Source organism: Proteiniborus sp., from assembly GCF_040308045.1.
Lineage (GTDB): Bacteria > Bacillota > Clostridia > Tissierellales > Proteiniboraceae > Proteiniborus.
This window is the reverse complement of record NZ_JAWRHZ010000057.1, coordinates 1-57,671: the sequence shown is the minus strand read 5'-3', so window position 1 is coordinate 57,671 and position 57,671 is coordinate 1. Positions and strand designations below refer to the sequence as shown.

The window sequence follows — 57,671 nt, the reverse complement described above, 5'->3', positions numbered from 1 at the left end:
AAGGAGATTCAGTAAAGTATTTACTCCCAGAATCTGTTGAGTCATATATAATAAAGCATAAGCTTTATCTAGAGAATGTTGCAAAGGGATGTTTATAATATGACAAAAAACAGTACTAAGATTGTAAATCAATCAGAAACAAAGCTAATTCATTATATTGGATATAAAAGATATCTTCATTCATTAAGAGTAATGGAAGAAGCTATTAAATTAGCAACAAAGTTTAATTGTGATGGAGAAAAGGCTGCTATAGCAGGCTTTCTTCATGACTGTGGCAAGCTTCAAGATGAACATGAATTATTGAAAAAATCCTATGATTTTGGTATAATTCAAAGAGATGTGCATATAGATAATTTTGCATTGCTCCATGGTGCTTTGGGCGCTGAAATAGCTAGACGAGAATTCCAAATTGAGGATATTGAAATTATTAATGCTATTAGGTATCACACAACAGGAAGACCTAATATGTCATTATTAGAAAAAATAATATATATATCAGACTATATCGAACCAGAAAGAAAATTCCCAGGCGTAGATGCGATTAGAACACTAGCCTATAAGGATTTAGATGAAGCATTACTTAAAGCTATGGACAAAACTATTAAATATATAATAGATAAAGGGCAGTATATTCATCCTGAAACATTAAATGCAAGAAACTATCTAATTAAAGAAAACAAATAGGCTTGGAGTGGTATGAAAATGAAAAAATTCTTTAGAACTTTTGTAACAGCATTTCTAATATTTGCTATTATTTCTGGAGGTATAGTTACATGGATTTTAAAAAATGAAGGCGATGAAAATTCTTTTGCTTCGAATATAAGTGAACTAATTAAAGGTGATGATAAAAAAGAAATTACTTTTCTTCTTTTGGGAGTTGACTCAAAAGATGTGACTAAAGCTAAAGGTCAGAGAACAGATACAATGATGTTATGTAGGTATGATGATACTACTGGTAAAATTTCAATATTGTCAATTCCTCGAGATACTAAAGCTGTAATAAGAGGAAGAAAAAACAAGGAAAAAATTAATCACGCTCATGCGTATGGGGGACCAGAATTATCTGTTAAAGCAGTTAGAGATTTATTGGGCATAGATATTGAGTATTATGTACGAGTTGACTATAAAATTGTGAAGGATGTAGTTGATTTAATTGGAGGAGTAGAAGTAGATGTTCCTATGGATATGAAATATAAAGATCCAACAGCAGATCCTCCTCTTAATATTGACATAAAAAAAGGAAAACAGATTTTAAAAGGAGAAAAATCATTAGAGTTTCTAAGGTATAGAAAAGGCTATAGCAATCAAGATTTAGGAAGAATAGAAGCTCAGCAACAATTTATGAATAGTGCAATTAAAAAGGCCTTAAATCCAATAAACATCATTAAACTACCTAAATTCATTGATACTTATATTGAAAATGTTGATACAAATATACCTTTAGAAGTTATAGCAAAATTTGCACTTAAAGCAAAAAATATTGATACTGAAAACATTGAAATGGCAACTTTACCAGGTCAACCAAAACTTATGAGTGGAGTATGGTATTTTATTCATAACGAAGGGAAAACTCAAGAAATGGTAGATAATATGTTTATTGAGCATAATTTGGTCATGAATGATGAAAAAAAGGAAGAATCTAACAATTAATATTAATCAGGAGGTAGGGTAGTGAATGAACAACTATCTATAATAATAAAATCTGCAGATGACAAAAAGGCCTTTGATATTAAGGTGCTAGAAATATCTAAACTTACTAGTATAGCAGATTTTTTTGTAATATTAAGTGGAAACTCACAAAGGCAAGTAATGGCAATTTCAGATGCTATTGAAGAAAAGATGTATCTTAATGGTCATGATTTAAGACATAAAGAAGGGTATAATTCAGGAAAGTGGATTTTGCTAGACTATGGAGATATCATTGTTCATGTGTTTCATAAAGAAGATAGAGAATTTTATAACCTTGAACGATTATGGGCAGATGCTGAAAATATTGATATTGAAATATATAACTAGAGAAGGAATGGATATATTATGGCTATTGAAATTGATACATTAGCTAAGAACCTTACTTCCTTTGCAGAAGGTTTAGGGGAATTGTTAGGACAGAATTGCGAAATAGCTTTATTTAATGTGGAAGATTCAAAGCATAAACTTGTTTATTTAGTAAATAGTCAGGTTACAGACAGAAAATATGATGAAGATATGAATCAACATGAATTAGAAGCACTAGATAGGGCTAAAGCACAAAGTGGCTATTCTATTTTTTCTTATACAGATAAAGATGGTAGAAGACTAAAAACTGCTATTTTTATTCTCAAAGATAAAGACTCTGAGAACACTAGTATTATGATAATTAGTTTTGACATAACTGACTTTTTATTAGCTAAAAAGACCCTTGAATTTCTATGCTTAATAGATGGGAAAGCGGAAAACGATATTAATGCTAATAATGACAATGACTATAAAAATGTTGGATTTTTAATGGAGAAAATCATATCGGATGTTCTGGAAAGTTACGGGAAACCTGTATCCTATCTTAGTAAAGAAGACAAAGTCAAAATTGTGAGCATGTTGAAGGATAAGGGCGTCTTTCTGATAAAAGGTTCAGTTGAATATATTGCTGATAAACTTTGTGTTTCTAGATATACAATATATAATTATCTTGAAGAGATACGTTTGGAATAATCATAATACTATATGTTAATGGTGAGATGATGAAGAAGGAAGAATAGAAAGTGTTATTATTTTCTATTATTCTTTCTTGAAATTATATTCTTTAAGGAGGTTACATAGATGGAAAAGAAAACAATATTTACTGAAAAAGCACCAAAGGCAATTGGTCCATATTCTCAGGCAATAACAGTAGGAAATATGCTTTTTACATCTGGTCAACTTGGAATTAATACTGAAACTGGAAGTATAGTAGATGGGACAATACAAGATGAGACTAGACAATCATTAAATAATCTTAAAGCCGTATTAGAAGCAGCAGGAGCTACACTTAATGATGTTGTTAAGACTACAGTTTTTATAAAAGATATGAATCAGTTTGGGTTAATAAATGAAGTATATGGAGAATTTTTCAGTGACCATAAACCAGCAAGATCATGCGTTGAAGTAGCGAGATTACCCAAGGATGGAAATGTAGAAATTGAAGCAATAGCAATATTATAAAAGGTGACATATGTCACCTTTTTTAATATGGAACATCATACTTGTGAATCCTAACACTTGAAAAGTATCTCCCGACACTGATTTTGTGTTCAATAATCTACTTAATATAAAGATAAGATTGTTTTCTTTTCCTTCTAATATTCCTTCTCTTTATTTCTATATATATTCTCCAGATTAAAAATAATATTATTAGCCAAATCCACCATTTTTTTAGAATGGATTCTTTACTGTTTAGATTAACAACATCAAAAACTGCTTTTTGATCTATTTCCATAGCAGATACTATATTACAAGTATCTATTACTTTATTATCTATTTTAAGTTCAATTTTCCCTATAACTTGTCCTTTGGAAATAGGAGCAGAAATTTTCTCTGGAATGATAATATTTCTTTTTACTTCATTTTCTCTACCCTTAGGTACAAGGCTATATAAGTCACTGCCTACTATTCCAGTAACAAATGGTTTGTCTCCATTTTCAACATCAATATTATCAATATATTCATTCTTAAATGCGATTTTAACATTTGAGAAGTTATCAAATCCATAGTTTAAGAGTTTATGTGTATCTATGTAAACATTAGTACCATTTGCTTTTAAAACTACACTTATTAAATTCTGACCATTTCTTTCAGCAGATGCCACTAGACACTGCTGAGCTGCCACTGTATATCCTGTTTTTATACCATTGACTCCCTCATATTTTATATTTACATTATTTCCATTTACATTAATCTTTTCGTTACTATATAAAAGTCTATTTGCAGATTTTAAGTATCTGGATTCTGTTTTTTTATTAGTAGGCTCAATTGTGTAGTTATAAGAAGATACTACTTTTCTAAAAAAGTCATTTTTCATTGCATATTTTGCAATCATAGCCAAATCATACGCAGTTGTAGTGTGATTGTCATCAGGAAGTCCATTTGCATTGACAAAGTTGGAATTTTTAGCCCCCATTTCTTTGGCTTTGTCATTCATTAGTTTTGCAAATTCTTCTGTAGAGCCCGAGATTTGTTTTGCTATTACTGCTGCAGCATCATTTGCGGACTCTATAAGAGTTGCATAGATTAAATCCTTCATAGTTATCACTTCATCAGGCTCTAGGGCTATGTGGCTTCCATTAATATCGTACGGTGTCTCTTTATCTACAATTACTTTTTTTTCAAGATTACCATTTTCAATGGCGATTATTCCAGTTAATATCTTAGTTGTACTGGCAGGGAACATTTTTTGGTGTATATTTTTCTCAAAAAGCACTGTTCCAGTATCTGCATCTATCAAAATAGCGGCTTCAGCAGATATATCTGGTTCATTTGCAAATACATATGTTCCAAAATTGAATGTTAAAAACAATAGTATAGAAAAAACAAAAATTTTTTTCAACATATCACCTCCGCTTATACTCACTTAATAGTATATCAAAATATGACTTTATTTTTAAGTGCAAGACATATTTTTTTTAAATTAAATAATTTTATACAAATTAAATGGAATGATATGAAGGATATACATGTATCTTATAGAATTATATGGTAAGAATATGTATATATTGGGGTGATTTTTATGAGTAACTTTACAAAAAGAGAACAAATAGTTATACTAATATTTGTTATTGTAGTAATAATATCTTTGGGGTATCAAATATATATGAAAAAAGATTTAGAACTTGCAAGGGAAGATACTAAGAGTGAAGACATGGAAATGATGAGTTCAAAAGTCGAAGATGATGGTAAAGAAAATTCTTTTCTAGAGGACAAAACAGATTCACTTGAGAAAATAATGGTACATATAGATGGTGAAGTTATGAATCCAGGAGTAGTTGAATTACATGAAGGTGCTAGGGTTATAGATGTGATCAATATAGTAGGTGGGTTAACTCAATATGCAGATGATAAGAGAATAAATCTAGCAAAAAAGGTATACGATGAGGAAAAGATATATATACCTAAGATAGGTGAAGATACTTCTGAATTAGATACTCTATTTATTAACCAGAACGATAATAAAAATAGTACTCAAGGAAAAATCAATATTAATACAGCGACTAAAGAGGAACTCCAAAAACTTTCTGGCATAGGTTCTGTTCTAGCTGAGAGAATAATAGAGCATAGACAAAGTAACAAATTTTCCAGCATTGATGACATAAAGAAAGTATCTGGAATAGGAGATAAAAAGTTTGAAGCAATTAAAGACTTTATAGAAGCTAAATAAGGGGTGAAAAGTATGACGGAAAAAGAAAAAAGACTTACTGAAATGACAAAAAGCTCAGGATGAGCAGCTAAAATAGGTCCTGATACCTTGGCACAGGTACTGTGTCAATTACCAAAAACATATGATGAAAATTTAATCGTAGGTATAGAAACCTCTGATGATGCAGCAGTTTATAGGATAAATGAAAATACTGCACTTATTCAAACAGTAGACTTTTTTACACCAGTTGTAGATGATCCATATACATTTGGACAAATTGCTGCAACAAATTCATTAAGTGATGTATATGCAATGGGTGGGGAGCCTAAGCTTGCAATGAATATTATATGTTTTCCAACATGTTTATCTCCAAATGTTATGGCTGAAATATTGAAGGGTGGATATGACAAAGTTGCAGAGGCAAATGCTATACTTATAGGTGGACACACAGTAGAAGATGACGAACCTAAATATGGACTTTGTGTAAGTGGTTTTATACACCCTAGCGAAGTAGTTACAAACTGTAATGCTAAAGTAGGAGATTTATTAATATTAACTAAACCTATAGGAATTGGAATATTAAATACTGCTATAAAAGCACAGTTAACAGATGAAAAAACATATGAGAAAGCAGTTAAAACTATGACAACATTGAATAAGTTTGCAAGAGATGCAATGATAAAGGTAGGAGCTAATAGTTGTACTGATATTACCGGATTTGGCCTACTTGGACATACACTAGAGATGGCAGAAGGAAGTGGGGTTACAATAAAGCTATACTCTGACAAGATTCCTGTTTTACCGCAGGCCATAGAATATGCAAAGATGGGCCTAGTACCTGCAGGAGCTTATTCAAATATGAGTTTCATAGGAGACAAGGTTAGTTTTAATGATAAAGTACCTCAAGAAACACAGGATATTTTATTTGATCCCCAAACTTCAGGAGGGCTATTAATATCTGTAGAGGCAAATAAAGCAAATGATCTGTTAAGATTACTAGAAAACAGCCCTACTGAGTATGGAATAATTGGAGAAGTAATTGAAAAACAGAATAAGCATATTTTAGTAGAGTGAGATATTTAAAACATAAGAATAGGAAGGGTTGTATATGAATAATAGTATAAATCTATATAGTAGATTGCCCAAAGTCGATCAGATTTTAACTGATATAAGAATTGAACAACTATTTGAAATATCTCCTAGAGAAATGGTAACTGAGTTTACAAGGGAGGTAATTGCAGAGATAAGAGAGTTAATATCTAACAAAGAATTAACCTTAGAAGAGTTAGATAATCATATTCATAAAATCCCTGAAATAATAGAGAAAAGAGTAGAATCTTCTATAAGACCAAAGCTAAGAAAAGTAATTAATGGAACAGGAGTTGTCATCCATACTAATTTAGGAAGATCTCTAATTAATAGAGAAATAATGGAACATGTAACTGAAATAGCTTCTAGCTATAATAATTTAGAGTTCGATCTTGATAATGGAGTTAGAGGATCAAGATATAGCCATCTAGAAAATATTATACAAAAAATTACAGGCGCTGAAGCAGCATTGGTAGTAAATAACAATGCTGCGGCAGTAGTTTTAGTGCTAAGTAGTTTAGCTAAAAATAAGGAAGTTATAACATCTAGAGGAGAACTTGTGGAGATTGGAGGATCCTTTAGGATTCCAGATGTGATGGAGCAAAGCGGTGCCACATTAGTCGATGTTGGAACTACAAATAAGACTCATTTAGAAGATTATGAAAATGCTGTAAGAGAAGATACTGCAGCTCTTTTAAAGGTGCATACTAGTAACTACAGGATACTTGGATTTACTTCAACTGTATCTTTGGAAGAACTTGTTAGCTTAGGGCAGAAACATGATATACCTGTTATAGAGGACTTAGGAAGTGGTGTATTGCTAGACTTAAGTAGGTATGGTCTTCAGCATGAACCTACAGTTCAAGAATCCATAAAAGCAGGGGTGGATGTTGTAACCTTTAGTGGTGACAAGCTACTAGGTGGACCTCAGGCTGGAATAATAATTGGTAAAAAGAAATATATAGATATGATGAAAAAGCATCCTTTAAATAGAGCATTGAGAATAGATAAATTTACTATTGCTGCTTTAGAATCAACATTAAGATTATATTTAGATGAAGAAATAGCTATAAATAAAATCCCTACTCTGAGAATGCTTACAATGACCCAAGAAGAGCTTACTAATAAAGCTGAAAAATTATTGTTTAAGATAAATCAACAGAACAAACTAGATAAATTGAAAATTGAAATTACAGATGAATTTTCTCAAGTAGGAGGAGGTTCTATGCCTCTTGAGCAAATACCTACTAAATGCATAATGATATATTCGAATGAAATAAGCATTTCTTCATTAGAAAAGGGTTTAAGGAGTTATACCATACCTATTGTTACACGTATTTTTAAGGAAAGATTATATGTTGATTTGAGAACTGTTGACGAATCAGAATTTGATACTGTAGTGGAAGGCATAAAGTTTGTTCTTGGAAGTTATTTAAGGGAGTGCTTTTAATGAAGAATGTTATAATAGGAACAGCTGGACATATTGATCATGGTAAAACTACTTTGATCAAGGCGATCACAGGGAGAGAAACTGATAGATTAAAGGAAGAAAAGGAAAGAGGCATATCTATCGAATTAGGTTTTACTTATTTTGATCTTCCTAGCGGAAGAAGAGCGGGAATAATTGATGTTCCTGGCCATGAAAAGTTTATAAGAAACATGTTAGCAGGAGTAATGGGGATAGATGTAGTTATTTTGGTAGTAGCTGCTGATGAAGGAATCATGCCACAAACAAAGGAACACCTAGATATTTTAAACTTATTGGGAATTGAAGAAGGACTTATTGCACTGACAAAGTCAGATTTAGTAGATGAGGAATGGTTGGAATTAGTAGAAGAAGATGTGAGGGATGGTGTAAAAGGAACATTCTTAGAAAATAGCCCAATAATTCCTGTTTCTTCAACTACCAAGTCAGGAATAAACAAAGTAATTGAAATAGTTGATCGACTTACTGAAGAGGTTAAGGAAAGAGATGTTACTGAAACTGCTAGATTACCTGTAGACAGGGTTTTTTCTATGTCTGGCTTTGGAACAATAGTTACAGGAACATTATCTGCAGGAAGATTCAATATTGGCGATGAGGTTCAAGTTTTCCCAGGAAATAGGATAGGAAGAATAAGATCAATTCAAGTTCATGGTACAGATAGTGATAGGGCGTATGGTGGACAGAGAGTTGCAATAAATATAGCAGGACTTAAGAAAAGTGAAATTGAAAGAGGTAATGTTATTGCCCCTATAGATTCATTGGAGTCTACAATGATGATAGATGTTAAACTTAAACTTTTAGAGGATTCGCAAAGAATTATTGATAATAGGACAAGGCTAAGACTTTATACTGGATCTAGTGAAGTATTATGTAGAGTAGTTTTTTTAGATAGAGAACAATTGACACCAGGTGAAAGCTGCTACGCACAACTTAGACTTGAAGAAGAAATAGTTGCAAAAAGGGGAGACAGATTTATAATAAGATTTTATTCACCAATGATGACAATTGGTGGAGGTGAAATATTAGAGCCAAATCCTCCAAAAAGAAAAAGATTTGATGAAGATACAATAAGAGAGTTAGAAATAAAGGAAAAGGGTAAAATAACAGACGTTGTTGAGGAGATTATAAAGGATAAAAGCAATTTATTCCCTACTATAAAAGATATTTCTATTTGGACTGTTATGACTGAGGAAAGGATAGGGAAGATTATTGAAGAGTTGAGAAAAGCCAATAAAGTTCTAACCTTTAGTTTGCTTAAGGATTTATATATAATCCATGTAGATTATGGAAAATATTTGTCAGATAAGATAGCGGATGAACTTAAAAGATTCCATCAGAATAACCCTCTAAAAGCAGGAATATCCAAGGAAGAGATAAGAAGTAAGTATTTAGGCTCAGCTAAACAAAAGTTGGGTGATAGTTTCATAAATAAGCTTGTAAATGATAAAACAATAAAGCAGATAAATGAAAGCCTTGCTTTGAGTAATTTTGAAGTCAAATTTAATCAAGTGCAAGAGGAGATAAAGCAAGAAATTGAAAAAGTTTTTATGAAAAATAAGTTTAATCCTTTAAAAAAAGAAGAGTTTTATGATATCTTGAAATATAATAAAAAAGATATTGATCAGGTTTATGATGCATTACTAGATATTGGCATACTAATAAGACTAAAAGAAGAGAATATTGTTCATAAATGTGCATTAGAAGAGTCAATTGAAATGGTAAAGGATTATATTATAAGTAATAGTTCTATTTCGGTGGCTCAGATTAGAGATTTATTGAGTACAAATAGAAAACTTGCAATAGCTCTTATGGAATATCTTGATGATAAAAAGATTACAAAACGTGTTGGTGATATAAGAATATTGTATTAAATCATTTAATTTCTATCAAAAAAGAGGATTAAATAAAGTTATATAGAACTTCTTTATTAATATGTTATTAGTTAACTATAATAGTGTTTGAGGTGATAATTTGGACACCAGAATTTTAATCGTGGATGATGAGGCTTTATTAGTAAAGGGACTTAAATATAGTCTTGAGCAGGATGGATATGAAATTGATGTAGCATATGACGGATTAGAAGCCTATGAGAAGTTTAAGAAAGGTAATTTTGATCTAATAATATTAGACCTGATGCTCCCTGGAATAGATGGGCTTGAAGTCTGCCAAAGGGTAAGAGAAAAATCACAGGTACCAATAATTATGCTAACAGCTAAAGGCGAAGATATTAATAAAATACTTGGACTAGAATACGGTGCAGATGATTATATGACCAAACCATTTAATATACTAGAGCTTAAAGCTAGAATTAAAGCAATATTGAGAAGAGTAAACAATAGGGAAACTCGAATTGGAGAGCAAATAATTCAACTGGACAATTTTACCATCAATACATTAGGGAGAAAAGTTACTGTAAGAGGTCAAGATATTAATTTAACAGCTAAAGAATTTGATTTATTATTATTATTGGCTTCAAATCCAGGAAAGGTATTTACAAGGGAAGAACTATTAGAGATTATTTGGGGATATGAATATTTTGGAGACTTGAGAACAGTTGATGTTCATATTAGAAGATTAAGAGAGAAGATTGAGAAAAATTCTAGTCAAGCAGAGTATATTTTGACAAAATGGGGAGTTGGTTATTATTTTAGGAATAAGGCCTAATAGTCAGAATAAATTCATTAGTATAAGGTGGAAACTTGTTTCCACCTATTTATTATTAGTGGTTATTTCTCTTATTATTATTAATGTTTTTATAAGTCGACTAATATTGAATATATATATTGAACAAAGGAAATCAAATATACTTATTACAGCAAATATTGTTGCAAATAATATTAAACACTTCATAACCTTAGATTCTATGAGCGAAGCTAAAATGTATGTAAATCCAATAGCAGAAAAGTATAGCAAGGATATTAATGGGAGAGTAATTGTAGTAGATAAAAGTGGAATAGTAAAAGGTGATTCTAATAAAGAATTTTTAGGAGAAACCTTTAGACATAAAGAGATTCAAAATGCTCTAAATGGACAAACTTCTACAAATACTTTCAAATTCAAAGAATATGGGCATGTTTTGTATGTTGCCGTTCCAGCAATTGTACAAAACAGGGTAGTGGGCGCTACTCTATTATCTATTTCCATAAATGATATATACAAAGATGTGAATCACATTAAGTTAAACTTGTTCTTCATTTCTATAGTATGCATACTGTTAATAGCCTTAATAAGTTTTATTTTTTCTGGATTTGCTATTATGCCTTTAGAGAGATTCACAAAGGTAATAAATAGTATGGCTAAAGGAGATTTTAAACAAAGGGTCGAAGTAAACACAAATGACGAATTTAAAAATATGGCATATGCTTTTAATGCTATGATAATGAAACTAGACCAAGTAGATAAACAAAGAAAAGAGTTTGTGGCAAATGTTTCCCATGAGTTACGTACACCTATAAGCTCAATAAAGCTTTTATCAGAATCACTTCTTCATCAAGATGAAGATGATATTAATATTTATAAAGAATTTATGATGGATATCGCTGCAGAATCAGATAGATTAAATAATATAATTGACGAATTACTATCACTTGTTGATTTAGATAAGGAAAAACTTCATTTAAACTACAAGATAACTTACATTAATTTCCTTTTGGAAAAGATAGTTAATAGGTTAAAGCCTTTAGCAGAGAAGAAAGATATTAAATTAAAGCTTTACTTAAATGAGAAGATTCAGATAAAAGTAGATTCTGATAAAATACAACAAGCCATTATAAATATTATAGAAAATGCAATTAAGTACACGCAAGAGGGTGGAGAAGTAAAAGTTAGTTTATATTCTCAGGGGAAATGGTGCATTATAGAAGTAAGGGATAATGGTATAGGGATACCCGAAAATGGTCTTACTCACATATTTGATAGGTTTTACAGAATAGATAAAGCAAGATCAAGAAAAACAGGAGGGACAGGATTAGGTCTATCCATTGCAAATCAAATAGTAGCACTACATCAAGGAAATATCGAAGTTGAGAGTAAAATAGGAAAAGGCAGTGTGTTTTATATTAAAATACCTAATGATATAAAATTATAATTATGAAATAGGTTATGATTCTATTCAAATCAAAGAATTTTAGCCATTTATCAATATTATGGAGGATTTTATTATGAGGTATAAGCCTAAAATAATATCAATCTTAATTCTGATTGTTTTTCTTTCAGGATGTCAGAGTTATACAACAATACATGAAGATGATATAAATTATCCATTTATTAATCCAATACCTAAAGGAACTCAAGCTCAAATTAATTTGTTCTTTCCACTAAAAAAAGTTGATGTCTTAGCAAAAGAAATTAGAACAGTAAATCTTGAAAATAGAAAACTAGAAACAGTAGTCATAGATGAACTTTTAAAGGGTACAGATAATGATGAGTTTAGAAATGTAATTCCTAATGGAGTAAAATTGCTGTCAATTAATATACAAGATTCAATTGCTTATGTGAATTTTAATAAAGCATTAATAAATGAAAAAGTAGAAGAAGTAGAGGAAGCTCTAATTATTTATTCTATAGTAAATAGCTTAACATCAATTGAAGATATTGATAAAGTACAAATACTTATTGAAGGAGAAAAAAGAGAAAAATTTTATATATATAAGCTAAATGAACCAATTGAATTTAGCCACTTAGTTTTAGACATGCCTTATAACAGCCCGATTATTAAGGTGAAGGAATATTATAATGCTCTTATGGAAAGAGATTATAGAAAAATGTTTGAAATGGAATCTACTCAGTATAAGAACGAAACAAGGTACAATATTTTTGAATTGTACTATGAAACCCAAAATAGGGGACTAGTTGACTATGAGATTACTAATTATGAAATAATTAAATATGATAATGAAACTATATTACGATATGAGATGAATCTATATTATTCTGATGGTAGTATTATTAAAAGTGACTGGATGGAGATAAATATGAAATATAATGAAAATCAATCTTTAATTATTAAAATTAAAAACAATAAGTAAATTAAAAGATTATATAATAATGAACACAGTCTAACTTACTATGAAAGAAACAGAAGAGAAAGGATTTTCCGATGAGAATAAATAAATATATTAGCGAAACAGGCATTTGCTCTAGAAGAGAGGCTGACAAAATCATTGAAGAAGGTAGAGTAACAATTAATGGAGTAACTGCTCATTTAGGCAGTTTAGTAGAATCTAGTGACAAAGTTTATATTGATGGGAAACCAATTGGCAAAAAGAGGAAACCGATATACATTGCTTTAAATAAACCTGTAGGAATTACATGTACAACAGAAAGACATGTTAAGGGTAACATTGTGGATTTTGTAAATCATCCTGAACGAATTTTTCCAATTGGTAGACTAGATAAGGATTCTCAAGGGCTTATTTTATTAACTAATGATGGAGATATAGTCAATAGAATTTTACGTGCAGAAAATAACCATGAGAAAGAATATATTGTAACAGTGAATAAACCTATAACACCTTATTTTGTCAATGGTATGTCGAAAGGAGTAAAAATTTTAGGAACAGTAACCAAACCATGTAAAATAAAATTAATAGATGATAGAACATTTTGCATTATTTTGACTCAAGGACTTAATAGGCAAATTAGGCGCATGTGTCAAGCTTTTGATTACCAAGTAATAAAACTAAAACGTATTAGAATAATGAATATTAAGCTTGGAAACTTGAAGATTGGGCAATGGCGGAATCTTTCTAGAAAAGAACTAGATGAACTATTGAAGGATTTATAGAAAAAATCACCCTTGAATTTTAAAAATATGTATGTTATAATCATCTGGTGTCAATAATTATAACATAATGGGAGTAGATGGGTGCTGGTGTGCCCTCTGGTCTTCAAAACCAGCGCGAGGGGTTAGGAGCCTCTTGGGTGGGTTCGATTCCCACATACTCCCGCCAGATAATATTCATAAATGCCACTTTGAAAAATTATATCAAAGTGGCATTATTTAATTAAATATATTTATCTGTTTCTATCAAGCCTATTTAGCGCCATATCAAATACCCTATCTGCATTTCCAGTAATCTTAGGTGTTTTTACATCGGGATTATCTAACATACCACCCATATCTTTAATTATTTTTTTCGCATCTTCAATATTTCCATTGCCAATTTCAACTACGATTTTACTATTAATGTCTGTGATTTCTTCCATATTTGCCATTCCACTTACCATAGGATTTGCTGCAGCTAAAGATGCCTTACTTCTATCTTCTACAATGGTTGAACCTGAGCCTAAAACTAAATCTGATAAACTAGACGAATGTTCTGTTCCTGCTAAGTTCATTTTAATATTTCTATTTTCATCATATTCATCCTTCAAATCAAGATATGAAGTTTTAAATCCAGCTTGCTGCAATTGTTTAATAGCTTCATTAGCTTTTTTAATACTAGGAAAATAACCTTCTATTTTCAATCTAATCACTCCCATTAATAATTCATCTTAAAATATGATACCTTAATACTAAATTATTTATTCATGAAAAGCCCTTTATTGTAATAATAGATACACAAATATTCTATCATCCCAATACAATAATTAGAGAGGTGATAAATGTGAGTAATTCTAAGAATTCCTCAAAAAATCCATTTTGCAACATTGAGCCTGTTCAGTTAACATTAATAGGTGCATTTTTAACTTTAGCAGGCGATTTTTTATCTTTTTTAGCAACATTTTCTGAGGCACAAAATGCATGCCAAAACAAAAACGATAATCAAAAGCAAAGTCAACTTGATGCTAACATAATTTATGCAGAAAACAAGATAAAAGAATTGGAATATGAAATTAGCAAATTAAAAAAAGAAATTAAGGATTTTAGTTAATGGAATTATATTGCAATTTAATAGCACCTTAATACTATTGACTATTAGCAACTGTCAATCCAGATTATTTTACAATATGATTATTATTGGTATATTTGTGTTTCTATTATAATACAAACACATTTTAATATATTAACAAAAGTAAACATGTCACTTCTTTTCTTTATTTTTTTTCTATTCACTGATATAATAATATAGGTTGGAATATACTGCCCTATTTTTTATTGTTCTATACTTTCTTCTGAAAGGAGCTTGATTTATGAAAGATAAGAAAAATATTATGGTTTGTGTTACCCAGCAAAAGACTTGTGAAAGACTTATTATGGGTGGCCATAATGAGATGGAAGAAGGAGACAATCTATTTGTTATACATGTTGTTAGTGAGAAAGATAACTTTTTATACAATTCAAATGATGGAGAAGCATTGGAATATTTATTTGGAGTATCCAAAAAAGTTGGGGCAGATTTAACAGTTATTAGGTCAAAGAATGTTACTAAGGCTATTTCTGATTTTGCAATGAAAAATGACATAACCCACATAATAATGGGTTCGTCACCTAGTGGTGAAGACCCAGAGAATAATAGTATAGCTTTAATACTTAAGAAAATGCTTCCAAAGGCAAAGTTTATTATAATATAGTATTCTATTTAAGAATTAATTGCACTCCTTTTGGGAAAAATATGTATATTACCGAGAGGAGTGTTTTTTTTGTCTAAAAGATTAAATTTATTAGTTTTTAGTGGCGATTATGATAAAGCATTAGCTGCACTGATTCTTGCAAATGGAGCAAGAGAATTGAATATGGAGGTTACAATATTCTGCGCTTTTTGGGGTCTATTAATGCTAAGAGAGGAAAATAAAAATGTATCGAAAAACAAGTCTTTTTTTGAGAGGATGTTTGGTATTTTTACGCCTAGGGGTGCTGAAAAATTAACATTATCAAGGATGAATATGGGTGGAGTAGGTAAAGGTATGTTGAAAAAGATGATGCAAGACAAAGAAAAGCCAATGTTAAAAGACTTTTTAGATGGTGCTAGGAAAAAAGGTGTTAAATTTTACGGGTGCAAATTATCTCAAGAAGTAATGGGCTTTAAAAAAGAAGAATTCATACCAGAATTAGAGATAATAGAGGTATATGAGTACCTTAAAGATGCATCAGAGTCAGATATTCAACTTTTCATATGAAAATTCTACAAATATTCCTTTCATCTTTACTTATTTGTCAAAAACATGTGACAAATTATGCTAAAAATGATAAAGTATACTCAAACAAGTCGAAAGGAAGATTTTATGCTAGATCCCTATTTGAATCATCTTGAAGTATTAGATTTATATTGTCAGAATGATTATCAAGAAATATATACTTGTAAGCATGAGGAAGAAAATGCATATTATCTTTTAAACATAATAGGAGATAAGGAAATATTTTATGGAACTGATTTAAAAGAGTTAAAAAAATATATTTTAGCAATAAAAGAAATAAAGGATACCGATGATGGTATAGTTATACTAACAAAGCATTATTTCTATAATACATTATCAGAACACCTAAGAAAAGAGAACATGACTTTAACTATGCAGATAAATAGCGTTACATATCTGATTGAGACTTTGTCAAAACTTAAGACAATCTCTTATGGGTTTATTGTCTCTTTGTTTAATTACAATAATTTAGTAATAGACGATAGTGGAAATATAAAGCTTACTGGTATATTAAAATTAAATTCTAAAGTAATAAATAGTAGCAGAGAGGATGCTTTATTAGTAATTGCAAATGCAATGCATATGATTTTTACAGGTGAAGAGATTAAAGATAATAGTATATCTAAAGGTATACCTCCTGATATAGAGAGAATAATAATTAATTGTATAAAGGGAGATTATTTTAGAGCCGAAGATTTAGTTACTGATTTTAAAACTTCAAATATATATGAACTAATTAATCCTGAAAAAGAAGATATTAAAAGAGTAGCTCGAATGAGGAAAGGTATGACAAGAAAAAGAATCACTTATAAATTGAAGACTAAAGGTTTATTGGCAATTCTATTATTAATTCCAGTTATTGTTTGGGGTTCATACTCCTTATTAAAAGTAAAAAACAAAAGTAATAATGTAGTATCAAATATTGAACAAATAAGTGTTTCAGATAATATTAAAGCAGATGGTTCTACATTAGATACATCAACTAAACTTGTAAATGAAGAAGCTCAAATCGAAGATATTATCAGTTATAAAGAAAACATGGACAAGTTTTTTAATGAGGACTTAATTATGTCATTAAATGAAAATAGTATAGCTAAGATTGATTATTCAAGATATCATAGAGGTGAGTATTCACTAAAGGCCTTCAATGATAAAAGTGAAAAATCTTCATTTTTAGTTGGTTATATAGACCTTCAAGATGATAATTTTGCTTTTGTGAAAGACAGAACAGTGAACTTATCACTATGGCTTAATTCAGATGTAAATACAGATTCCTCTGTTACTCTTAAACTTGGGTTTAATGATAAAATACTTACTCAAGTGACTAAAAAGGTAAATTTAGTTGCAGATAATTGGGTACTACATAATATTGAAATCACTACTAAAAGTGGTCAGTACATAAAGATTTACTTAAATACAGACCCAAATAATACAATTTGGATAGATACAATAGATATAGACATATTAAAATAGGATGACGTTAGTCATCCTATTTTGGTAATATATACATTATATCCATATATTTTTAAAAGGAAATATATAAAAAAAATAGAATAATAGAATATAGGTTTAAGATGGGGTGATATAGTGAAAATTAGATATATTTTAGGACGAGCTGGTTCTGGTAAAACCAATAGAATATTAGAAGAAATTGAGTATAGACTTAAAGAAAATAGCAAACATAGGCTTATTCTCTTAGTTCCAGAGCAATTTACTCTACAAGCAGAAGCTGATTTAATATTTAAAAAAGAGCTCGAAGGAATTATGAGAGTAGAGGTACTTAGTTTTCAAAGACTTGGCTATAAGGTACTCAACGAGGCAGGAGGAATAAAAAGAACTGCTATAAATGAGTTAGGAAAGATAATGGTGCTAAAAAAACTTTTCGAAGAAAATGCAAAAGACCTAACAGTATTCAACAAGGCATCTAAGAAGGATGGCTTTTTATCAAGCTTTTGTCAGCTTATATCTGAACTTAAAAAAGACGATATACCAGCAGAAGCTATTGAGGAAAAAGCAGATGCTATTACACAAGATGTTATGCTGAAACAGAAATTAAAAGATATATCGTTAATATATAGAAAATTTAGTGAATATATGGAAGGCAAGTATATAGATGATGAAGATAAAATGAATTTAGTTATAGAAAGACTTGATAAATCTATTTATTTTGATGATGCTGAGATATGGGTTGATGGTTTCAGTAGCTTTTCAGCACTAGAGTATAAAATACTAGAGAAACTTATGATTAAATGCAGGAAAATAAGTATATCTCTTACTCTTGATACAAATAATCCTAAAGACTATATTTTATTTAAACCAACAGCTAATACATATGAAAGACTTAGAAATATAGCGCAAAGCAACGGTGTGGAAGAAAGAAAAACTATATTAGACATTGATACAAAGTATAAGAATCAAGAAATTTGGCATCTTGAGAAACAACTCTTTTCATATCCCTATGTTAAATATGAGAAAAAGACAGAAAGAGTAAAAGTGTTTTATAGCTTAAATCAATATACAGAGGTTGAAAATGTTGCATCACAGATAGTATCACTTGTAAGAGATAATAGCTATAGGTGGCGAGACATTTCAGTAGTATGTAATATAATTGATGGCTATGCATCTACTATCAAAAGAGTTTTTGGTGAATATGGAATACCATATTTTATTGATGATAAAAGAAGTATAATGAATAACCCAATAGTTAAATTTATAATATCTGGTCTTGAAATAATTTCTAGAAATTTTAGATATGAGGATGTTTTTAAATTTATAAAAACAGGTTTTAGTGATTTAGAGAAAAGAGAATATGAAATGTTGGAAAACTATATCCTTAGGTTTGGTATTATTGGAGATGAATGGATTAATGATTTTATATATGGTGAAGAAGAACTAGAACTAAACAAAATTAATGAAATTAGAAGGAAGTTTATTCAACATATATCAGTATTTAAGAAAAAGATGAAGAATAAAAGTCGAATTGATGACCTAACAAAATACTTGTTTGAATTTTTGACAGATATGAATATTGAAGAAAAGCTTAACAGCTTAATAGATAGGCAGAAGCAAAGAGGATATCTAGAACTAGTCAATGAAAATACCCAAATTTGGAATATAGTAATGGAAGTGCTAGATCAACTAGTAGAGATACTTGGAGATAAAAAGGTAACAATAAATGAATATGTAAAAATACTTGAATCTGGCCTTTCGGAATATGAGATTGGAATAATACCCCCCACTATGGACCAGGTTTTAATAGGAAGCTTAGACAGGTCTAGAAGTCATGATATAAAAGCTTTATTTGTAGTAGGAGTAAACGATGGAATACTTCCATCTATTGTGGAAGATGGTGGTTTATTACTAGATGAAGAAAAAACAGAGCTAAAGAATATAGGGATAGATATTTCTTCTGATACTGAGACAAAAGCTTGTGAAGAAAATTTCTCTGTATATACGTCATTTACCAAGCCAAGTGAATATATATTTATTAGCTATGCACTAAGTGATAGTGAGGGGAAAACCATAAGACCTTCAATGATAATAGATAAGCTTAAAAAGATTTACGAAAATCTTACATTATATAGCGATATAATAAAAAATAATGAAACAGAGTTAAATTTAATAGCTACACCTATGTCATCTTTTAAATACTTAATAGAAAATTTAAGACTCAAACTAGATGGCAATGAAATAAACGATATGTGGTGGGACGTCTACAATTGGTATTACAATAAAGAAAAGTGGAAGGAAAAATTATATTTAGTTATAGAAGGTCTATATCATAATAATCAACAAGAAAAAATAGATGAAGTATATTCTAGACAAATTTATCAGCTACCTTTCAGGTCTAGTATTTCTAGGCTTGAGAGATATGTAAACTGTCCTTATTCACATTTTGTAAAATATGGACTAGCACCAGAGGAAAGGAAAGTTCATGAAATTAAGAGTCCTGACATTGGTCTTATTTTTCATAATTCCATAGAAGAATTTTCTAAGGAGCTTTCTTTAGAGAATTTAAGTTGGGACCAACTTGATAGGAATAAATCTGATGAAATTGTTGAAAAAGTATTAGACAAGATGATAGATGAGTTTCAGCAAGGACTATTTTTAAGTACACATAGGTATAAATACATGGTAAATAGGCTTAAAAGAATAAGTAAGAGAGCCTTATGGACAATTACTGAGCACATAAGAAAAGGAGACTTTGTGCCAATGCAGCACGAGGTTAGCTTTGGGGATGGACCAAATAGTAAGATACCTCCTATTATTATAAATCTTCCTAATGGTGAAGAAATAAGACTTGAAGGGAGAATTGACAGAGTAGATATTCTTGAAGGGGAAAATGGAAGCTTCGTAAAGATAATTGATTACAAATCAGGAAGCAAAACCTTCAGCCTATCAGAAGCATATTATGGTCTTCAAATACAGCTGCTAGTTTATGCAGATGCAATTATTTCTAATGGTGATAAGCTGATAAAAAATGATATTTATCCTGCTGGAGTTTTTTATTTTAAAATAGATGACCCGATGATCGAGTCTGACGAAGAAGATGTAGAAGTGATTGAAAAGGAAATCGCAAAAAAATTAAGACTTGATGGAATAATTATTAAAGACATAAATATTGTGAAGGCAATGGATAGAGATATAGAAGAAGCCAATAGTTCCTCTATAATCCCAGTAAGCATTAATAAGGATGGAAGCTTTTCTAAAAATTCTTCAGTTCTTGATAAAGAAGATTTAGATATATTGATTAAACATGTAAAAGGGCTGATATCTGAAATATCAGAAGAGATATTAAAAGGCAAGATAAGAATAGAACCTTGCAAGACTGATAAGTATGTATCATGTGCATACTGTGAATTTTCAACGATATGTCAATTTGAAACTAGCTTTGAAGATAACAAATACAGAAATATTAAAAAGCTAAAAGATGATGATGTAATATTAAAGTTAAGAGAAAAGCTTGGAGGTGAAGAATAATGCCAAAGTGGACAGATGCTCAAAATGAAGCGATTACTCAAAGAGGATGTAATTTGCTGGTTTCAGCAGCTGCAGGCTCAGGTAAGACCGCAGTTTTAGTTGAGAGAATAATTAGATTAGTGACTGAAGATATGATAGATATAGATAAATTACTAATAGTTACTTTTACTAATGCAGCTGCAGGTGAAATGAGAGAAAGAATACTTCTTGCACTAATGGAGGAAATAGAAAAAGGTGGAGAAAAAGAAGAAAAATTTAGAAGGCAAATAGCACTTTTAAACAAATCACATATAACCACAGTCCATTCTTTTTGTATAAACGTAGTAAGGAGGCATTTTCACCTTATAGACATTGATCCAGCATTTAAAATAGGCGATACGACTGAACTTCAAATTATGCTTCAAGATGTTTTAGAGGAGCTCTTAGAGTCAGAATATGAAATAGGAAACGAATACTTTATAAGATTAGTAGAAGGTTTTGGTGGCAATAAAAATGACATCAAGCTAGAGAATCTCATACTTAGAATATACTCATTTATTCAAAGCAAGCCTTATCCAGAAAAATGGCTTGAGGAAATGGTAGAAATGTTTAATATGACACAAGAGGAATTAGAGAAAAGTATTTGGATTGAAACTATTAAGGATAGTATAAAAATTGAGTTAAGTGGTGCTAAAGATATAGTAAATGAAGCAATTAAGGTTTGTCACAAGGAAAATGGACCAGAAAGCTATCTAGATGCACTAAGAAGTGATTTACAAAACATTGAAAATTTAGAGGAGGCTTTGAACAAACAAGAGATAGCTAGTTTCAATCAATGCTTAGAAAAAATTTCTCATGAAAGATTGAAGAGAGTCTCAAAAGATGTAGATGAAGAACTTAAAAAGGAAGTAACAAAGCTAAGAGATAGTTATAAGATTATTATTGATAAATCGTTAAAGAAAGATATTTTTAATAAGAATATAGAATTATATTTAGCGGAAATAAATAACTTATATCCTGTAATGAAATATTTGTATCACTTAGTGGTTGAGTTTTCACAAATATATGCAAGCAAAAAATTAGAAAAGGGAATAATTGACTTTAACGACTTAGAGCACTATGCTTTAAGAATTCTAGAGAATAAAGAGGTAAGAGAAGAGTATAGAAGTAAATTTGAGTATATTTTTGTTGATGAATATCAGGATAGTAATATTGTTCAAGAGACAATAATAAATAGAATGAAAAGGGATAATAACTTATTTTTTGTAGGAGATGTAAAACAAAGCATATATAGATTTAGATTAGCAGACCCTTCTCTTTTCATAGAGAAATATAACAGTTATACTAATGACGAATCTAAATTAAACAAGCGAATAGACTTGTCTAAGAACTTTAGAAGTAGAAAAGAAATTCTTGACGTAGTTAACTATTTATTTGAAAACATAATGTCAGAGAAGCTTGGTGAAGTGAAATATGATAAGGCAGCGTTTTTATATGAAGGAGCAATATATGAGAAACACAACGGCAATGATACTCCTATACAAATAGATATAATTGAAAAAAAGACAGACGGACTAGAAGATTTAGATGAAGACCTTGAAGAAATGGCTAGCATTGAAGTAGAAGCCAGAATAGTAGCTAATAGAATAAAAGAGCTAATAGAAAAGACAACTTACGATGTCAAAACTAAGGAATTTAGAAAAATTGAATATAAGGATATAGTTATTCTGCTAAGAACAATGAAGAACTGGGCATCAGTTTTTAATGAAGTATTGATTAATGAAAATATACCAGTATATACAGATGATAGTGCAGGTTATCTAGATGCGCTTGAAATCAAGATATTCTTAAATTTTCTTAGTATTATAGATAATAAAATGCAAGACATTCCATTATTAAGTGTCATGAGATCGCCTATTGGAGGATTTAATACTGAGGAGCTAATAAGCATAAGAGCTTCAAATAAGGGTAGCAGCTATTATAAAGCAATTGAAAGCTATATAAGTGAAAATAATGATGATTTAAGCAACAGGCTTTCTTATTTTTTAGATAGCTTAAATAAATGGGCAGAAGAGTCTAGATACTCAAAACTAGATGAATTCGTTTGGAAGCTTATGATAGATACTGGATACTATCATTATTTCGGTGCAATGCCTGGAGGAATGCAGAGACAGGCTAATCTTAGAATACTTGTAGACAGAGCTTATGAATTTGACAAGAGTTCCTCTAATGGATTATTTAATTTTATTAGATTTATTGAAAAGCTTAAAAATAGCAGTGGAGATATGGGTACTGCTAAAATATTAGGAGAGAATGAAAATGTAGTAAGAATTATGAGTGTTCATAAGAGCAAAGGTCTTGAATTCCCAGTTGTTATTTTTGCAGGCCTTGGAAAGCAATTTAACCTTATGGATACTAAGGACGACATATTAATACATAAGGATTTAGGACTTGGTCCTAAATATGTAGATGTATTAAAGAGAAGATATACAAGCACTCTCCCTCAGGCTGCTATTAAGAAAAAGGTAAAACTTGAGAGTTTGTCTGAAGAAATGAGAATACTTTACGTTGCTTTGACTAGGGCAAAGGATAGACTTCTTTTAATAGGTTCTGTAAAAGATGTTTCAAAAGAGGCAAAAAAATGGTGTAAAGAAACCAACCTCTATTACTTGTCTAATAGTAAATGTTATCTTGATTGGATATGTAATAGTTTAGCGAAACATTCAGATGGCAGCGTTATCAGAGAATTAGCTGGTGTAGATGATGAATACGAAAATGTTATCAGTGAAGATACAAGCTGGAGGATTCAACTATTAAACAGAAAAGACTTAAGTGTCAGTCAAGAACATAATACAATAAATAAAAAGGAATTTAGAAATAGATTAGAGAATTTTGATGATTATATTCCAACATGTGTTAAGGATGAGGTTGACAAAAGATTTGAGTGGAGCTATGAATATGATAATTCAATTAATATACCTTCTAAATTGTCTGTTTCTGATATAAAGAAGGCATCATTTAAATCAATAGAAACATTAAACTATAAGATACCATCAATAGTAAAGATGCCGAAATTTTTAGAGGGCAAAAAGCCTTTTACAAAAGCAGAAATAGGAACAATAATTCACTTTGTTATGCAGCATCTTAATGTAAATAGTTCCATAGATAAGGAATCTATAGAAAAAAAGGTAGATGAAATGGTTATTGAAGAATTGCTTACGGAGGAAGAAGCTAAAGTTGTAAATATAGATAAAATACTTAATTTTTATAAAAGTGAAATAGGGCGAAGATTATTGTCGTCAAACTGTATCAATAGAGAAACCCCCTTCGTTTTAAAGAAAAAGGCCTCAGAGATTATAAGCGGACTTAATAACTGTAACGAAAATGTATTGATACAAGGAATTATAGATTGCTATTTTGAGGAAGAGGATGTTTTAGTCCTAGTTGATTATAAGACTGATTATGTACTAGAAGAAAAGCTTAGTAACATAGTAGATAAATACAAGAGTCAGATGATGCTTTATAAAGAGGCTCTAGAAAGAATAACAAAAAGAAAGGTTAAGGAAACATATATATATTCATTTGAATTAGACAAAGAGGTGAAGGTAGAATGAGAATTCTTCATACTTCTGATTGGCATCTTGGAAAATACCTAGAAGATTTTAGCAGAATTGAAGAACAAGAAAAATTTATAGATGAATTAATAGATATTGCTAATGATGAAAAAATTGATTTGGTTTTGATAGCAGGAGACATTTATGATAATAGTAATCCACCCGCAAAGGCAGAGACACTTTTTTATAGAGGAATAAAAAGACTTTCAAATAACGGAGATAGAATAGTACTAATAATTGCAGGAAACCATGACAACCCTGATAGACTTGTTTCATCTAGACCTCTTGCTAGAGAGCATGGAGTTATACTTTTAGGTACACCGAAGAGTAAAGTAGAACCTGGTGAGATTGGACAGCATAAAATTGTAGACGCAGCGGAGGGTTATGTTGAACTAGAAATAGGTGGAGAAAGAACAATAATATTGACCCTGCCCTACCCTAGTGAACAAAGACTCAATGAGGTCTTCGAAGGTGTAGTAGATGAAGAAGGAATGCAGAAAACCTATTCTGAGAGAATTAGCCAAATATTTGCTGAACTATCTAATAAATATCGAGATGACACTATAAATTTATGCGTGAGCCACTTGTTTGTCATGGGTGGAGAGACAACAGACTCAGAAAGACCCATACAAATAGGAGGGGGTCTTACTGTAAATGCAGCATCATTGCCAGAAAAAGCTCAATATATTGCATTGGGTCATCTTCATAAAACGCAAAAGGTTAGGAATTCATCTTTAAATGCTTATTATTCAGGCTCACCTATACAATATAGTAAAAGTGAAGTTGGTCAAGAAAAAAGTATTTTTATTGTAGACTTAAAAGCTGGACAAGATCCAAAAGTAAAGAAAATAAATCTTGACATATCAAAGCCTGTAGAAGTCTGGAAAGTAAATGGTATTGAGGAGGCATATAATAAGTGCATAGACAATAGAGAAAGAGAAGTCTGGGTATACCTTGAAATAAAAACAGATAAATTAATTACTCAAGCAGAAATAAAACAGCTTAAAACAATAAAGCCAGATATACTTACTATAACTCCTATTATCGAAGCATTTGAGGAAGAAAAAGAAGAAATAGATGATTTTAGAGAAAAATCGATTCTAGAATTATTTAAAGGACATTATCTAAATGAGAGAAAAATGGAACCTAGTCAGGAGCTAATGGAAATGTTTGCAGATATAATAACGGAAGAGGGTGATGAAATTGAAGCCGAAGACGCTTAAAGTATCAGGACTCAATAGCTTTTTAGAAGAGCAATCTATTGAATTTGACAAGTTAACTGAAAGAGGCTTATTTGGAATATTTGGTCCTACTGGTAGCGGTAAATCATCTATTTTAGATGCAATAACTCTTTCGCTTTATGGACAGACAGCAAGAAAATCAGCTATGTACATAAATACGGAAACTGATAAGCTCTTTCTTTCCTTCCAATTTGAAGCGGGACATGGAGAGAGAAGAAGGAGATATAATGTAGAGAGAAGTATGAGAAGAACCAAGAATGGTGGGATTAATACATCCTTTGTGAAGTTAATTATTTATGACAAAGATGGTAATCAAGAAAGAATAATTGAAGGTAGGACATCTGTAGAAAATGAATTGCAGGATAATATTATAGGCCTTAATTTTAACGATTTTATAAGAACAGTGGTACTACCACAGGGGAAATTTAGTGAATTTCTAACTCTTACTGGAGCAGGAAGAAATGAAATGTTAGAAAGAATTTTAGGTCTTGAGGATTATGGAGAGAGATTAAATAGAAAAGCTAAGCAGAAAAGAGATAATATAAGCCAAGAATTAAACAGAATTCAAGGGGAACTTAGCAGGTATGATGGTGTATCTAAAGACGAAATAGAAGCATTAAATAAAGGGCTTACAGATTTCAAAGAGAATGAAAAACTATTAAAAATTCAAATAAAAGAGATTAATGATAAGCATGAAAAGTATAGTAAAATATGGAGCCTTCAAAAGGAATTGGCTAATTACTTAGGCATAAAAGAACAGTTAAAGGAAAAGCATGAAGAGTATGAAGTTAAGAAAAACAATTTGCGAAAGGGAAAGAATGCACTAAATGTTCTGCCTCATATGGAAAACATGCAAAAGGCATTAAAAGATATCGAAAAAAGTAGCGAGAGCTTAGGACAGTACAATATAGAAATTGATAAGCTTAATTCACTTATAGAGAAAAATAAAAAGCAATACAATATAGCATTATATAAAAAGGAAAAAGAATATCCTATTTTACTTGAAAGAAAATCTAAGGTAGAACAAGCCATTGAACTATTAATAAAAAAGGAATCATTGGATAATGAAATAAACGAACTGAAAACAAGGTATAGCAGCCTAGAAAATAGCATTAATATTGACACTAAGGAACTTGAAAAACTGTTATCTAGAGAAGAAAAGAATGATAGTGGAATAGAAGAAAAGGAAGACTTAATAAGTATTAAATCTATTTCATCAGAATATAGACAAAAATTAAATGATGCAAAGGATTTAGAGAAAAGATATTTACAGTTAAAAAGTGACAGAAAGAATTCTCTTGTTGAAAAGAACAATATACTAAAAAAAATAGATAAAAACAATAAAGACTTGGAGCAAATCATAGAAAGATTGAAGAGTGTAGATAGCTCAATAAAAGAGTTAAAGAATAAAAAAGCTAGCTTAGAATCAAAAAAACCAGAAGATATTAATGAAATATCTGATTATCAAAAAAGAGCCCTTGAGCTATCATCAAAAATTGAAAAGCATGAAGAGGCAAAAGAAAGAGCAGAAAAGCTAAAGAAAAATCAGCAAGAAATATTGAAAGAAAAAGAAGAATTTAATAAGAAAATTAGTGACTTAAGTTCTGAACTTAAGTCAAAGGTGGAAAAGTTAAATAGATTTAAAAAAGAGACAAAAGAATTAGAGTATAAAAATATGGCAGGTATCTTAAGAGAACAGTTAATAGATTCAGAGCCTTGCCCAGTTTGTGGCTCTATACATCACCCAGCTCCTATTGTGCCTATAGGCTCTGAGAAAATATTAGAGAATCAAACATTAATAATAAATTTTGAAAATGAAGTCAATATAATAGAAAAAGACTTGATAAGACTAGAGGAAGAGGTAAAAAGTAAAGTTAATGAATATAATAAGAATCAAGAAGAGCTTCATGAATTAGAGAGGTTCCTTTTACAAATAAATATAACAAGCATAAAAGAGGAAAAGAAAGATTTAGAAATAAAATTTAATTCTGCACAAGAATACAGGAACAATTGGAATAAGGAATGCAAAATTCTAGACGATAAAATTTCGGAAATAGATGAAGAAAAAAGAGCATTAGATAACAATAATATCATGTATAAAACTAATTTGGATAAAGATAAAGAGGCTTTCGACAATATTAATAACAAACTACTAATGACAGAAGAAGAAATCAGTACTGTATATAAAGAATATGATGCTCATATTAAAGCATTGAACATTACAAATGCTGCCAATAGATTAAAAGAAATAAATAAACTAGATGAAGAAGTAGAAAATATTTCAGAAGAACTGAAGCAGCAAAAAGAACAAAATAAGAAGATAAAAATAGATATACAAAAAATATCTGAGAAAATAAATAAAAATAATGAAGATATAAAACTTATTTCACAATCTATAATGGATAAAAGAAATATAGTTAATGAATTTAATACTAATATTGAACAAATTGTAGGAAAAGAAGAACCTCTAAATCTTAAAAAGCAAATTGAAAAAAACATTGTGGAAATAATTAATGGTGAAAAAGAACTGAAAACTATTTTGGATAACCAAAATATAAATTTAAATAAACTTAATGAAGAAAAAGCAGGGCTCGAAAAAGCAATAGAAGCTCTTAAAGAATCATCAATTAGTTTGAAAGAAAATTTAAATAAGGCATTAGCTGTAAATGACTTTGGCTCTATTAAAGAAGTAATCAATAGCAGACTTGAAAAGAGCGTTATAGATAGCTTAGAAAAAGAAATCGAGTTATATACTAATAAAGTTAAGGATACAGACAATAACATCACTAGAATAAACAATGAATTAGCTGGACAATCAATTACAGAAGAAGAATGGACAGCTATAATTGAAAGCAAAGAAAATGTATATAAGGAGCATAGTAAGATAATTGAAGAAATAGGGAAGATAAAGAACAAAATTGATGAAATGGCTAGAAACTTGATTGAGGTTGATAAACTAAAAAGAGAGATAAAAGTCCAACAGAAAAAGGCTGACATACTTTCTGAGATATTAGATTTGACTAAAGGGAAAAGATTTGTCGAATATGTGTCAAGGAGTCATTTGACTTATATAGCAAGGGTAGCATCACAAAGACTTAAAGAAATAACTAGAGAAAGATATGAGCTAGAATATGATTCAAATAATAATTTTTCAATAATTGATAATTATAATGGAGGAGCAAGAAGAGAATGTAATTCTTTATCAGGAGGAGAAACTTTCCTTACATCACTTTCTCTTGCATTAGCACTATCTTCGAAAATTCAACTAAAAGGGAATACATCCTTAGAATTCTTTTTCCTTGATGAAGGCTTTGGTACTCTTGATAACAATCTTTTAGATGTGGTAATGACATCTCTTGAAAGATTATATAATGAAAGCCTTAGCGTAGGTATAATTAGTCATGTAGAGGAACTTAAAAATAGAGTACCTGTAAAACTTCTAGTTAGCCCAGCAGTAGCAGGAATACATGGAACAAAGGTTAAAATAGAATATAGCTAAAGCTTAGAATTATATTGTATAGAGGGATTGAAGCTTTTAATCTCAAATAAAACATAAGATTAGGACTGATAAAATGGTTTATGTATATATGGTAAGATGCAGAAATGGCGCACTGTATACTGGATGGACTACAAATTTAGAAAGAAGAATTAAGGAACACAATAATGGGACAGGCTCTAAATATACAAGAGCAAATAAACCAGTAGAACTTGTCTATTTTGAAGAAATAAAAGACAAATATGAGGCCACTAAAAGAGAATATGCAATAAAACAATTAACTAAAGAAGAAAAGGAGTTACTAGTAAGTAAGCAACTCCAAAAATAAGACATTAATAAGCCTCTATTAAGGACAAGCCTTAATAGGGGCCTCAAAACACATTTTATTTCATAAGCTTGCATATGTTGTTTGTAAATTCTACAGGATCATTTATTGGCAATCCTTCAATAAGTAATGCTTGATTATATAGAACATTAGTATATAGTTTTAGCTTTTCTTTATCATTCTGAAAAGCTTCTTTTATTGCATTGAACATTTCATGGTTTGTGTTTATCTCTAAAATCTTTTCAGCTTTTATTTCTTGACTATTTGGAATTGCACTTAGTACTTTTTCCATTTCTATAGTTAAATCTCCATCAGATGCAAGGCATACTGGATGATTTTTAAGTCTTTTTGATGGCTTTACATCCTTTACTTTGCCAGATAAAGCTTCTTTCATAAATTCAAATATATCTTTGTTTTCTTGTGTATCAGAGGTCTTATTATCTTCTTTATCCATATCTTCTATGCCTAAATCTCCACTAGATACAGATTTAAATTCCTTATCCTTATAATTCATTAACATACGAATGGCGAATTCATCTATATCATCTGTAAAATATAAGATTTCATATCCTTGTTCAGATAAAAGATCTATCTGGGGCATTTTATCAATTCTTTCAACAGATTCTCCAGAGGCATAGTATATATACTTCTGTTCTTCCTTCATTCTACCTACATACTCATCCAATGTAACCATTTTCTTCTCTGTAGAAGAGTAGAACATTAGCAAATCTTGAAGTATTTCTTTATTTTGCCCAAAATCACTATAGACTCCATATTTTAGTTGCCTACCAAAGTTTTCATAAAAAACTTCATATTTTTCTCTTTCGTTTCTTAGTAACAATTGTAATTCGCTTTTTATTTTTTCCTTTATTCTTTTAGCGATGATTTTTAATTGTCTATCATGTTGAAGCATTTCTCTTGAAATATTTAGAGATAAATCTTCTGAATCAACCATACCTTTTACAAAGCTAAAATAGTCTGGAACCAAATCTGGGCATTTATTCATTATTAGGACACCATTAGAATATAATTCTAATCCTTTTTCATATTCTGTAGTGTAAAAATCATAAGGTGTTTTTTCAGGAACAAATAATATTGAGTTGTATCTTACTGCTCCGTCAGCACTAATATGTATGTGCTTTAGAGGCTTGTCAAAACCATACCTCTTTTCAGAATAAAAGCTTTCATAGTCTTCATCACTAAGCTCATTCTTATTCTTTCTCCATATTGGAACCATACTATTTACAACTTTTTCTTCCACTATTTCTTCATATTCATTTTCAGTGCCTTCCTTAAGTTTTCTTGTACTAATATCCATTTTAATTGGATATCTTATGAAATCTGAGTACTTCTTTATTATAGATTTAATTCTATACTCTTCTAAGAATTCATCGTAGTTTTCATCATCAGTATTTTCTTTTATTTTTAGTATAATTTCTGTTCCAACACTTTGTTTTTCATATGGTTCTATAGTATATCCATCAGCACCAGTTGATTCCCATTTATAGCCTTGATCACTACCAAATGCCTTACTTAAAACTGTAACTGAGTCTGCCACCATAAATGCAGAGTAGAAGCCCACTCCAAACTGACCTATAATATCATATCCGTCTTTTAGTTCATTTTCATTTTTAAATGCAAAAGAACCACTCTTTGCTATTGTTCCTAGATTTTCTTCTAGTTCTTCCTTTGTCATACCAATTCCTGTATCAAATACTGCTAATGTTCTATCGTCCTTGTCAGCTACTATTTTGATGTAATAATCATTTTTATTGAATGTAATGTTTTCATCTGATAAAGCTTTATAATACATTTTATCAATAGCATCACTAGCATTGGAGATAAGCTCTCTTAAAAATATTTCTTTATGAGTATAGATAGAGTTAATCATCAGGTCTAATAATCTTTTAGATTCTGCTTTAAATTCTTTTTTTACCATAAAACCTTCTCCCTTCGTAAATAATTCATCACATTAATTAGCACTCTCTTCATTAGAGTGCTAATTATAATTTACCAAATTCATATAATTTGTCAATGGGTTATACATAAAATTAAGGATACTTATGTTTTATTTCTTGATTTAATGAAATTTATACTCGTTTTCTGTTTCGCCCATGGATAATTCTTATATATATAAAAGATTTAATAAAAAGTTACTAGTTGTAGTAACTAAGTATATATTAGTCTAATAGAATATAAAATAAGGGTAAGAGACTAGTATATAAAAACTGGAGGGAGATTCATAAAATGATAGGTAAGGAAAGAAGGATGTTCCCAGGTGGCAATACATCTAAGGGTTTTTTCTCGTATTATGACTATATAATAAATAGAAAAGATGCAAATAAAATAATTATTTTAAAAGGTGGACCTGGAACAGGAAAATCTTCAATGATGCGAAATATTGGGATTTATATGCAAGAAAAGGGATATGATGTTGAGTATCATCATTGTTCCTCTGATAGAGAATCTATTGATAGTGTTATGATACCAAAATTAAAAATAGCTGTAGTTGATGGTACCGCACCTCATGTTATAGATCCAAAATATCCTGGTGCTATAGATATGATAATAAACCTAGGAGAATACTGGGATTCTAAAGGTTTAGAAAAAAATAGAGAGGAAATCATAAAGGTAATAGATAGAAACAGTAAGTTTTATAAAAGCGCATATAAATATTTAGAAGCAGCAAGACTTATTCAAGAGGATACAATTTGGAAAATGGAAGAAGTAATGGATTTTGGAAAGCTTAATGTATTAACAGATAATTTAATAAAGGAAGTGCTTAATGGCTTACCATTGGTGGAGAAAGTAGGGAAAGAAAGGCATTTATTTGGTAGTGCATATACACCAACTGGATGGGCAGAGCATACTGACACACTACTTAGGGATATAGATAAGACCTATTATATAAAAGGAGAAATAGGTACAGGGAAAACAACATTGATGAAAAAAGTATACCAAGAAGCTACTCAGAGAGGCGTTGATGTAGAAGTTTTCCATACACCATTGATACCAGAAAAGATAGAAACTATTATAATCAAGGATTTAAATATAGCTTTATCTATAATGGATGCAGCTAAAGATAACAACATTAAGGTAATAGACTTAAACGAATATATTAATAAAAAAATATACAATAACTATAAAGAAAGCATAGAAGACAACAAAAAAGTGTACGAGAATTTAATATCCATAGCCATAAAAAAGCTAGCAGGCGCAAAGAAAAATCACGACCTAATGGAAGCGCAGTATATTCCAAATATGAATTATGATGAAACTGAGAAAGTGAAAAATAGAATTATAGACATAATATTAAAATATGAAATTGACGCTACGGACAATATTTAATTAATATTGTTTACAAATATACTATAATTTGTTATTATATAAAGTATGAATAATAGAAGGAGTGATGCGTTATGAAAAATATTAAATGTAATTTTTACTTAAACAAATCTAATAATTTCATACTGCCACTTCTAGAGATATGTCAATCAATTTATAACTAGTCGTTTATAAATTTTAGTTATATAGCGTTTTTGTGCCTATACAACCCTAGGAGTGGTTCATCTAAAAAAACTACAACTAGGGTATTTCTATGCCCTAAATTAATGGGAGGATTAAGAATTGACAAACAAATATAATTTACTTGATTTAGGCTGGAACGAATGCTTTGAAAAAGGAATTGAGCAGTATGGTGATTCCTATAGCATTGGAAGAGTAGCAGTAGAATACAGAAGTTTATATAAAGTATACACTGAAGATGGTGAGATATTCGCTTCAGTCTCAGGGAAGATGATTAATTCTGCAACTGGAAGAGATGATTACCCTGCTGTTGGCGACTGGGTAATATTAGATAAAAATTCTAATCAAAATGATAGAACTATTATTCGTGGAATACTAGAAAGAAAAAGTAAGTTTTCAAGAAAGGTTGCAGGAAACTCATTTGATGAGCAGATTATAGCTGCTAATATAGATATAGCTTTTATATGTATGTCACTAAACAATAATTTTAACTTAAGAAGACTGGAAAGATATATTACTATGGCATGGGATAGTGGAGCTAGACCAGTTGTACTACTCACAAAGGCAGATTTATGTAAGGACGTAGATGAAAAGCTTGATCAAACATCTGGTATTCTGTTTGGTATTGATGTTCATTGCATTAGCTGTGTTAGTAAATCAGGAATTTCAGAAGTTGAAAATTATTTAGAAAAGGGAATTACAGTTGCTTTTATTGGCTCTTCTGGAGTGGGTAAATCCACTATTATAAACGAGCTACTAGGAGAAAGTAGACAGATAACCCAGGAGGTAAGTAACATAGGGGAAAAAGGAAGACATACTACTACTAATAGAGAGCTTGTAATACTTCCAGAAGGGGGAGTGGTTATAGACACTCCTGGAATGAGAGAATTGCATATATTAGATGTCAGTGATAGTATAGATACTGCATTTAAGGATATAGAAGGACTCTCCTTAAAGTGCAAGTTTTCAGATTGTACTCATTCATCAGAACCAAATTGTGCGGTAAAAGAAGCCATTAGCAATGGTACACTAAGTAAAAAAAGATATGAGAGCTATGTAAAGCTTAAGAAAGAAGCTGAGTACACAGAAAGAAAGTTGAATAGAAAAGCAGAAATTCAATATAAAAAATTAGCTAAAAAGTTTACTAAGTCTCTAAGGTAGGTTAAATACCAAATTAACAATGAAGGCTATTTCTTATTAACAGAGAAGTAGCTTTCTTTACTTTTGTGCTTTGATTTGATAATATCAATATCTAAGTAGAGATATTCATAGTTAATAGGAAAGGATGAAGAAAAATGTTTCATCTAAAGGAAGTAAGCTATTCAAATAAAAGTCAAGAGTTTATTAATGTTTACCCATTTAATACTACATTAATGAAATCTTTTGATCATATTGCTTTTGATTCTCCAGTAACTATATTAGTAGGAGAAAATGGTACTGGCAAATCTACTTTGTTAGAGGCAATTGCATGTGCTATAGGCTCTATCACTATAGGGGATACAGATATCAATATGGATATAGAATTTGAAAATGCAAGAAACCTTTCAAAATACCTTAAGCTATCGTGGACTTTAAAAACAAATAAAGGATTTTTTTTAAGGTCTGAGGACTTTATTAACTATATGAGAAAATTACATTATATTAAAACTGAGATGGAACAAGAGATGCGAGAATCTGATAATAGGTTTCAAGACAGATCCCAGCATGTACGAAATCTTGCTCGAATGCCCTATGCACGTTCACTTTATGAAATGAAAAATATGTATAATGGGGATTTAGTGGCTAAATCACATGGAGAAAGCTTTTTAGAATTTTTTAGCGCAAGATTTACTCATAATGGACTTTTTATATTAGACGAGCCAGAAACACCCTTATCACCTATGAATCAGTTTGCTTTTATGGCAATGCTTAAGGAAATGATAAATCAAAATTCTCAATTTATTATAGCCACTCATTCTCCAATTATAATGGCTTATCCTGGCGCAACTATATACGACCTGAATAATTTACCTATTAAGAAAATAAACTACACCGATATAGAATCTGTCAAATTCTTCAAATCATTTTTAAATAGTCCAGAAGGATTTTTAAGATACCTTTAGACATAGTATAACTTTTTCAAAAAGATTGCATAAAATTATTAAAACAGTTAAAATAGTATATCATAATATAAAGGTTAATATAAATAGAAAAAATCTTATAATTGTGTTATATTATAAGTTAACAATAAAGCAGAGAAAAGGAAGGTTGTGTTACAATGAACGACAAACCAGTATCATCAAACTTTATCAGAAATATTGTAATCAGCGACTTAGAATCAGGCAAGCATAAAGAAATAATTACAAGGTTTCCTCCAGAGCCTAATGGCTATTTACATATAGGCCATGCTAAGTCTATAACATTAAACTTTGAACTAGCTGATGAGTTTAATGGCAGGACTAATCTTAGATTCGACGACACTAATCCTACCAAGGAAGAAGTAGAATTTGTTGAATCTATAAAGGAAGATGTGAAGTGGCTTGGCTTCCAGTGGGAGGAGCTTCGTTTTGCATCGGATTATTTTGATGAAATGTACGAAAGAGCAGTATTATTAGTCAAAAAAGGTAAGGCCTATGTATGTGATTTATCTGCAGATGAAATTAGGGAATACAGAGGAACACTTACAGAGCCTGGAAAGGAAAGCCCATATAGAAATAGGACTACAGAAGAAAACCTAGAACTTTTTGAACGTATGAGAAAAGGTGAATTTAAAGATGGAGAAAAAGTATTAAGGGCTAAGATAGACATGGCTTCTCCTAACATTAACATGAGAGATCCTGTTATCTATAGAATATCTCATTCAACTCATCATAATACAGGTGATAAATGGTGTATATATCCTATGTATTCTTTTGCACATCCTCTAGAGGATGCTATAGAAGGAATAACACATTCTATATGCACATTAGAGTTTGAAGACCAAAGACCTTTATATGATTGGTTTGTAAGAGAATGTGAGATGGAAAACCAACCACAACAAATAGAGTTTGCAAGATTGAATCTTACAAATACAGTAATGAGCAAGAGAAAACTAAAACTGCTAGTTGATGAAAGTATAGTTGATGGCTGGGATGATCCAAGAATGCCTACAATATCAGGATTAAGAAGAAAAGGATATACTCCAGAGGCTATCAGAAACTTTTGTAGAGAAATAGGTGTTTCTAAGAGTAATAGTATAGTAGACGAGCAAATGTTAGAGCATTTCGTTAGGGAAGACTTGAAGCTTAAAGTTTCTAGAGTAATGGCTGTAATAAAACCACTTAAAGTTGTTATAACAAACTATCCAGAAGGTCAAATTGAGTGGCTTGATGCAGAAAATAATGCTGAAAATCCTGAACTAGGCGAAAGAAAGATACCTTTCTCAAGAGAAATATATATTGAGCAAGACGACTTTATGGAAAATCCACCTAAAAAATATTTCAGGCTTTTCCCAGGCAATGAAGTTAGATTAAAAAACGCTTATTTCATTAAATGCAATGAAGTAATTAAAGATGCAGAGGGGAATGTAGTTGAGCTGAGATGCACATATGATCCTGAAACAAAGAGTGGAACTGGATTCACTGGAAGAAAGGTAAAGGGTACAATTCACTGGGTAGAAGCAAGAAATGCAGTTCCTGCAGAAATAAGGTTATACGAGCCACTAATACTCGATGATGAGCAGGAAGAAGGAGAAACATTTTTAGATAATATAAACCCAAATTCATTAGAAATCCTACAAGGGTTTGTAGAACCAAGTATGAAAGAAGCTAAACCTCAAGATAAATTCCAGCTTTTCAGACATGGATACTTTAATGTAGACACAAAGTATACTACAGGAGAAAAACTAGTTTTCAACAGAATAGTATCATTAAAGAGTTCCTTTAAGATATAAGATAATCAACATTTGAAAATTGAAGTGGTCAATAGTTGCTATTGACCACTTTAATTTATGAGTTAATGATTTTTTCAAACTACAAGCAGTCCAATTGTATTCTAGTGTATTAAAGTAGGATTACATAGTACTTCTTATTACTTTATGCATCTTTTATATTCACTTATTTTGGAAAAGGCACAGTATTTAAAGAATTAAATAGAGATGTAACATAAAATTTTTGTGGTATAATATACACAATAGTTTTCGTAAATTCATAAGGACATTAGGAGGAGAGTAAATGCCAGTACTTATTTGTGGCGGGGCAGGATACATAGGTTCCCATTGTGTATATGAATTAATTGAAAAAGGAGAGAAGGTTGTAGTTATAGACAATCTTCAAACAGGGCATATTAATGCGGTACATAAAAGTGCTATCTTTTACCAAGGTGATATTAGAGATATTGATTTTCTAAATACAGTGTTTTCAAAGCATAATATTGAGGCAGTAATTCACTTTGCCGCAAATTCTTTAGTTGGAGAGAGTATGACTGAACCACTAAAATACTTTGATAATAATGTTTATGGAATGGAAGTTTTATTAAAAGCAATGGTTTTAAATAATGTAAGAAAGATAGTATTTTCTTCTTCTGCTGCAGTTTATGGAGAACCTAAGTCTATTCCTATTAAAGAGTTTGATTTAGCGGAACCTACAAATCCTTACGGCGAGACTAAATTAGCTATGGAAAAGATAATGAAATGGGTAGATACGGCACATGGTATAAAGTACGTTTCACTAAGGTATTTTAATGTGGCTGGCGCACATCCAAATGGACTTATTGGAGAAGACCATAATCCTGAAACACATCTGATACCTTTAGTTTTACAGGTACCTTTAAAAAAGAGAGAGAAGATTAATGTTTATGGAAACGACTATAATACAAAAGATGGTACATGTATAAGAGATTATATTCATGTTATGGACTTAATAAGTGCACACCTATTAGCTTTAGAGTATTTAAGAAAAGGCAATGATAGCAACATTTTTAATCTTGGCAATGGTCTGGGGTTTACTGTAAATGAAATAATAGAAGCTTCTGAAGAGGTTATAGAAACCAGTATTGCTAAAGAAATTATATCAAGGAGACCAGGTGATCCTGCTATTTTAATCGCTTCTTCTGAAAAGGCGAAAAATATTCTTGGTTGGGTACCTGAATATACTGAAATAAAAGATATAATTTCATCAGCATGGGAGTTTCACAGAAAGAATGTAAATGGATATGAAAAGTAATTATTTACCAGAAAAGCAGTTAATAAAACAGCAAATTATATGAGTTATAAAGGATTACTCTATAGGGTAGTCCTATTTTACTATAGACATATCATAAGAAATCTTATCATAAATGATAAGAAAACTATAATAGATTTATAAATAAAATATAAGAGCTGCACTTTATAAATCTTGGCAGCTCTATTTATAAATATCTAGAAATATCTTGGTTGTATTACTCCACATGCTAGTCTTTTGCCTGCATTGCCTGCTGGTTGAGAGCGATAATCGTCAGGATTTTGATGTATTATAATTGATTTTCCTATTACATCTCTAGGTCTAAATCTGTTAGTAAAAAAACTCATTTCCGCATAACCGTTATTAGAAAACAAAACAGGGAAATCACCAGCGTGATTGCCATGTGACTGATTATCTGGATTCCAATGTTCACCAGAAGATTTAAAAGGCTCATTTGGATCCCCTACTTCACATACTCCATTCTCATGTATATGAAAGCCATGAGGACCGATAGGTTGTTTACCATTTCTTGCTGGTTCATATTTAGGAAGTCCGGAAACTTTAACCTTAACTTCTGTACCACTGTCATCTTCCTTGAAGTACACTACACCATTAATTTGTGGAGCAAGGGGTCCACCATGAATATATGCAACAGCATCTACTTTTTCTCCGTATCCAAAATAAGAATAATAGTTAATATAAGGATTGGCATATAGATAATTCATCACTCCATCATAATACATAATATTACTTCAGTCCTTTCTTATTAAACCTCTAATATATATTTATGTTTATTCTTATTTTTAGGTGCTTCATTATTTCTTTTGAGATTATTGGAGGAAAAACAATCTATATGTTGAATAAATAAAAGAGCTAAAAATTTGCTAACTAATATATGGGTTATTTCAAGGAGTGTTCCATGTGGTATTTTTAGAAATGTTTTATTATGCTACCTTAGTATTGTGTTTTTTTCTAATACTAGATGAAATTTTGACCATAATAAATACAAAGTTCAGGTTAGAGTGGAAAATTGCTAAGGTCACTAATACTATTTTTCTTGGGCTAGTTTTTTTATCAATAAACAGACTTATAGGGAAAATACCAGAAAAAAATATTTTTGATTATTTGTTAGTTTTTTTTAATTTAGGACTTTTTGTAATTGGTTGTATTACATCTAGAAATATTATGAAAAACTAATGTAGAACTATAAAACATTATCTTCAAAAAAATATGGTATAACCTGAAAAACGTCAAAGGAGGAAAAACATGATTTTTAAGTGGAAAGACAATTTTAGTATTGGAATTGAGGAAATAGACAGACAACATAAGAGATTATTTGAGATAGGAGGGGAAATTTATAATTTAGCCACATTAAAAGATGGGCAAGATCATTATGATGAAATAATTGCACTATTAAATAGTTTAAAAGATTATACAGTATATCATTTTGGGTTTGAAGAAAGTTTAATGGAAAAGTATAATTACGATGATATTGATAAACATAAACAACAACACGATAAGTTTATTGAAAAATTAGTTGAGATTGAAGCTCAAGATATAGATGCTAGACAGAAAAAAGTTATTCTTGATATTTTAGATTTTATAGTAAACTGGATATCTAGCCATATACTTGGAACGGATTTTAAATATAAAGGGATTGTAAGATAAAAGAAGGATGAGATCATGGATTTAGAACAATATGGATTTAAGCTTTTAAGTGATTTTGATATAAGAATATTGAGAGAAGACGAAGTAGATATTGATCTGATAATTTCTTTGGACTATAGGACTTTAGAATTATATTTTGATGATATTCCAATTTATTTTGGAAACAGGATTCAATGTTCTATGATAAAAAATATTGTCATCAGATTAAGTAAGCTTAACAATAATTCTTTATGTACAGTTCACTTTTTAAGAAACATTGATTTACACTCATCTGTAATAAACTTTGAAGTTGACTATAAATGTATAAGAATGGAGATTATGGATTCCGAGCATTCTGTAGAATTTAGAATCATAAAATATAAATTAGGAAGGTGAAATAATGAATAGAGATTTTTACATCAATACTAGAAAGAGAATTATGAGTAATATAGAAGACAACTCATTATTCATTTTATTTTCTGGCATAGCTCCTCATAAATCTGCAGATGCAGAATATGATTTTATTGTAAATAAAAACTTTTATTACATGGTAGGGATTGAGCGAGAAAAATTTGTGTTATTAATTGAAAAAAGAAATAATAAACTAAAAGAAACATTATTCATTGATAAAGTGACAGCTTTAGAAGAAAAATGGACAGGCTTTAGAATGAAAGAAGAAGAGGCAAGATCAATTTCTGGAATAGAAAATATCAAACCAGTAAACAGCCTTAATGATTATATAAACTATATATTATTTGATGGTGATTTTTCAAGGATTTATTTGGATTTAGAAAGACGTGGATGGGATGGCAGTGAAACTAAAGCCTATACTTTAGCGAAAAACATCAGAGAAAAATATCCTCATATAAATATTAACAACTCTTATAATATTATAGCTAAATCTAGAATGATAAAAGCAGAATATGAAATAGATATGATTAAAAAAGCAATAGAAATCACAAACCAAGGAATAAGAAAGATGATGGAGAACTCAAAGCCTGGCATGATGGAATACCAACTTGAAGCTTATTTTGATTTTGAATTAAAAACTCTAGGAGCGAAAAGACATGCATTTAATACTATTGCTGCCTCTGGGAAAAATGCAATAGTGCTACACTATGGTGAAAATAACTGTGAAATGATGGATGGAGACCTTATTCTATTTGATTTAGGTGCTGAATATAATAATTATTGTGCAGATATATCTAGAACTTTTCCTGTTAACGGAAGATTTACTGAAAGACAGAAAGAAATATATAATATTGTACTTAAGTCACAGCTAGAAACTATTAAAGCAGTTAAACCAGGACTTCCATATAAAGAGTTAAATAATGTAACTAAAAATGTTTTAATAGAAGAGTGTAAAAAAATTGGGCTTATTAAAGAAGATGAAGAAATATCTAAATATTATTATCATGGTGTAAGCCACTATTTAGGACTAGATACTCATGATGTAGGAGATAGAGGAGCAAACCTTGAGCCAGGAATGGTACTTACTATAGAGCCAGGATTGTACATAGAAGAAGAAGGTATAGGAATTAGAATAGAAGATAATGTAGTTGTAACTAAAAATGGATGTGAGAACTTATCAAAAGACATTATAAAAACTATTGAAGAAATAGAAGCTTTAATGAATAAATAAAGAGAAGTAAAAACTTCTCTTTATTTATCTATAACTACTAAAAATTATTCAATTATTTTCTCCAACAGTTCTAAACTTTTTTCCATAAGAGAAGGGACATTAGCTGTATTTGGACCCCCTCCTTGTACGAGTTCGGGAGTTCCACCACCTTTTCCATTAATAATATTAATAACAGAGTCAAATATTTCCTTCATGTTTATATTAATATCTCTAGACCTACCCATAAATATATGGCATTTATAGTCATTTTCAATAATGCACAGAATGCATGCAGTTTTAGAATGTGAAAGTATTTGAGACATAGCATATTTAGCCATCTTAGGATCATAATCGTATAATATTTTATTTACTATTCTTATATTTTTTCTTATATTACCTTCATTGATAAAATCATTAACTTGATAATTCAATAATTTTGCCTTAGTATCTAACAAATTTTTTTCTAACAACTTATAATCTTCATAAAGCTTTCTTACAGAATCGTATGTGTCTACATCCTTTGATGATAATAGGGTAGAAATATTGTTAATATAATAGTTTTTTAATGTATAATCTTTTAGCGCTCTGTTTCCGCAGACAAATTCAATTCTAGTATTACCTTTATATTTTTCCCACTTCCTTATCTTAACCATTCCTACTTCTCCAATGTTTCTAAGGTGTGTTCCGGCGCATGGAGTAATATCTACATTCTCGATTTCAACAATTCTAATATTTTTATCTACCGTAGGAAGTTTTCTTAGTGGAATACTTGGGATATCCTTATTTTCAACTTTATAAGTTTTTATTGAAAAGTTACTATATATAATTTCGTTAGCGAATCTTTCGATTTTCTCAACATCACTTTCAGAAAGATTTGGTATTGCTACATCAATATATACATAATCACGTCCAATATGCATTCCTATAGTATTTGCGTTATATAGTTTATAGATTACAGCAGAAAGTAAGTGCTGACCTGTATGCTGCTGCATATGATCAAAACGGTTATTCCAATCAATGGCTATATTTACTGTATCAGTAATTAGATTATCTTCAAGGACATGCACAATATTATCGCCTTCTTCATACACATCAATTACCTTTGAGTCATTTATTGTAGCCTTGTCCATAGGTTGTCCACCACATAAGTGAGGATATATTATAGTTCTATTTAAGGTAATATAAAACTTACTATTAGAGTATTCCTTATTAACTATTTTTGCTGTAAGTTCCTTTAAATAGGGGTTTTCTAGATATACTTTGTCTGTCATATTATCATCCTTTCAGTTATCAATTTGATTTCAATTTATCTGCTAAGGATTTACTTTCATCCTGAAAATAGCTTGTTTTTTCATTATCCTTAAGATTATTAAGTAGAAAAATCTTTAATTATGATAATATCATTTTTATCAATAAATAATATTCTTTTATTCTCATCTATCACTTTATAGTATTTTCCTGTCAAATTCAATAGGTAATCTACAGTTTGTGCTGTATCCTCTAAGATTCCTACTTCTATATTTTTTGATATAATCTTACCTTCGGATATAATAAAAGAATTATATAGTTCGCTCCAAAAGAACTTGATATCAAAGCTATTTTGCTCTATAAGCTTATAATCATTAGGTATAGAAAAACTAGTAGAGTTTATGGCTTCAAATTTAGATAATGATTTTGATACATTAATTGTGATATGTTCTTTTTCTGTAGCTATATTATCAACAACGCTACTTTCAATTATTTTATACCATTTTGGATCAGAAGCATTTGGCTCTCCCCATTTTTCATAATAATATGCTGTGTAATCTATAGACTGGCGAAATACTTCTACAAATTCATTTTCAATTCCAGAAAATACCCTGATAAAACTATCAACAAAATATGCTCCAACCATTTCATCCAGTAATTCTTCAGTTAATATAAAAGCTTTTTTTGAAGGCTCAATTCTAAAAGCAGTTATATTTTTAATATTGCAAAGACCATCAATTTTACTAGTTAATACATATTTATCTTCAAGCAATCTATATATGCCGATTACGCCCTGATCTTGAGATAGATTCACCGATATAATAAGATCTTCTGTATTATCATGGACTACATCAAAAAAATATAAATGTATATCAATAAAATCTATGTAATTTAACCAATTTTCATATCCAAGATTCTCAAGAGCTATTTTTTTTATTGACTCCGCCGATAGTTCTTTTATTTCATCATTATCAGAAAAGAAATTATCAACTAACTTTTTGCTAAGTAAATTGTTATGCATTATTATTTGATTAAAAGTTAGACTATTAGTTTTAGATTCGTTATAAAGCCTGAATACTAGTAAAAATAGAACAAATAGTACTAATATTATTGGTAACGAAATTTTTTTTCTTTCTATCATATTTACACCGCCCTAATGAAAATACTAGTTATAATATTATATAATTACTATTTTTATATATTTCTTTTTATTCATTAATACTTGAACAATTATTTTATTTTTGTTGATTTGTTTAGTATAATAGACTGAAACAAGGTTTTACAATAGAAAATATGCAGGTGATATTATGTCGATAATAGAGTATTTAAAAAAAATACCTTTATTCGTAGGTATGAATAATGATGAATTGCATAAACTTGAAAGAATAACTAAGGAAAGGACATACAAGAAAGGTAGTGCGATAATTGTTGAAGGAGAAAATAGCGAAAACGTATTTATAATAAAATCTGGCAAGGTAAAAATCTTTAAAACTAGTAGCGACGGAAGAGAGATAATTTTAGATATTAAGGGTAAGTCCAAAATATTTGCAGAAGTAACACTATTTGAAGGAGGAACAAACCCTGCTACTGTTGTAGCATTAGAGGATTGCATTATTCTCAGCATTAATAATGATGATTTGGAAGAAATTATTAAAGAAAATCCAGATATGGCATTAAATATTATAAAAGTTTTAAATAAGAGGTTAAAAGAAGCACAGTCAAGAATAAAAAATATGGCTCTAAATGACACATATGTCAGGACTGCTCAAGCTCTTTTAAAGTTAATGGAAAGGTATGGTATAGAGACTGAAGATGGAGCTTTTGAGTTATCTTTAAAGTTAACACGAGAGGAGCTAGCGGGTTTAGCAGGAACGTCCAGAGAAACTGTAAGCAGAGCATTAAGCCAATTTAGCAAGGAGAATGCAATAAAAGTAATTGGACGAAAAATAATCATTCTAGATAAGAACAAATTAAAGGTGTGGTTAAGTTAATAAATTAGGCTTTATTACTATATTACTTCTATTTATAATGCTTATATACTACTAATAAGCTTAAATAGAAGTTTTTATTTTTTGTCGTTAATTATTTCCTAGCGTATAATAATTATTGAAGAACACGTTAATAATCTTTAAAATAATAAAAGACTAACATCGAAGGAGGTGCTTCAATGAAATGTCAAATGAAATAATATTAGATTTCAAGGATTTTATAGATTTTTTCATAATGAAGTATAAATATGATAATAGGGGCGTCTTGAGAAAAATCAAACTAAAAAGTGGCCTAAACAGACAGCTAAGTGAGGAAGAATGGTATGAGTTATTTATTACTAAGTCAGCTTTAAATTGTTGTGCAAAGTTTTTATTGATAAAGTTTTATGAAGATAATGAGAAAATAGCTTGTAAAATCAATAGACAAGGCTTAAAGAAATGGAGAGCCTTAGTTTCAAACATTGAGCAACAGATGGGAATATTATATGATATTGCAGAAAAAGACTGTGGAAGGATAGATGAGCTAAAATTTGCTTTTAGAGAAAGCGATTATGATTTATATAAGATTGATGATGAGTTGGCTTCTTATATTATTAATAAGTTTATTAACTATGATTTTAATGGATATGATAGTAAAAAAATTCATAGTATATTCGTTTCTCTTTATTATGATGAAAAAAGAATCAGCATGAACTTACAACTTTTTTATAAACCAGCTAATGCTATAGAACATATATTATCTTTTAGCAATTAAAAAGAAAACCATCTTTGGTTTTCTTTTTAATAATCATTTTCATAAAAGCCATCTTCATCATAGTTCTCATCAACTTCAAATAATTCCTCATCATCATAAACATCATCATAATCTTCGTTTAAATAGTTTGTGTAAGTGCTTTCAATATATTCATCATTTTCTCCACTTTGTATTTTATCTATTTTATCTTTGATATAATTGGAAACATCGTATAAGCCTTCGTTGTCTAATACATCTGAAGCTTCATCTAATACCCCTACTATTATTTCTATAATACTAGACAAACCAAAAATAAATTCTTCTTCACACTCAAATTCTTTTTCTGATATGATATTTGAGACAATATCTAATGCTACTTCCACATTTTTGAAGTTACCATAGTAGATTTCGTCGTAGAGCTTATTTAACTCACTTAGTTCAATTTGCAACCTACTCATAAAAAACCTCCCATAAAAATAATGGATATGAAGTTAATGAACATCATCATTTTGAAATAGCCATCAAAAAGCTAGTGACTATATTTAAGTCTTTTTAAAATTAATATGTTGAACTGTTAAAATAAATGCCTATCTATTTTTTTGAATTCTAGATATAATAAATTTTACTCAAAAAAAGTAGAATTTCAATAATTATTATGCCACAAAAATTGAGATAATTACCTAAAAATCGTGGCTCTTTAAAAAAAATTTATGTTATAATACAAAGGGAGGGTGCTATTGATGAGAAAATACGAATATAAAATAGAAAATATAAAGGCTTATGGTGTAACATCACTAGTATTGACTAAAGAACACGAAAAAAAATTTAATGTTTTAGGTGCAGATGGTTGGGAGCTAGTAAGCTTAAAATCGCTAAATAACCCCAGGAATTTAATTGCTGTCTTTAAAAGAGAAATAATAGAGGATTAATAATGAGTAATTATTTTTTTCTATTAACACTTACGAATGATACTAGGTCAATAGGATATCTTTACAAAGTTATAGGTTTTTTGCTTATAATTTTTTCGTTCAATAGGATGTATAAAAAAAGAAGAAAATAGAGAGGTTATAAAGTTAATCCTCTCTATTTTCTAATATTCAGAAATTATTGCTATATGTTACAGATTGTTAATTTTCAAAGGAAAATTGTAACAGATATTTAAAAAAAAGTAGATAACTCACTGATATAATATAATCAAATATTTGACAAACAGATAAGGGGAGGGTGCTTGTATGGATGTTAAGAGAATTAAGGATCTTGTATTCAGAGTCAAAGACAATATACAAAATGTTATTGTAGGGAAAGATGATGTTATTGATTTGGTAATTACCTCAATAATATGTTCAGGTCATGTATTATTGGAGGATGCTCCAGGACTAGGCAAAACTATGCTGGCAAAATCCTTAGCAAGATCTTTAGATTGTGATTTTAAAAGAATACAATTTACTCCTGATTTATTACCTTCAGATATTTTAGGATTAAACTATTACAATCAAAAAACAGGGGAATTTCAATTAAAGGAAGGCCCAATAATGAGTCAAATTGTTTTGGCTGATGAAATTAATAGAGCTACTCCAAGAACGCAATCGAGTCTATTGGAAGCCATGGAAGAGCATCAAGTTAGTATAGACGGAATAACCTATAAATTGAAAGAACCTTTTTTTGTAATAGCTACTCAAAATCCAATAGAAACCTCAGGTACATTTCCTCTTCCAGAAGCACAGCTAGATAGATTTTTCATGAAACTTTCCATGGGATATCCAAAATTTGAAGAAGAATTTGAAATATTGATGAGATTTAAAGAGAATAACCCAATAAACGAAATTCAAGCAGTAGTATCGATAGAAGATATTATAAAAGCTAGAAGAGATTATTCAAATGTTTATGTAGATGAAGATATAATAGAATACATTTTGAAAATTGTTAACGCCACACGTGAAAATGAAGAAATAGAACTGGGAATAAGTCCAAGGGGGAGTTTAGCCTTATTTAAGGCCTCACAGGCATATGCAGCAATAAATGGAAGAGACTACGTACTGCCTGATGATGTTAAGTTTCTTATAAAACCAATTTTTGTTCATAGACTTATATTAAATTCCCATGCTCAAATTAAAGGTAGAAATGCAGAGGACATATTAGATCATATACTCTTGAAAATTAATACCCCTGTAGAAAAAACTAGAGGCCATTAGGAGCTGAATAATCATGGGTGTAGTTATAACTATTTTTACTTTACTTATTATTATGTTTAGGATTTTGGATAGATGGGAAAAATTAGCGTTAAAGAATTTAGAATATAAGAGATACATTGATAAAGAAAGGGTTTTTATTGGAGATCCAGTTAGGTTAACTACTGAAATAACAAATGATAAACTTTTAATACTGCCATGGATAGAAGTGAACGCAAATATTCCTATAGAAATTGATTTTAAAGATCAAAGAGTAGTTGTACACAATAATAAAAGCGAAAAAATATATAAGGTAGTTACTTCATTACTAAGCTTTCAAAGAATAAAAAAACACAATACAATTTTTTGTAAAAAAAGAGGATATTATTCTTTTAATGATGTAAAAATGTCAGTAGGAGATTTTTTTGGATTTGCTGTCGCAGAAAAAGAAATACATTATCCTATGAAATTAATAGTTTATCCGGAAGTTAAGCCTCTTGGACAACTTATAATGCCATCTAAGAGCATTCAAGGTGAGTTGTCGGTGAGACGCTGGATAATTCCAGACAACATATCTGTAATTGGAGCAAGGGAATATACACCCTATGACAGCTTTAATACTATTGATTGGAAGGCCACGGCTAGAACAAGCAAACTGCATGTAAAAAAACTTGACTATACAGCTGATCCATCTATTATTATACTCTTAAACGTACAAACTAGCGACATATATTGGCAAAATGTAAATTCGGAATTAATAGAAAAGGGAATAGATATTGCAGCATCAATTGCTCATAAAGCAATTGATGAGAAGGTAGATGTAGGCTATTCTTCAAACGCCCTTTTTTATGGTGACAATCGTGATATTTTTGTTAAGCCTAGTAATGGGAGAAAACAAAAAATGATTATTTTTGATGCTTTAGCCAAAACTTCATATTTACCTATAGATAGTTTTGATAAATTTTTAAGTAAAAATACAAGACTTATAGATAAGAATAATGTAATAATTTTGATTATATCTCATATTACTTATGATTTGATAAAAAAGATAAACTCAATGATAAAAGCTGGTTATTATATAAAACTAATTCTTCTTGATAATAGTTTGAAGACAGAAGGATTATTTAAAGAGGTAGAAATTATCTATAGTTATGAATTTATTAATGATGATAAGTAAGAGGGTGAGCAAATGTATGCAAAGCTCAATAACATATTTAACATAATAGTTAAAGGATTATTTGAGACAGCTATCATCTCAATTTCTGGTATCTTGCTTATATTTCTTTTTGCAGAGATTGATAGCACCTCAATAATTAACAGAATTATAGCCTTTTCCTTAGTAAATTATTTATGTGCATATTATTTAAATTCTTATGTTCTCATAAAAATTAAATCGAATTTTAAAAAGAAATATATTACAATATTTTTTGCCGTGTTTTTATCACTAGTTAGTTCTCTTGTTACATCAAGTGAAACTATAGTAATATGCTTCATAATCTACTTATTTGGATGGTATAGAAGTTTTGTGAGCATAGTTGAAGATAGAGATATACAATCTACAAAGAAAATTTTTATAATAAGTCTTTTAGTCTATTTATTTATTATTTTAATAATAAGTTTAACTAACGGAGAAAGTGCTACGGCTCAAAAGTTAAAAATGTTTTTTCCTATATATGTAGGTTCTGCATTATCTTATTTTGCTATAACGAATATAGAGGTTGCTTATAATAAAAGAAATTCAAATTCTTTAAATAAAGCAAAAAATATTAGAATTATAAATTTGATTTCTTTTTCATTAATAATTATAGTATTAGCATTTACTTTAACAGGTTTTTTTGACGTTTGGAAAATAATATTTTCTAGTAAATTATTTAATGCAATCAGCTCCATATTACAAAAAATTGGAGAGATTATAATCTATCCTATAGCGCTTTTTATAACTAAAATTGGGGAACTAATATATAGAAAAGCTGATTTTTCAATCCTTGAGAGGTTAAATAATGGTGAAATAAGTGAAGAGATAGAAAACATTCCAAGTAGTACTTTATCTTCAAACACGCAATTTATCATAGACTTGGTATTTAATATTGTTAAATGGAGTATTGTCATTTCAATTATTTTTATAATTATTTTTTACATTATAAAAGCAATAAGCAACATAAGTCTTCTATCTGAAAATGAAGAGAATGAGGAAGAAGAAAAAGAGTTTATTTTATCTCCGAAGGAAATGAGAAAGAGAATTGGAAAATCTCTTAAAAGATTAATTTTAAATGTATCTATGGCTTTTTCAAAGTCTAGAAATAATATTTATGATATTCCTGTAATTAGGCGCATTTATTTAGATACAATATTGACACTTAAAGAAAAAGGATATGAATTTGCAAATAATCATACACCTAATGAATTTCTATCTACTTTAAATAAATCTAAGTATATTAATACTGGTATTAGAGATTTAACTCGAATTTACAATGAATATAGATATGGTAGAATAGAGCCTACAGAAGAGGAAATCGAAAACTGTATTAATGTCAAAAGCAATATAATTAAAATTAACAATCAACAATGAATCGATACAATTGCTAAACTACCCCCTTGAATACCGATACACTTATGTTATAATTAAATTATTATAATAACAATTTAATTAAGGGAGGTATAGCAATGGATAATGTTAATGTTAGAAAACTAACCTATGGAGGGTTAATGACTGCATTAGTATTTGTAACTACGGCAATAATCCCTCAAATTCCAATACCATTTACAGAAGGATACATACACACTGGAGATAGTATGATATTTGTGACCTCAATACTTTTAGGGTGGAAGTATGGACTATTTGCTGGTGGTGTTGGCTCAGCTATGGCAGACTTATTTTTGGGATATGCACACTGGGCGCTTCCAACTCTAATAATAAAAGGAATAATGGGAGCAATTGTTGGCCTTATGGCACAAGATGTGAATAGCCATAAGCTGAAAACTCTTAGAAGTATTATTTCATACACTATCGGAATTGGCTGGGTAGGAACAGCTATATACTTTAAAACAACATTATATAATATATCCTCTAACCTTGAAAATTCAGAAGTGGCTGGCTTTCTTGTAGAAAAATTAAGTTTAGATGGAACTCAGCAGTTAGAAAGCTTAATAAATAGTGTTCAGTTATCTTTGATGTTTGCTGCTATCATAATTCCAGTATTTATTGTTGTACTATCAATTATATTAAAGAAAAAGGATAAAGAACTGTTTAGTATGAATAGTTTAATGGGAATGACATTAGCAGGTCTTTGGATGGTAGTTGGATACTATATAGCTGGAGGAATATTGAAGGGAAATATGATAATTCCTATGTTTAGTGTTCCTGCTAATATTATTCAGTTTATTGGAGGAGCAGTTATTGCATTTCCAATAATATTAGCTTTAAAAAAATCAAAGGTATCTACAAAAATAAGCTCTAGAATTATCTAGAGCTTATTTTTTAACTTTTTTTAATAATTCGGAAAATTTAGAATATAAGAGAAATATATTATTTTATTGTATATTTATTTAATCTTTAAGAAAAAAATCAGGAAAACATTTTCCTGAATCTGATAACTTCAATAATAAGCAAAAATATTGATAATAATATTTTGCACAAAATGCATTATTATACAGAATATGAATATATATAAAACCATACAATCTTGACACATTAGCAAGGATATTAATATAATCAAATTAAGGAGAAGTAGGATAATTGACATTTTCTTATAAAATATGCATAACACCTGTATAAAGAGGGGGTTGTTATTGTGGGAGGTAGAAACAAAATACTTAATGTATATTCGGAAATTGGAAAGTTAAAAACAGTATTATTGCACCGTCCAGGCAGAGAACTTGAAAACCTTGTTCCGGATTATCTGGAAAGATTATTATTTGATGACATACCTTACTTAGATTTAGCTAGAAGAGAGCATGACAATTTTGCTGAAATATTACGTGGAAATGGTGTAGAAGTTTTATATCTAGAAGACCTGTCTGCTGAAGCCATTACTGAGCCTGAAGTCAGAAATAATTTTATACAAGATTTTTTAGAAGAAGGTAATGTTGTGGGAATAGGCACTAAAGAAGTACTTAAGGACTATTTTGATAAATTTAGCAATAAAGAGTTAATTGATAAACTAATGGCAGGAGTTAGAAAAGATGAAATTCCAAAGTTAATAAACAAGTCTCTTGTGGATATAACTGATACTAAGTATCCTTTTGTATTAGATCCAATGCCAAATCTTTATTTTACTAGAGATCCTTTTGCGACTATTGGCAGCGGAATAACACTTAATCGTATGAAAACTCATGTTAGAAATAGAGAAACAATTTTCGCCAAATATATTTTTGAAAATCATCCTAGATTTAGAGATGCAGATATACCAATATGGTTCAATAGAAAAGAAACTTTCTCCCTTGAGGGAGGAGATATTCTAGTTTTAAATCCTAAAGTTATTGCAGTAGGTATTTCTGCTAGGACTGATGCAGCTGCTATAGAAAAATTTGCTGAAAAAATTTTGTATTCAAATCAAAGTTTTGAAACAGTTCTTGCTTTTGATATTCCGAAGAAGAGAGCTTTTATGCATTTAGATACTGTATTCACTATGGTTGACTATGACAAGTTCACTATTCATCCTGAGGTTGAAGGCAATCTAACAGTTTACTCAATTACCAAAAGTATGAGATTTTTTGGCGAACTTTCTATTGAGAAGGAAGAGTTGCCTTTAGAAGAAATATTGCTAAAGTACCTTGATATGGATAAAATTACCTTGATTCGCTGTGCTGGAGGTAATGCCATAGACGCTGCAAGAGAACAATGGAATGATGGTTCAAATACTTTAGCTATAGCGCCTGGCGAAGTAATAGTATATGCAAGAAATTATGTTACAAATAAACTTCTTGAAGAACATGGAATTAAAACTCATGTAATGTCTTGCTCAGAGCTTTCGAGAGGACGTGGTGGGCCAAGATGTATGAGTATGCCTTTAATCAGAGAAAATTTATAATTTAAATATAAAGGAGGATTATTAATGGCATTTAATTTGAAAGGGAGACATTTCCTAACACTAAGGGACTTTTCAACAAAAGAAATAGAATATTTAATTGATTTAGCTGCTGAACTAAAAAGACTAAAATATGCAGGAGTAAAACCAAGAACTTTAGAAGGTAAAAATATTGCTTTAATTTTTGAAAAACCTTCTACTAGAACAAGGTGTGCCTTCACTGTGGCTGCAGTAGATGAGGGGGCTCATGCAGAATACTTAGGAAAAGGAGATATTCAATTAGGTAAAAAAGAATCAGTTGCGGATACTGCAAGGGTCTTAGGGAGAATGTTTGATGGAATAGAGTTTAGAGGTTTTAAGCATGAGACAGTAGAAGAGTTAGCAGAATATGCAGGAATACCTGTTTGGAATGGACTTACTGATAGATATCATCCTACTCAAATATTAGCTGATTTTCTAACTATCAAAGAACATAAAGGATATTTAAAAGGAATAAAATTTGCATATGTAGGTGATGGAAGAAACAATATGGCCAATTCACTTATGATAGGTGGAGCTAAAATGGGTATGGACATGAGAATAGTATCTCCAAGAGAATTATTCCCAGAGGACGAAATCATAAATACAGCTAAAGAAATTGCCAAAGGCACAGGAGCTACAATAACTATTACAGATTCTGTCGATGATGGAGTAAAAGGCGTTGATGTAATCTATACCGATGTATGGGTATCTATGGGTGAAGAAGAACACTTTGAAGAAAGAATAAGGCTTTTAAAAGCATACCAAGTGAATATGGATATGATAAAAAAAGCTGATGAGAATGTGCTATTCTTGCACTGCTTACCAGCATTCCATGACTTAAAGACTTCAGTAGGAGAAGAAATATATCAAAAATACGGTTTGACAGCAATGGAAGTTACAGATGAAGTATTTGAAAGTGGACATTCAGTAGTCTTTGATGAAGCAGAAAATAGAGTTCATACAATCAAAGCTGTAATGGTAGCTACACTTGGAAATCAATAAAATTATGGAAGAGCCTGTTCACTTCACATCAGGCTCTTTTTGATTTATAAGTCAACTTTATTCGAAATATGCTATAATGTACATAAATGGTAATACACTACAGTATTGGGAATGGTGTTATTTATGAAAAGGCTTTTTTTACTTTTAGTCATTCCATTTATTATAGGTATATATATTTCATACAATTTAGTTGTGGATAGGATAACAGCAATTATAGTTGCTATTTTACTTGTTGCAGGATTAGTAATTTCTTTTGTTTTAGAGAAAGGGTATAATTTAGTATTATTTGTTCTATTTATTTTTTTGGGAATGATAATGACATTAAATAGCGTGAAAAGTGATTTAGATAATTTCTATGATAAGGATTTAGTGATAGAAGGTGTTATAGAAAATAGAACTGCATTAAATGAAGATAAGAGTACTTATGTCGTAAAGGTTAATAGGCTTTTCTATAATAATAAGCTTTTAAACCTTGAAGAGAAAATATTACTTAATTATTATGATAAAGAAATTTTAGATGTTGGTTATAAAATAAGGGTTAAAGGTAGACTATTATTGCCTAGGGAAAATACAAATCCAGGGCTATTTAACTACAGACTTTATTTACAAACAAAAGATATTCACACTACTTTAAATTCTGATAGTAGTTCTCTATATATCATATCTAAAGATAAAACTAGTCAAAAGCAAATATTAAGACTTAAGTTTCAAGAGAAAATCATTAGTATTTTAAAGAATACACTTGATGAAAAAAACAGTAGAATTATGAGCTCAATAATATTAGGTCAAGATAGCTTTTTAGATGAAGAAACTGGGACAAGGTTTAGAGAACTAGGATTATCTCATATTTTAGCTGTATCGGGCTTACATATAGGTATCATTTATTTATTTATAGCTAAGATATTAAAACTTTTAGGTACTGATAAAAAGTTTTCTGTTATAATTTCTTTAATAATAATTTGGATTTATGCATTTTTAATTGGTTTCCCAGCATCTGTATTAAGGTCATCAATAATGTTCAGTATTTTATCTTTATCAGCTTTGTTCTATAGAAGATATGATTCAATAAACACATTGTCTTTTGCTGCTTTACTTTTAATAATGATAAGACCTTTATGGATTTTTGATGTAGGATTTCAACTATCATTCGTTGCAACTACTTCTATTATCATATTAACTCCTAGGATCAATTGTTTATTATCAATATATAGTAAAACAGTTGCTAGATTATTATCTTCACTTATAGCAGTTCAAATAGGTTTATTTCCAATTTTAGCTTACCATTTTAATTCATATGCAGTAATTTCTTTAATGTCTAATCTTATTCTAATACCTATATTTTCTTTTTCGTTAGTTCTTTGTTTTATACTAATTATTGTATCCATTATTTTTATAAATCCAATTTTTTTGCTAGGATATTTGTTGAATATAATATTAAATGCAGCAAATTTTATAATAGATACGCTTTATAAATTTTCTTTTATTAACTTATCTTTACCGTCCTTAGGTATTAGATTTATTCTGCTTTTCTACCTTGTTCTACTTGCTGGTCTAAGGATTATTAGAATCGATTTCTTCAAGCCAAAGATTAACAAACTCATTTTTAATTATATGATTTTGGTTATTTTAGTTGGATTTTTTAATGTGATTATCTTTAACGAAACTACTTTGGAGTTCATTGATGTTGGACAAGGGGATAGCTGTCTTGTATCTACTAAGGATAAAGTGTTTTTAATAGATACAGGAGGTACTGCATTTAGTAAATTCGATGTAGGTGAAAGGATAGTACTACCTTTTCTAGTTAAGAAAGGTATAAATAGATTAGATGCAGTTTTTATTTCACATTTTCATGAAGACCATGCAGAAGGATTAATTTCCTTATTAAATAACATAAAAATAGATAATATTTTTATTGGATATGAGAATACAGAAAACGAACTATTTAATGAAATAATGCATTTGTCAAATATGTCCAATACCAAAGTGTTTAAAATATATGAAAATGATTCAATTTATTTAGATAATAATAATTTTATTAAGGTTTTAAACCCTTCTTATAATATGTCTATAGATACAATTTCCAATGAAAATAATTTATCTATGGTTTTAAATCTTATAAGCTATAATAAGAAAATTCTTTTTACAGGTGACATAGAAAAAGAGAGCGAATATAAAATTATTAATAATTTTGAACTTGGAAAAATAGATATTATAAAAGCTCCCCATCATGGCAGTAGCACATCATCAACTCCCGAACTATTAAAAGCAGCGAGTCCATCATACACAGTTATTCAAGTAGGTAAAAATAACTTTGGACATCCAAATACTGAAGTATTAGATAGGTATAAACAAATAGGCGCAAAAGTTTTAAGAAATGATGAGAATGGATTAATTACCTTTCGAATAAATAATAATGGAATAAAAATACATACATATGTCAAGGACAAACCTACAATTAATGATATAATAATAAAATATAGATATGAATTACTTTTCTTATTTATCTACATAATTAGTTCGTATTTTATGTGCAAGATTTATGCTAAATTTAGCTTTAATTTGAGAAATTCAATGTAAATACTATGTGAACAATTATAGGGTAAAATTTTTAGTTAATAATTTTATATGATTTTTCTAAGGGAGTGGATTTATGGATTACAAAGACATGCTAAAAGATATAAAAAACAATAATCTAAAAAGAGTTTATCTCTTGTATGGAAATGAGATGTATTTAAAGGACTATATACTATTTGATATTAAGAAGAAATATATTGATAAAGCTTTTGAATCCTTAAACTTAATATATATTGACGGAAAAGAAACATCAACAGATTTAATAATCAATGCCTGTGAGACTCTTCCTTTTTTGGCTGACAAAAAAATAGTTATTGTAGAAGATCTTCCGTTGTTCACCACAAAGAAAGAAACAAGCAATATAGATGAAGAGGAACTATGCAACTATTTACGAAGACTGAATATTTCCACATGCTTAATTTTTATAATTAATGAAGAAAAAATTGATAACAGAAAAAAAGTTGTTAAAACAATTAAACAAAATGGAGAAATAGTACAACTTTTAAAGCTAAGAGATATGGAGTTGATTAAATGGACTCAAAGTATATTTTTCAAAAATGACAAGAAAGTATCAAAATTAGATATTCAATTTTTTCTTAATCAAGTTGGTTATTATGACGCTAGTAGCAATCGCACATTATATGATTTAGAAAATGAAATCAATAAAATATGCAGTTATTTAGGAGATAGAACTACAGTAGAGAAAAAAGACATTGAAAAGGGAGTGATTAAATCCCTTCAAAACAATGTTTTTGCTCTTGTTGATGCATTAGGCCAGAAAAAAACTGATATAGCTTTATCTATATTTAATGATATGATTCTTGAAAACGAGCCTATTCAATTGATATTCCACATGATTATCAGGCAAATAAGAATGTTGGTACTTACTAAGCTTTATGAAGAAAAAGGTTATAGTCAAGGAGATATTGCGCAAAAAATTAATGTCCCTGCATTTGTAGTTAAGAAATTAGTATCTCAAACAAGGAACTTTTCTTCAAGTAGGCTTGACTTGGTTTTAGAAAAAGCCCTAGAGGTCGATAGAGCTATAAAAACAGGTAAATTAGAATGGAAGTTAGGTGTTGAAATGTTCATAGCTGAACTTGGTGAATAAAAAAATAAATGTTTAATATATTATGAATTATAAATGGTAATGTAAAAAGTTCTATGAAAAAATAATGGTCAAAAAATAGTGTTTTTAAAGCAAATTTTGAGTAGGTTCTCCCGCCACCCTTGACAAAAATAAGAAAATGCTTAAGCAAAAGTAACAAGGGCGAAGGGAACTCAAA

General features: G+C 29.7%; 50 protein-coding genes and 1 tRNA gene (1 of these 51 running past the window's edge). 44 read left to right on the top strand and 7 right to left on the bottom strand.

Features of this window, described 5'->3' with window-relative positions:
- The 6 genes from nadD to ABV008_RS12175 form a co-directional block, all read left to right on the top strand.
- Positions 1-98: the final stretch of a nicotinate-nucleotide adenylyltransferase gene (gene nadD / locus ABV008_RS12200; protein ID WP_352420105.1), read on the top strand. Its footprint begins 544 nt before the window's first position; 98 of the gene's 642 nt are visible here — the last part of the coding sequence; its start codon lies off the left edge, out of view; its stop codon occupies positions 96-98.
- A gap of 1 nt (position 99) precedes the next feature.
- Entirely contained in the window at positions 100-684 is a 585-nt protein-coding gene (gene yqeK, locus ABV008_RS12195) for a bis(5'-nucleosyl)-tetraphosphatase (symmetrical) YqeK (RefSeq protein ID WP_352420104.1), read from the top strand.
- A gap of 18 nt (positions 685-702) precedes the next feature.
- On the top strand, positions 703-1,650 hold the full coding sequence (locus tag ABV008_RS12190; protein ID WP_352420103.1) for an LCP family protein: 948 nt from the start codon (positions 703-705) through the stop codon (positions 1,648-1,650).
- 21 nt (positions 1,651-1,671) lie between these two features.
- On the top strand, positions 1,672-2,016 hold the full coding sequence (gene rsfS / locus ABV008_RS12185; protein WP_352420102.1) for a ribosome silencing factor: 345 nt from the start codon (positions 1,672-1,674) through the stop codon (positions 2,014-2,016).
- A gap of 18 nt (positions 2,017-2,034) precedes the next feature.
- A complete protein-coding gene (locus ABV008_RS12180; protein ID WP_352420101.1) occupies positions 2,035-2,688 on the top strand; it encodes a helix-turn-helix transcriptional regulator in 654 nt (217 codons plus the stop codon).
- 108 nt (positions 2,689-2,796) lie between these two features.
- Complete coding sequence (locus ABV008_RS12175; RefSeq protein ID WP_352420100.1) at positions 2,797-3,177, top strand: RidA family protein; 381 nt, start codon at positions 2,797-2,799, stop codon at positions 3,175-3,177.
- A 97-nt stretch (positions 3,178-3,274) separates the two neighbouring features.
- On the opposite strand, the gene ABV008_RS12170 is transcribed toward ABV008_RS12175, so the two are convergent.
- The gene (locus ABV008_RS12170) at positions 3,275-4,558 is read right to left on the bottom strand and encodes a D-alanyl-D-alanine carboxypeptidase family protein (protein WP_352420099.1); all 1,284 of its coding nucleotides are present in this window, start codon (positions 4,556-4,558) and stop codon (positions 3,275-3,277) included.
- Positions 4,559-4,738: 180 nt separating this feature from the next.
- Between ABV008_RS12170 and ABV008_RS12165 the strand changes: the two genes are divergently transcribed.
- The 9 genes from ABV008_RS12165 to ABV008_RS12125 all read left to right on the top strand — a co-directional run bounded on the left by ABV008_RS12165 (position 4,739) and on the right by ABV008_RS12125 (position 13,891).
- Positions 4,739-5,386, top strand: coding sequence for a helix-hairpin-helix domain-containing protein (locus ABV008_RS12165; RefSeq protein ID WP_352420098.1), 648 nt, complete (start codon positions 4,739-4,741; stop codon positions 5,384-5,386).
- A gap of 12 nt (positions 5,387-5,398) precedes the next feature.
- Complete coding sequence (gene selD, locus ABV008_RS12160; protein WP_352420097.1) at positions 5,399-6,439, top strand: selenide, water dikinase SelD; 1,041 nt, start codon at positions 5,399-5,401, stop codon at positions 6,437-6,439.
- A gap of 34 nt (positions 6,440-6,473) precedes the next feature.
- Complete coding sequence (selA, locus tag ABV008_RS12155; protein WP_352420096.1) at positions 6,474-7,904, top strand: L-seryl-tRNA(Sec) selenium transferase; 1,431 nt, start codon at positions 6,474-6,476, stop codon at positions 7,902-7,904.
- Complete coding sequence (gene selB / locus ABV008_RS12150) at positions 7,904-9,811, top strand: selenocysteine-specific translation elongation factor (protein ID WP_352420095.1); 1,908 nt, start codon at positions 7,904-7,906, stop codon at positions 9,809-9,811. Before selA ends, selB begins: the two co-directional genes overlap by 1 nt.
- Positions 9,812-9,911: 100 nt before the next feature.
- Entirely contained in the window at positions 9,912-10,604 is a 693-nt protein-coding gene (locus ABV008_RS12145; protein WP_352420094.1) for a response regulator, read from the top strand.
- Between the two features lie 199 nt (positions 10,605-10,803).
- Positions 10,804-12,027: a sensor histidine kinase gene (locus ABV008_RS12140; protein ID WP_352420093.1), complete on the top strand. Its 1,224-nt coding sequence runs from the start codon at positions 10,804-10,806 to the stop codon at positions 12,025-12,027.
- Between the two features lie 73 nt (positions 12,028-12,100).
- Positions 12,101-12,967, top strand: a complete 867-nt coding sequence (locus ABV008_RS12135; RefSeq protein WP_352420092.1) for a GerMN domain-containing protein — start codon at positions 12,101-12,103, stop codon at positions 12,965-12,967.
- A 71-nt stretch (positions 12,968-13,038) separates the two neighbouring features.
- A complete protein-coding gene (rluF, locus tag ABV008_RS12130; RefSeq protein WP_352420091.1) occupies positions 13,039-13,725 on the top strand; it encodes a 23S rRNA pseudouridine(2604) synthase RluF in 687 nt (228 codons plus the stop codon).
- A 69-nt stretch (positions 13,726-13,794) separates the two neighbouring features.
- A tRNA-Sec gene (locus ABV008_RS12125) sits at positions 13,795-13,891 on the top strand.
- 64 nt (positions 13,892-13,955) lie between these two features.
- Here the strand turns inward: ABV008_RS12125 and ABV008_RS12120 are convergent.
- Positions 13,956-14,408, bottom strand: coding sequence for a hypothetical protein (locus ABV008_RS12120; RefSeq protein ID WP_352420090.1), 453 nt, complete (start codon positions 14,406-14,408; stop codon positions 13,956-13,958).
- A gap of 140 nt (positions 14,409-14,548) precedes the next feature.
- On the opposite strand from ABV008_RS12120, the gene ABV008_RS12115 reads away from it, so the two are divergent.
- From ABV008_RS12115 to ABV008_RS12075, 9 genes are all read left to right on the top strand, one after another.
- The gene (locus tag ABV008_RS12115) at positions 14,549-14,815 is read left to right on the top strand and encodes a hypothetical protein (RefSeq protein WP_352420089.1); all 267 of its coding nucleotides are present in this window, start codon (positions 14,549-14,551) and stop codon (positions 14,813-14,815) included.
- A gap of 259 nt (positions 14,816-15,074) precedes the next feature.
- Positions 15,075-15,455: an adenine nucleotide alpha hydrolase family protein gene (locus tag ABV008_RS12110; RefSeq protein WP_352420088.1), complete on the top strand. Its 381-nt coding sequence runs from the start codon at positions 15,075-15,077 to the stop codon at positions 15,453-15,455.
- Positions 15,456-15,524: 69 nt separating this feature from the next.
- Complete coding sequence (locus tag ABV008_RS12105; protein WP_352420087.1) at positions 15,525-16,001, top strand: DsrE/DsrF/DrsH-like family protein; 477 nt, start codon at positions 15,525-15,527, stop codon at positions 15,999-16,001.
- A gap of 105 nt (positions 16,002-16,106) precedes the next feature.
- Complete coding sequence (locus ABV008_RS12100) at positions 16,107-17,492, top strand: hypothetical protein (protein ID WP_352420086.1); 1,386 nt, start codon at positions 16,107-16,109, stop codon at positions 17,490-17,492.
- Positions 17,493-17,606: 114 nt separating this feature from the next.
- The gene (gene addB / locus ABV008_RS12095; protein ID WP_352420085.1) at positions 17,607-20,999 is read left to right on the top strand and encodes a helicase-exonuclease AddAB subunit AddB; all 3,393 of its coding nucleotides are present in this window, start codon (positions 17,607-17,609) and stop codon (positions 20,997-20,999) included.
- A complete protein-coding gene (gene addA / locus ABV008_RS12090; RefSeq protein ID WP_352420084.1) occupies positions 20,999-24,592 on the top strand; it encodes a helicase-exonuclease AddAB subunit AddA in 3,594 nt (1,197 codons plus the stop codon). Before addB ends, addA begins: the two co-directional genes overlap by 1 nt.
- Complete coding sequence (locus ABV008_RS12085) at positions 24,589-25,815, top strand: exonuclease SbcCD subunit D (protein WP_352420083.1); 1,227 nt, start codon at positions 24,589-24,591, stop codon at positions 25,813-25,815. The genes addA and ABV008_RS12085 overlap by 4 nt, the downstream gene beginning before the upstream one ends.
- Entirely contained in the window at positions 25,796-29,332 is a 3,537-nt protein-coding gene (locus tag ABV008_RS12080; RefSeq protein ID WP_352420082.1) for an SbcC/MukB-like Walker B domain-containing protein, read from the top strand. Before ABV008_RS12085 ends, ABV008_RS12080 begins: the two co-directional genes overlap by 20 nt.
- 73 nt (positions 29,333-29,405) lie before the next feature.
- On the top strand, positions 29,406-29,657 hold the full coding sequence (locus tag ABV008_RS12075; RefSeq protein ID WP_352420081.1) for a GIY-YIG nuclease family protein: 252 nt from the start codon (positions 29,406-29,408) through the stop codon (positions 29,655-29,657).
- 55 nt (positions 29,658-29,712) lie between these two features.
- Here ABV008_RS12075 and htpG read toward each other — a convergent pair whose 3' ends face one another.
- Positions 29,713-31,593: a molecular chaperone HtpG gene (htpG, locus tag ABV008_RS12070; protein ID WP_352420080.1), complete on the bottom strand. Its 1,881-nt coding sequence runs from the start codon at positions 31,591-31,593 to the stop codon at positions 29,713-29,715.
- 308 nt (positions 31,594-31,901) lie between these two features.
- On the opposite strand from htpG, the gene ABV008_RS12065 reads away from it, so the two are divergent.
- From ABV008_RS12065 to galE, 5 genes are all read left to right on the top strand, one after another.
- Entirely contained in the window at positions 31,902-33,002 is a 1,101-nt protein-coding gene (locus tag ABV008_RS12065) for a PRK06851 family protein (protein ID WP_352420079.1), read from the top strand.
- Positions 33,003-33,281: 279 nt separating this feature from the next.
- On the top strand, positions 33,282-34,340 hold the full coding sequence (gene rsgA / locus ABV008_RS12060) for a ribosome small subunit-dependent GTPase A (RefSeq protein WP_352420078.1): 1,059 nt from the start codon (positions 33,282-33,284) through the stop codon (positions 34,338-34,340).
- Positions 34,341-34,474: 134 nt separating this feature from the next.
- Positions 34,475-35,281 (top strand): AAA family ATPase, encoded by an 807-nt coding sequence (locus ABV008_RS12055; protein ID WP_352420077.1) that lies wholly within the window; start codon positions 34,475-34,477, stop codon positions 35,279-35,281.
- A 155-nt stretch (positions 35,282-35,436) separates the two neighbouring features.
- Positions 35,437-37,089: a glutamine--tRNA ligase/YqeY domain fusion protein gene (locus ABV008_RS12050; protein ID WP_352420076.1), complete on the top strand. Its 1,653-nt coding sequence runs from the start codon at positions 35,437-35,439 to the stop codon at positions 37,087-37,089.
- A gap of 280 nt (positions 37,090-37,369) precedes the next feature.
- A complete protein-coding gene (galE, locus tag ABV008_RS12045) occupies positions 37,370-38,359 on the top strand; it encodes a UDP-glucose 4-epimerase GalE (RefSeq protein ID WP_352420075.1) in 990 nt (329 codons plus the stop codon).
- A gap of 194 nt (positions 38,360-38,553) precedes the next feature.
- Here galE and ABV008_RS12040 read toward each other — a convergent pair whose 3' ends face one another.
- Positions 38,554-39,099, bottom strand: a complete 546-nt coding sequence (locus tag ABV008_RS12040) for a superoxide dismutase family protein (RefSeq protein WP_352420074.1) — start codon at positions 39,097-39,099, stop codon at positions 38,554-38,556.
- 178 nt (positions 39,100-39,277) lie between these two features.
- Between ABV008_RS12040 and ABV008_RS12035 the strand changes: the two genes are divergently transcribed.
- From ABV008_RS12035 to ABV008_RS12020, 4 genes are all read left to right on the top strand, one after another.
- A complete protein-coding gene (locus ABV008_RS12035) occupies positions 39,278-39,553 on the top strand; it encodes a hypothetical protein (RefSeq protein ID WP_352420073.1) in 276 nt (91 codons plus the stop codon).
- A gap of 69 nt (positions 39,554-39,622) precedes the next feature.
- Positions 39,623-40,024 (top strand): bacteriohemerythrin, encoded by a 402-nt coding sequence (locus tag ABV008_RS12030; protein ID WP_352420072.1) that lies wholly within the window; start codon positions 39,623-39,625, stop codon positions 40,022-40,024.
- Positions 40,025-40,039: 15 nt separating this feature from the next.
- Positions 40,040-40,399 carry a hypothetical protein gene (locus tag ABV008_RS12025; protein ID WP_352420071.1) on the top strand — a complete coding sequence of 120 codons (360 nt, stop codon included), beginning with the start codon at positions 40,040-40,042 and terminating at the stop codon, positions 40,397-40,399.
- Positions 40,400-40,403: 4 nt separating this feature from the next.
- Positions 40,404-41,645, top strand: a complete 1,242-nt coding sequence (locus ABV008_RS12020) for an aminopeptidase P family protein (protein WP_352420070.1) — start codon at positions 40,404-40,406, stop codon at positions 41,643-41,645.
- 44 nt (positions 41,646-41,689) lie between these two features.
- On the opposite strand, the gene ABV008_RS12015 is transcribed toward ABV008_RS12020, so the two are convergent.
- Positions 41,690-42,895, bottom strand: a complete 1,206-nt coding sequence (locus ABV008_RS12015; protein WP_352420069.1) for an alanyl-tRNA editing protein — start codon at positions 42,893-42,895, stop codon at positions 41,690-41,692.
- Between the two features lie 98 nt (positions 42,896-42,993).
- The gene (locus tag ABV008_RS12010) at positions 42,994-44,013 is read right to left on the bottom strand and encodes a hypothetical protein (protein ID WP_352420068.1); all 1,020 of its coding nucleotides are present in this window, start codon (positions 44,011-44,013) and stop codon (positions 42,994-42,996) included.
- 166 nt (positions 44,014-44,179) lie between these two features.
- On the opposite strand from ABV008_RS12010, the gene ABV008_RS12005 reads away from it, so the two are divergent.
- Positions 44,180-44,863 (top strand): Crp/Fnr family transcriptional regulator, encoded by a 684-nt coding sequence (locus ABV008_RS12005; RefSeq protein WP_352420067.1) that lies wholly within the window; start codon positions 44,180-44,182, stop codon positions 44,861-44,863.
- A 181-nt stretch (positions 44,864-45,044) separates the two neighbouring features.
- Positions 45,045-45,614: a hypothetical protein gene (locus tag ABV008_RS12000; RefSeq protein ID WP_352420066.1), complete on the top strand. Its 570-nt coding sequence runs from the start codon at positions 45,045-45,047 to the stop codon at positions 45,612-45,614.
- Positions 45,615-45,640: 26 nt separating this feature from the next.
- Here ABV008_RS12000 and ABV008_RS11995 read toward each other — a convergent pair whose 3' ends face one another.
- Positions 45,641-46,051 carry a hypothetical protein gene (locus ABV008_RS11995; RefSeq protein WP_352420065.1) on the bottom strand — a complete coding sequence of 137 codons (411 nt, stop codon included), beginning with the start codon at positions 46,049-46,051 and terminating at the stop codon, positions 45,641-45,643.
- Positions 46,052-46,333: 282 nt separating this feature from the next.
- On the opposite strand from ABV008_RS11995, the gene ABV008_RS11990 reads away from it, so the two are divergent.
- From ABV008_RS11990 to holA, 9 genes are all read left to right on the top strand, one after another.
- Positions 46,334-46,522, top strand: a complete 189-nt coding sequence (locus ABV008_RS11990; RefSeq protein ID WP_352420064.1) for a DUF4177 domain-containing protein — start codon at positions 46,334-46,336, stop codon at positions 46,520-46,522.
- A gap of 303 nt (positions 46,523-46,825) precedes the next feature.
- Positions 46,826-47,785 (top strand): AAA family ATPase, encoded by a 960-nt coding sequence (locus ABV008_RS11985; protein WP_352420063.1) that lies wholly within the window; start codon positions 46,826-46,828, stop codon positions 47,783-47,785.
- A 13-nt stretch (positions 47,786-47,798) separates the two neighbouring features.
- Complete coding sequence (locus tag ABV008_RS11980; protein WP_352420062.1) at positions 47,799-48,938, top strand: DUF58 domain-containing protein; 1,140 nt, start codon at positions 47,799-47,801, stop codon at positions 48,936-48,938.
- Positions 48,939-48,950: 12 nt separating this feature from the next.
- Entirely contained in the window at positions 48,951-50,330 is a 1,380-nt protein-coding gene (locus ABV008_RS11975; protein WP_352420061.1) for a DUF4129 domain-containing protein, read from the top strand.
- A 95-nt stretch (positions 50,331-50,425) separates the two neighbouring features.
- A complete protein-coding gene (locus ABV008_RS11970; RefSeq protein WP_352420060.1) occupies positions 50,426-51,229 on the top strand; it encodes an ECF transporter S component in 804 nt (267 codons plus the stop codon).
- Between the two features lie 323 nt (positions 51,230-51,552).
- Positions 51,553-52,791, top strand: a complete 1,239-nt coding sequence (gene arcA / locus ABV008_RS11965) for an arginine deiminase (RefSeq protein WP_352420059.1) — start codon at positions 51,553-51,555, stop codon at positions 52,789-52,791.
- Between the two features lie 24 nt (positions 52,792-52,815).
- A complete protein-coding gene (argF, locus tag ABV008_RS11960) occupies positions 52,816-53,811 on the top strand; it encodes an ornithine carbamoyltransferase (RefSeq protein ID WP_352420058.1) in 996 nt (331 codons plus the stop codon).
- Positions 53,812-53,934: 123 nt separating this feature from the next.
- Positions 53,935-56,388 (top strand): DNA internalization-related competence protein ComEC/Rec2, encoded by a 2,454-nt coding sequence (locus ABV008_RS11955; RefSeq protein WP_352420057.1) that lies wholly within the window; start codon positions 53,935-53,937, stop codon positions 56,386-56,388.
- A gap of 73 nt (positions 56,389-56,461) precedes the next feature.
- The gene (gene holA / locus ABV008_RS11950; protein ID WP_352420056.1) at positions 56,462-57,496 is read left to right on the top strand and encodes a DNA polymerase III subunit delta; all 1,035 of its coding nucleotides are present in this window, start codon (positions 56,462-56,464) and stop codon (positions 57,494-57,496) included.
- Positions 57,497-57,671 lie beyond the last annotated feature (175 nt).

What these genes read in the sequence shown, in the direction of transcription:
- ABV008_RS12040 (WP_352420074.1), bottom strand. Translation starts at nt 39,099, where the DNA reads ATGTATTATGATGGAGTGATGAATTATCTATATGCCAATCCTTATATT.
- ABV008_RS12005 (WP_352420067.1), top strand. Translation starts at nt 44,180, where the DNA reads ATGTCGATAATAGAGTATTTAAAAAAAATACCTTTATTCGTAGGTATG.
- ABV008_RS11955 (WP_352420057.1), top strand. Translation starts at nt 53,935, where the DNA reads ATGAAAAGGCTTTTTTTACTTTTAGTCATTCCATTTATTATAGGTATA.
- ABV008_RS11985 (WP_352420063.1), top strand. Translation starts at nt 46,826, where the DNA reads ATGGATGTTAAGAGAATTAAGGATCTTGTATTCAGAGTCAAAGACAAT.
- ABV008_RS12100 (WP_352420086.1), top strand. Translation starts at nt 16,107, where the DNA reads ATGCTAGATCCCTATTTGAATCATCTTGAAGTATTAGATTTATATTGT.
- htpG (WP_352420080.1), bottom strand. Translation starts at nt 31,593, where the DNA reads ATGGTAAAAAAAGAATTTAAAGCAGAATCTAAAAGATTATTAGACCTG.
- ABV008_RS12175 (WP_352420100.1), top strand. Translation starts at nt 2,797, where the DNA reads ATGGAAAAGAAAACAATATTTACTGAAAAAGCACCAAAGGCAATTGGT.
- ABV008_RS12165 (WP_352420098.1), top strand. Translation starts at nt 4,739, where the DNA reads ATGAGTAACTTTACAAAAAGAGAACAAATAGTTATACTAATATTTGTT.
- ABV008_RS12025 (WP_352420071.1), top strand. Translation starts at nt 40,040, where the DNA reads ATGGATTTAGAACAATATGGATTTAAGCTTTTAAGTGATTTTGATATA.
- yqeK (WP_352420104.1), top strand. Translation starts at nt 100, where the DNA reads ATGACAAAAAACAGTACTAAGATTGTAAATCAATCAGAAACAAAGCTA.
- ABV008_RS12135 (WP_352420092.1), top strand. Translation starts at nt 12,101, where the DNA reads ATGAGGTATAAGCCTAAAATAATATCAATCTTAATTCTGATTGTTTTT.
- ABV008_RS12085 (WP_352420083.1), top strand. Translation starts at nt 24,589, where the DNA reads ATGAGAATTCTTCATACTTCTGATTGGCATCTTGGAAAATACCTAGAA.
- ABV008_RS12000 (WP_352420066.1), top strand. Translation starts at nt 45,045, where the DNA reads ATGTCAAATGAAATAATATTAGATTTCAAGGATTTTATAGATTTTTTC.
- ABV008_RS12110 (WP_352420088.1), top strand. Translation starts at nt 15,075, where the DNA reads ATGAAAGATAAGAAAAATATTATGGTTTGTGTTACCCAGCAAAAGACT.
- selA (WP_352420096.1), top strand. Translation starts at nt 6,474, where the DNA reads ATGAATAATAGTATAAATCTATATAGTAGATTGCCCAAAGTCGATCAG.
- ABV008_RS11970 (WP_352420060.1), top strand. Translation starts at nt 50,426, where the DNA reads ATGGATAATGTTAATGTTAGAAAACTAACCTATGGAGGGTTAATGACT.
- ABV008_RS12015 (WP_352420069.1), bottom strand. Translation starts at nt 42,895, where the DNA reads ATGACAGACAAAGTATATCTAGAAAACCCCTATTTAAAGGAACTTACA.
- ABV008_RS12030 (WP_352420072.1), top strand. Translation starts at nt 39,623, where the DNA reads ATGATTTTTAAGTGGAAAGACAATTTTAGTATTGGAATTGAGGAAATA.
- ABV008_RS11995 (WP_352420065.1), bottom strand. Translation starts at nt 46,051, where the DNA reads ATGAGTAGGTTGCAAATTGAACTAAGTGAGTTAAATAAGCTCTACGAC.
- ABV008_RS12065 (WP_352420079.1), top strand. Translation starts at nt 31,902, where the DNA reads ATGATAGGTAAGGAAAGAAGGATGTTCCCAGGTGGCAATACATCTAAG.
- holA (WP_352420056.1), top strand. Translation starts at nt 56,462, where the DNA reads ATGGATTACAAAGACATGCTAAAAGATATAAAAAACAATAATCTAAAA.
- ABV008_RS11990 (WP_352420064.1), top strand. Translation starts at nt 46,334, where the DNA reads ATGAGAAAATACGAATATAAAATAGAAAATATAAAGGCTTATGGTGTA.
- ABV008_RS12020 (WP_352420070.1), top strand. Translation starts at nt 40,404, where the DNA reads ATGAATAGAGATTTTTACATCAATACTAGAAAGAGAATTATGAGTAAT.
- ABV008_RS12075 (WP_352420081.1), top strand. Translation starts at nt 29,406, where the DNA reads ATGGTTTATGTATATATGGTAAGATGCAGAAATGGCGCACTGTATACT.
- selB (WP_352420095.1), top strand. Translation starts at nt 7,904, where the DNA reads ATGAAGAATGTTATAATAGGAACAGCTGGACATATTGATCATGGTAAA.
- ABV008_RS12055 (WP_352420077.1), top strand. Translation starts at nt 34,475, where the DNA reads ATGTTTCATCTAAAGGAAGTAAGCTATTCAAATAAAAGTCAAGAGTTT.
- ABV008_RS12180 (WP_352420101.1), top strand. Translation starts at nt 2,035, where the DNA reads ATGGCTATTGAAATTGATACATTAGCTAAGAACCTTACTTCCTTTGCA.
- ABV008_RS12050 (WP_352420076.1), top strand. Translation starts at nt 35,437, where the DNA reads ATGAACGACAAACCAGTATCATCAAACTTTATCAGAAATATTGTAATC.
- ABV008_RS12010 (WP_352420068.1), bottom strand. Translation starts at nt 44,013, where the DNA reads ATGATAGAAAGAAAAAAAATTTCGTTACCAATAATATTAGTACTATTT.
- addA (WP_352420084.1), top strand. Translation starts at nt 20,999, where the DNA reads ATGCCAAAGTGGACAGATGCTCAAAATGAAGCGATTACTCAAAGAGGA.
- ABV008_RS11975 (WP_352420061.1), top strand. Translation starts at nt 48,951, where the DNA reads ATGTATGCAAAGCTCAATAACATATTTAACATAATAGTTAAAGGATTA.
- argF (WP_352420058.1), top strand. Translation starts at nt 52,816, where the DNA reads ATGGCATTTAATTTGAAAGGGAGACATTTCCTAACACTAAGGGACTTT.
- rluF (WP_352420091.1), top strand. Translation starts at nt 13,039, where the DNA reads ATGAGAATAAATAAATATATTAGCGAAACAGGCATTTGCTCTAGAAGA.
- galE (WP_352420075.1), top strand. Translation starts at nt 37,370, where the DNA reads ATGCCAGTACTTATTTGTGGCGGGGCAGGATACATAGGTTCCCATTGT.
- ABV008_RS11980 (WP_352420062.1), top strand. Translation starts at nt 47,799, where the DNA reads ATGGGTGTAGTTATAACTATTTTTACTTTACTTATTATTATGTTTAGG.
- ABV008_RS12190 (WP_352420103.1), top strand. Translation starts at nt 703, where the DNA reads ATGAAAAAATTCTTTAGAACTTTTGTAACAGCATTTCTAATATTTGCT.
- ABV008_RS12140 (WP_352420093.1), top strand. Translation starts at nt 10,804, where the DNA reads ATGAGCGAAGCTAAAATGTATGTAAATCCAATAGCAGAAAAGTATAGC.